General features: G+C 72.6%; 47 protein-coding genes and 6 pseudogenes (2 of these 53 running past the window's edge). 29 read left to right on the forward strand and 24 right to left on the reverse strand.

From position 1 onward, the window contains the following. Nucleotides 1–621, reverse strand: the 5' portion of a protein-coding gene (locus BJF79_RS31985; protein ID WP_262402855.1) for an ANL family adenylate-forming protein. 138 nt of this gene lie to the left of the window's left edge; 621 of the gene's 759 nt are visible here — the first part of the coding sequence; it begins with the start codon at nt 619–621; the stop codon falls past the left edge of the window. 147 nt (nt 622–768) lie between these two features. Next, nucleotides 769–1,962 carry a hypothetical protein gene (locus BJF79_RS31990; RefSeq protein ID WP_262402840.1) on the reverse strand — a complete coding sequence of 398 codons (1,194 nt, stop codon included), beginning with the start codon at nt 1,960–1,962 and terminating at the stop codon, nt 769–771. On the opposite strand from BJF79_RS31990, the gene BJF79_RS62535 reads away from it, so the two are divergent. Both BJF79_RS62535 and BJF79_RS31995 read left to right on the forward strand, forming a co-directional pair. Beyond that, a complete protein-coding gene (locus BJF79_RS62535; protein WP_262402841.1) occupies nt 1,961–2,104 on the forward strand; it encodes a hypothetical protein in 144 nt (47 codons plus the stop codon). The two genes, BJF79_RS31990 and BJF79_RS62535, sit on opposite strands and share 2 nt — an antisense overlap. Nucleotides 2,105–2,169: 65 nt before the next feature. Next, nucleotides 2,170–3,360, forward strand: coding sequence for a NucA/NucB deoxyribonuclease domain-containing protein (locus tag BJF79_RS31995; RefSeq protein WP_262402842.1), 1,191 nt, complete (start codon nt 2,170–2,172; stop codon nt 3,358–3,360). Nucleotides 3,361–4,071: 711 nt separating this feature from the next. Here the strand turns inward: BJF79_RS31995 and BJF79_RS32000 are convergent. Genes BJF79_RS32000 through BJF79_RS67520 form a run of 3 tightly spaced genes read right to left on the reverse strand, consistent with a single transcriptional unit; the run spans nt 4,072 to nt 8,062 of the window. Further along, nucleotides 4,072–5,370, reverse strand: a complete 1,299-nt coding sequence (locus BJF79_RS32000; protein ID WP_075903119.1) for an MFS transporter — start codon at nt 5,368–5,370, stop codon at nt 4,072–4,074. Nucleotides 5,371–5,417: 47 nt separating this feature from the next. Then, nucleotides 5,418–7,514: an FAD-binding and (Fe-S)-binding domain-containing protein gene (locus BJF79_RS32005; protein WP_410050167.1), complete on the reverse strand. Its 2,097-nt coding sequence runs from the start codon at nt 7,512–7,514 to the stop codon at nt 5,418–5,420. Continuing rightward, nucleotides 7,400–8,062, reverse strand: coding sequence for an FAD-dependent oxidoreductase (locus BJF79_RS67520; protein ID WP_083734343.1), 663 nt, complete (start codon nt 8,060–8,062; stop codon nt 7,400–7,402). Before BJF79_RS67520 ends, BJF79_RS32005 begins: the two co-directional genes overlap by 115 nt. A gap of 17 nt (nt 8,063–8,079) precedes the next feature. Between BJF79_RS67520 and BJF79_RS32015 the strand changes: the two genes are divergently transcribed. Next, nucleotides 8,080–9,114, forward strand: a complete 1,035-nt coding sequence (locus BJF79_RS32015) for a helix-turn-helix domain-containing protein (RefSeq protein ID WP_075903045.1) — start codon at nt 8,080–8,082, stop codon at nt 9,112–9,114. A 99-nt stretch (nt 9,115–9,213) separates the two neighbouring features. On the opposite strand, the gene BJF79_RS32020 is transcribed toward BJF79_RS32015, so the two are convergent. Together BJF79_RS32020 and BJF79_RS32025 are read right to left on the reverse strand one after the other, a co-directional pair. Continuing rightward, a complete protein-coding gene (locus BJF79_RS32020) occupies nt 9,214–10,104 on the reverse strand; it encodes a M56 family metallopeptidase (RefSeq protein WP_075903047.1) in 891 nt (296 codons plus the stop codon). Further along, nucleotides 10,101–10,475: a BlaI/MecI/CopY family transcriptional regulator gene (locus tag BJF79_RS32025; protein WP_075903121.1), complete on the reverse strand. Its 375-nt coding sequence runs from the start codon at nt 10,473–10,475 to the stop codon at nt 10,101–10,103. Before BJF79_RS32025 ends, BJF79_RS32020 begins: the two co-directional genes overlap by 4 nt. 193 nt (nt 10,476–10,668) lie before the next feature. Between BJF79_RS32025 and BJF79_RS32030 the strand changes: the two are divergent. Together BJF79_RS32030 and BJF79_RS62540 are read left to right on the forward strand one after the other, a co-directional pair. Further along, a pseudogene (locus tag BJF79_RS32030) lies at nt 10,669–11,627 on the forward strand (sporulation protein). 95 nt (nt 11,628–11,722) lie between these two features. After that, nucleotides 11,723–12,988, forward strand: a pseudogene (locus tag BJF79_RS62540) (hemolysin family protein); the annotation flags it as partial. A 1,120-nt stretch (nt 12,989–14,108) separates the two neighbouring features. Here the strand turns inward: BJF79_RS62540 and BJF79_RS32040 are convergent. Next, complete coding sequence (locus BJF79_RS32040) at nt 14,109–14,612, reverse strand: cupin domain-containing protein (protein WP_262402843.1); 504 nt, start codon at nt 14,610–14,612, stop codon at nt 14,109–14,111. A 117-nt stretch (nt 14,613–14,729) separates the two neighbouring features. Between BJF79_RS32040 and BJF79_RS67525 the strand changes: the two genes are divergently transcribed. Together BJF79_RS67525 and BJF79_RS32045 are read left to right on the forward strand one after the other, a co-directional pair. Beyond that, entirely contained in the window at nt 14,730–14,879 is a 150-nt protein-coding gene (locus BJF79_RS67525) for a hypothetical protein (RefSeq protein ID WP_410050168.1), read from the forward strand. Nucleotides 14,880–15,570: 691 nt separating this feature from the next. Continuing rightward, nucleotides 15,571–17,226 carry a DUF4132 domain-containing protein gene (locus BJF79_RS32045; protein ID WP_143220483.1) on the forward strand — a complete coding sequence of 552 codons (1,656 nt, stop codon included), beginning with the start codon at nt 15,571–15,573 and terminating at the stop codon, nt 17,224–17,226. 119 nt (nt 17,227–17,345) lie between these two features. Here the strand turns inward: BJF79_RS32045 and BJF79_RS32050 are convergent, their stop codons facing one another. The 5 genes from BJF79_RS32050 to BJF79_RS32070 form a co-directional block, all read right to left on the reverse strand. After that, entirely contained in the window at nt 17,346–18,602 is a 1,257-nt protein-coding gene (locus BJF79_RS32050; RefSeq protein WP_075903051.1) for an NAD(P)/FAD-dependent oxidoreductase, read from the reverse strand. Next, nucleotides 18,599–20,014: an NAD(P)/FAD-dependent oxidoreductase gene (locus tag BJF79_RS32055; protein WP_075903053.1), complete on the reverse strand. Its 1,416-nt coding sequence runs from the start codon at nt 20,012–20,014 to the stop codon at nt 18,599–18,601. The genes BJF79_RS32050 and BJF79_RS32055 overlap by 4 nt, the downstream gene beginning before the upstream one ends. Next, nucleotides 20,011–21,444, reverse strand: coding sequence for an FGGY family carbohydrate kinase (locus BJF79_RS32060; RefSeq protein ID WP_075903055.1), 1,434 nt, complete (start codon nt 21,442–21,444; stop codon nt 20,011–20,013). The genes BJF79_RS32055 and BJF79_RS32060 overlap by 4 nt, the downstream gene beginning before the upstream one ends. Then, entirely contained in the window at nt 21,441–23,003 is a 1,563-nt protein-coding gene (locus BJF79_RS32065) for an amino acid permease (RefSeq protein ID WP_075903057.1), read from the reverse strand. The genes BJF79_RS32060 and BJF79_RS32065 overlap by 4 nt, the downstream gene beginning before the upstream one ends. A 79-nt stretch (nt 23,004–23,082) precedes the next feature. After that, nucleotides 23,083–23,850 carry a DeoR/GlpR family DNA-binding transcription regulator gene (locus tag BJF79_RS32070; RefSeq protein WP_075903059.1) on the reverse strand — a complete coding sequence of 256 codons (768 nt, stop codon included), beginning with the start codon at nt 23,848–23,850 and terminating at the stop codon, nt 23,083–23,085. 428 nt (nt 23,851–24,278) lie between these two features. Between BJF79_RS32070 and BJF79_RS32075 the strand changes: the two genes are divergently transcribed. Then, nucleotides 24,279–24,797 carry a hypothetical protein gene (locus BJF79_RS32075; RefSeq protein WP_187357086.1) on the forward strand — a complete coding sequence of 173 codons (519 nt, stop codon included), beginning with the start codon at nt 24,279–24,281 and terminating at the stop codon, nt 24,795–24,797. A gap of 24 nt (nt 24,798–24,821) precedes the next feature. Here the strand turns inward: BJF79_RS32075 and BJF79_RS32080 are convergent, their stop codons facing one another. Together BJF79_RS32080 and BJF79_RS32085 are read right to left on the reverse strand one after the other, a co-directional pair. Beyond that, a complete protein-coding gene (locus tag BJF79_RS32080; RefSeq protein WP_075903063.1) occupies nt 24,822–26,282 on the reverse strand; it encodes a SulP family inorganic anion transporter in 1,461 nt (486 codons plus the stop codon). Nucleotides 26,283–26,736: 454 nt separating this feature from the next. Next, nucleotides 26,737–28,345: pseudogene (locus tag BJF79_RS32085) on the reverse strand (peptide chain release factor 3). A gap of 565 nt (nt 28,346–28,910) precedes the next feature. On the opposite strand from BJF79_RS32085, the gene BJF79_RS32090 reads away from it, so the two are divergent. Further along, on the forward strand, nt 28,911–29,657 hold the full coding sequence (locus BJF79_RS32090; protein WP_143220487.1) for a spermidine synthase: 747 nt from the start codon (nt 28,911–28,913) through the stop codon (nt 29,655–29,657). A gap of 130 nt (nt 29,658–29,787) precedes the next feature. Continuing rightward, complete coding sequence (locus BJF79_RS32095; protein ID WP_075903065.1) at nt 29,788–30,186, forward strand: MerR family transcriptional regulator; 399 nt, start codon at nt 29,788–29,790, stop codon at nt 30,184–30,186. A gap of 90 nt (nt 30,187–30,276) precedes the next feature. Here the strand turns inward: BJF79_RS32095 and BJF79_RS32100 are convergent, their stop codons facing one another. The 3 genes from BJF79_RS32100 to BJF79_RS32110 form a co-directional block, all read right to left on the reverse strand. Further along, on the reverse strand, nt 30,277–31,785 hold the full coding sequence (locus BJF79_RS32100) for an MFS transporter (protein ID WP_075903067.1): 1,509 nt from the start codon (nt 31,783–31,785) through the stop codon (nt 30,277–30,279). After that, nucleotides 31,782–32,354 carry a Rid family hydrolase gene (locus BJF79_RS51810; protein WP_158079359.1) on the reverse strand — a complete coding sequence of 191 codons (573 nt, stop codon included), beginning with the start codon at nt 32,352–32,354 and terminating at the stop codon, nt 31,782–31,784. Before BJF79_RS51810 ends, BJF79_RS32100 begins: the two co-directional genes overlap by 4 nt. A 68-nt stretch (nt 32,355–32,422) precedes the next feature. Then, nucleotides 32,423–33,667: an NAD(P)/FAD-dependent oxidoreductase gene (locus BJF79_RS32110; protein ID WP_075903125.1), complete on the reverse strand. Its 1,245-nt coding sequence runs from the start codon at nt 33,665–33,667 to the stop codon at nt 32,423–32,425. Between the two features lie 333 nt (nt 33,668–34,000). Here BJF79_RS32110 and BJF79_RS32115 point away from each other — a divergent pair, with 333 nt between their 5' ends. After that, entirely contained in the window at nt 34,001–34,633 is a 633-nt protein-coding gene (locus BJF79_RS32115; RefSeq protein ID WP_075903069.1) for a TetR-like C-terminal domain-containing protein, read from the forward strand. 83 nt (nt 34,634–34,716) lie between these two features. Here BJF79_RS32115 and BJF79_RS32120 read toward each other — a convergent pair whose 3' ends face one another. Beyond that, on the reverse strand, nt 34,717–36,441 hold the full coding sequence (locus BJF79_RS32120) for a S8 family serine peptidase (protein WP_083734325.1): 1,725 nt from the start codon (nt 36,439–36,441) through the stop codon (nt 34,717–34,719). Nucleotides 36,442–36,837: 396 nt separating this feature from the next. Between BJF79_RS32120 and BJF79_RS32125 the strand changes: the two genes are divergently transcribed. Next, nucleotides 36,838–38,298 (forward strand): MFS transporter, encoded by a 1,461-nt coding sequence (locus BJF79_RS32125; RefSeq protein WP_075903071.1) that lies wholly within the window; start codon nt 36,838–36,840, stop codon nt 38,296–38,298. On the opposite strand, the gene BJF79_RS62545 is transcribed toward BJF79_RS32125, so the two are convergent. From BJF79_RS62545 to BJF79_RS32135, 3 genes and pseudogenes are all read right to left on the reverse strand, one after another. Next, nucleotides 38,290–38,730, reverse strand: coding sequence for a hypothetical protein (locus BJF79_RS62545; RefSeq protein ID WP_410050169.1), 441 nt, complete (start codon nt 38,728–38,730; stop codon nt 38,290–38,292). The genes BJF79_RS32125 and BJF79_RS62545 overlap by 9 nt on opposite strands. A gap of 118 nt (nt 38,731–38,848) precedes the next feature. Then, nucleotides 38,849–39,643, reverse strand: a pseudogene (locus BJF79_RS67530) (TrpB-like pyridoxal phosphate-dependent enzyme); the annotation flags it as partial. A gap of 1 nt (nt 39,644) precedes the next feature. Then, nucleotides 39,645–39,929: an acyl carrier protein gene (locus BJF79_RS32135; RefSeq protein ID WP_075903073.1), complete on the reverse strand. Its 285-nt coding sequence runs from the start codon at nt 39,927–39,929 to the stop codon at nt 39,645–39,647. Between the two features lie 363 nt (nt 39,930–40,292). Here BJF79_RS32135 and BJF79_RS32140 point away from each other — a divergent pair, with 363 nt between their 5' ends. From BJF79_RS32140 to asnB, 5 genes are read left to right on the forward strand one after another with little or no spacing between them, the layout of a single operon-like run. Further along, complete coding sequence (locus tag BJF79_RS32140; protein ID WP_262402846.1) at nt 40,293–41,264, forward strand: acyl-CoA dehydrogenase family protein; 972 nt, start codon at nt 40,293–40,295, stop codon at nt 41,262–41,264. Then, nucleotides 41,261–41,470 (forward strand): acyl-CoA dehydrogenase family protein, encoded by a 210-nt coding sequence (locus BJF79_RS62555; RefSeq protein ID WP_262402847.1) that lies wholly within the window; start codon nt 41,261–41,263, stop codon nt 41,468–41,470. The genes BJF79_RS32140 and BJF79_RS62555 overlap by 4 nt, the downstream gene beginning before the upstream one ends. Next, entirely contained in the window at nt 41,467–43,110 is a 1,644-nt protein-coding gene (locus tag BJF79_RS32145) for an amino acid adenylation domain-containing protein (RefSeq protein ID WP_075903075.1), read from the forward strand. The genes BJF79_RS62555 and BJF79_RS32145 overlap by 4 nt, the downstream gene beginning before the upstream one ends. After that, complete coding sequence (locus BJF79_RS32150; RefSeq protein WP_075903077.1) at nt 43,107–43,904, forward strand: alpha/beta hydrolase; 798 nt, start codon at nt 43,107–43,109, stop codon at nt 43,902–43,904. The genes BJF79_RS32145 and BJF79_RS32150 overlap by 4 nt, the downstream gene beginning before the upstream one ends. A 39-nt stretch (nt 43,905–43,943) precedes the next feature. Next, nucleotides 43,944–45,797 carry an asparagine synthase (glutamine-hydrolyzing) gene (asnB, locus tag BJF79_RS32155; protein WP_075903079.1) on the forward strand — a complete coding sequence of 618 codons (1,854 nt, stop codon included), beginning with the start codon at nt 43,944–43,946 and terminating at the stop codon, nt 45,795–45,797. Between the two features lie 74 nt (nt 45,798–45,871). On the opposite strand, the gene BJF79_RS32160 is transcribed toward asnB, so the two are convergent. Continuing rightward, a complete protein-coding gene (locus BJF79_RS32160) occupies nt 45,872–47,509 on the reverse strand; it encodes an AMP-binding protein (RefSeq protein WP_075903129.1) in 1,638 nt (545 codons plus the stop codon). Nucleotides 47,510–48,162: 653 nt separating this feature from the next. Between BJF79_RS32160 and BJF79_RS32165 the strand changes: the two genes are divergently transcribed. From BJF79_RS32165 to BJF79_RS32210, 11 genes and pseudogenes are all read left to right on the forward strand, one after another. After that, nucleotides 48,163–48,873, forward strand: a complete 711-nt coding sequence (locus BJF79_RS32165) for a ketoacyl-ACP synthase III family protein (protein ID WP_083734332.1) — start codon at nt 48,163–48,165, stop codon at nt 48,871–48,873. Nucleotides 48,874–49,031: 158 nt separating this feature from the next. Further along, the gene (locus BJF79_RS32170; protein WP_262402856.1) at nt 49,032–49,928 is read left to right on the forward strand and encodes a sulfotransferase; all 897 of its coding nucleotides are present in this window, start codon (nt 49,032–49,034) and stop codon (nt 49,926–49,928) included. Continuing rightward, nucleotides 49,913–50,698, forward strand: a complete 786-nt coding sequence (locus BJF79_RS32175) for an SDR family NAD(P)-dependent oxidoreductase (protein ID WP_075903083.1) — start codon at nt 49,913–49,915, stop codon at nt 50,696–50,698. The genes BJF79_RS32170 and BJF79_RS32175 overlap by 16 nt, the downstream gene beginning before the upstream one ends. Before the next feature lie 3 nt (nt 50,699–50,701). Continuing rightward, entirely contained in the window at nt 50,702–51,541 is an 840-nt protein-coding gene (locus tag BJF79_RS32180) for a family 3 encapsulin nanocompartment shell protein (RefSeq protein ID WP_075903085.1), read from the forward strand. Nucleotides 51,542–51,645: 104 nt separating this feature from the next. Beyond that, nucleotides 51,646–52,272: pseudogene (locus BJF79_RS32185) on the forward strand (transketolase); the annotation flags it as partial. A 115-nt stretch (nt 52,273–52,387) separates the two neighbouring features. Beyond that, nucleotides 52,388–53,479, forward strand: coding sequence for a transketolase family protein (locus tag BJF79_RS32190; RefSeq protein ID WP_075903087.1), 1,092 nt, complete (start codon nt 52,388–52,390; stop codon nt 53,477–53,479). Then, nucleotides 53,454–53,621 carry a lysine biosynthesis protein LysW gene (lysW, locus tag BJF79_RS32195; protein ID WP_075903089.1) on the forward strand — a complete coding sequence of 56 codons (168 nt, stop codon included), beginning with the start codon at nt 53,454–53,456 and terminating at the stop codon, nt 53,619–53,621. Before BJF79_RS32190 ends, lysW begins: the two co-directional genes overlap by 26 nt. Next, nucleotides 53,618–54,403: a RimK family alpha-L-glutamate ligase gene (locus tag BJF79_RS32200; RefSeq protein ID WP_262402848.1), complete on the forward strand. Its 786-nt coding sequence runs from the start codon at nt 53,618–53,620 to the stop codon at nt 54,401–54,403. The genes lysW and BJF79_RS32200 overlap by 4 nt, the downstream gene beginning before the upstream one ends. Beyond that, entirely contained in the window at nt 54,400–54,573 is a 174-nt protein-coding gene (locus BJF79_RS62560; protein WP_262402849.1) for a hypothetical protein, read from the forward strand. Before BJF79_RS32200 ends, BJF79_RS62560 begins: the two co-directional genes overlap by 4 nt. After that, nucleotides 54,570–55,577, forward strand: a complete 1,008-nt coding sequence (gene argC / locus BJF79_RS32205) for an N-acetyl-gamma-glutamyl-phosphate reductase (protein WP_075903093.1) — start codon at nt 54,570–54,572, stop codon at nt 55,575–55,577. Before BJF79_RS62560 ends, argC begins: the two co-directional genes overlap by 4 nt. Beyond that, nucleotides 55,577–56,377 carry a [LysW]-aminoadipate kinase gene (locus BJF79_RS32210; protein ID WP_075903095.1) on the forward strand — a complete coding sequence of 267 codons (801 nt, stop codon included), beginning with the start codon at nt 55,577–55,579 and terminating at the stop codon, nt 56,375–56,377. Before argC ends, BJF79_RS32210 begins: the two co-directional genes overlap by 1 nt. Here the strand turns inward: BJF79_RS32210 and BJF79_RS62565 are convergent. Further along, entirely contained in the window at nt 56,370–56,573 is a 204-nt protein-coding gene (locus tag BJF79_RS62565) for a hypothetical protein (RefSeq protein ID WP_262402850.1), read from the reverse strand. The two genes, BJF79_RS32210 and BJF79_RS62565, sit on opposite strands and share 8 nt — an antisense overlap. Nucleotides 56,574–56,686: 113 nt before the next feature. On the opposite strand from BJF79_RS62565, the pseudogene BJF79_RS32215 reads away from it, so the two are divergent. Continuing rightward, nucleotides 56,687–57,044, forward strand: a pseudogene (locus BJF79_RS32215) (M20/M25/M40 family metallo-hydrolase); its annotated part runs 371 nt beyond the window's last position; the annotation flags it as partial.

Consider the following 57,044-nt stretch of genomic DNA (forward strand, 5'->3'; position numbering starts at 1 on the left):
CCTCGACCTCGCGCGGCGACACGTTCGCGCCCGCGGTTTGATCATCTCGCTGTGGCGGCCCTTGAAGTAATGGAAGCCGTCGTCGTCGACCGTGAACAGGTCGCCGCTGTGGTACCAGTCGTCGGCGTCGAAGGTGTCGCCGCGTTCGCGGCCGTAGTAGCCCTCCATCATGAAGGGGCCGCACAGCCACAGCTCGCCGGTCTCGCCGGGACCGCAGTCTGTGCCGGTGTCCGGGTCGACGATCCGGGTCTCGAAGCCCGGCGCAGGTCGTCCGAAGGAGCCGCGGCGGTGCTCCGGCTGGTCGGACTGGTCCTCGCTGAGCACGCAGACGCTGCCGGTTTCGGTGGTGCCGAGCATGTTGTGGCGCAGTTCGGGGTCGGCGGGCCGGATGTCGTCCGGCAGGTTCGGCCACAGGTTGCCGCGCCGGAGCGAGCGGAGGTCGCGGTCCGGGAACGACGGGTCCTTTGCCAGGTGCGCGACGGACGCCGCGAACCCGTTGGCCTGGGTCGGTCTCGTCCGTTCGAGCAGGTCGAGGACTTCGGCGGCGTCGGTGGAGTTGGAGCACACGTGCGGCGCGCCCGCCAGCATCGCGGCGAGCAGGCCGAAGGCGAACCCGCCGATCCAGAACGACCGTCCGGGAGCGGCATCGGCTCACGGGCCGACCAGTGGAGCAGCCGATGTCGGCTGCTCCACTGGTCCCCAGGACCGGGCTCGGCGGAACCGGGAGGTAGGGGTCATGGGCGGGGGCCGGTCACGGGGTGGGGGCGGTCAGACTCCGATCTGGGAGTACGTACCCGTACCGTCCTGCCTGCCGCTGGAGTACTGGCGGATGAACTCCCCGTCCGCGTACCGGTCGTGGCCCATCATGGAGCCGGTGTACTTGTTCTGGACGCCGATCTTGTCGGAGCCGGGTACGTCGCGGTAGATGTAGAACCGTTGGAGGTCGTCCTCCGTGCACGAGACCGTCATCAGGACCGCCCGTTCGGTGGCCGCGTTCTGCGCGGGGATGGTCGCGCACCCGCCGTTGCCCCAGTTCCACAGGGTCGCCTCGAGGACCCCGTTGTGCTCCGTCACGTTGCACAGCCGCCAGTTGTCCAGGTGGGCGCTGAAGATCGTCGAGGGCCGCAGGCGGACACCGTCGTTCGCCAGGAGCGGCGCGCCCCAGGACAGGGGCTTCCCGGGTACAGCGATCTTGTAGGCGGCGGAGCTGCAGTTGAGAGCGGCCCGCGCGCTTTGTCCGGTGGCCTTGGGCTGTTCGGTGGACGTGCCGGTGGGGCGCTGCGCGCGGCGGTCCTGGATCTGCTTCGCCGTCGGTGCCACCGCGCCCGCCGGGTGCTCGGCGTTCGCGGCGGGGGCGGCGCAGTCCAGCAGGGTCTGTGCCTCGGCCATGATGCTGTCGGCGGGCACCGTGTCCTCGCAGCGCACCGCCCCCTCTTCGAGGGTGGTGTAGGTGGTGTAGCTGCCGCTGTCGGGCCCCTCGATCCACTTCAGGGCATAGGTGCCGTCGTCCAGTTGGACACGGTTGCAGTTGAGGCTTCCGTAGGTGCCGGTGACTTTCTTCGTTCCCTTGTAGAGGCCGTAGTAGCCGGGCTCACGGAAGTTCCACGTGATCGATTGCGAAGTGTTGCTGGTGGAGGAGTAGTTCACCTGCACGTTCAGGCCCGCGCTCGCGCCGACCATGCCGAGGGCTTCGACGGCGAAACTGCCCTGGACGCTGCCGTTGAAGCCGACGGAGACCGAGATGGTCGTCTGGGTGCTGGTGGTGATGGTCTGGGTCCCGGTCGTGCCCTGGGTGACGTACCAGCCCTTGAAGTGGGTGATCGTCGGGGAGACTTCGACGCTCTTGATGATCGGGTGGCGCTTGCCGAGATCGGCCGAGGTACAGGCCTGGCCGGGTTCGGCCACCTGTTGGGCGGCGGGCTCGGCCGGTGCGGCGGCGGCCGGTGAGACCGCCGGTCCCATGGCGATGATCGCGCAGGTGGCCGAGGCGGCAACGGCGGTGAGTGTTCTGCCTGTGCGCCTGGTGGGTCTTGTGGAGCGCATCGTCGTCCTTCCCTCTTCTTACGGCTGGGCGGGCCCGGCCGGTGGTGGCAGCGGGGTCTGACAGACGATCATGTCTATATGACGCCGAAAAGAAAAGAGAGACCGCCCGTGAAACGCGTCAGACGCGTGCTGGCCGCGTTGGTTTCACTCGCCCTCGCCGGAGCCCTTCTCACCCTGGGCGCCTCGTCGGCCGCCGCCGCACCGGCCGAGAGCCGGGTGACTCCTCGCGGCCACGGCACATGCGCGGTCACCGCTCCCGGCTCCAGACTCCAGCGCCAGGGCGCGGCCTGGACCTGCCTCAAGGTGGCAGGACCCGACCCCGCCCCTGCCCGCGCCGCCGCCCCGGCGGACCTGTGCGCCGATCCCTCCGGTAACCGTGTCGTCTCCACGCGCCACGCGTACTGCACGCGGGAGAGCGTCAGGTACGCGCTCCTCGACGACAAGGGGCAGGAGATCGGCCACGCCCTGGTCGCTATCGTGGCCCCGGCCGACCTCAAAGCCGTCGCGGGTGCTCAGTGGCGCGAGGACATCAGCGTTTTCGTCGCCGATATGACGCCCAACATCCCCGGTGTGACGCTGGCCCTGAGTTCCACCTGCAGCGGTCAGTGCATCGCGGGAGCACCGGCGTGGGGCGGCGCACCCGTGGTGCTGCGCGCCAACGAGAAAAAGGAAGGCACCCTCACTTACAGCTCCACCGTCGCCAACGGAGCCATCTCGTTCATCCAGCCCACCTACCAGGTGCAGGGGGAAATCCTCGGCGCGACGCCCATACATGTCAGCGGAAGCTGGTACGGCCCCGAGGTGCGTTGTGATGCGGCGGTCGGCAACGGCCCCGGGTGCATCGTCATGGGCCATCTGGCCAACGTGACCTTGCGCAAATCCCTCTACGGCGCCGCCGCCGTCGCCTACGAGTGGGCACAGAAGAACCTCACGGCCAACAACTTCGGCACCGCCGACAAACCGCTCCTACGTGACGCCAACAAAACGAACGCGGAAAACAGGCGTAAGCAGTCCTGCACGATGGGCCCGCTGCCCTTCAGACCCGATCCCACGGTCATAAACGACTCTTGCGACGAGTTCCCCTTCGCCAGCTCCACGCAGGGCGGCACGAACGGTTCCCTGTGCGCGGAGATCATTCCCCGGCAGGTCAACGGCGTATGGAGCGTCAAACTCGTACGGGGCACCCTGGGTGCGCCCTGTATACGGGCCCACGTCCCCCTGAACGAGAACACGGGTGCGGGAGGCGAACTCGGCCGTGCAGTCGTGTCCGACCGCATCATCGACCACGAGTGGTACCAAGTGATCATCGTTCCGTAACCGCGACGAGCCGCGAGTCCTGGAGGAACGCGACGGACCTGACGCTGCATTGGGACGTGGCCGGTGTTCGCGGAACGATGGGTGCCGAGGCCGCGGGCTTCGTCGACCTGCCGCCGGTCCGTTCGTAGTGCGAGTGGTCACGCGATCGGGCCTTCCTGCCCGACCGCGTGACCACGGAGGTCGGCCGGTGGCGGCGGTGAGGGCGGGCAGGTAGCCACCGGCAGCCGGGCGCGGGTGAAACACCCGCCGCCCCGTTCACGCGGTTCGGGAGAGTCGGTGCGTTCGTGGAGGGCTCAACCCGCCCGGTACGCGCCGAACACGGACGGGACGAGAATGCCGGGATCGGCGGCGCACACTTCGCCGATGGCCCGGACGACCGGGCCGGCCACCGCGTACTGGATGGCCTTGGACTTCTCGGGCCGGCGACCGGGTCGAGGGCCTCCATGTTCAGCACCACCCGGGGAGCGCCCTCGATCTCGATCCGCCACCCGTCGTGGCCGCCGAACCCGGGCTGCTCGGGTCCGATTCGCCACAGGCACCGGACGGTGGCCAGCCGGGTGCCGTTCTCGTCGACCCCGCTCCACTGCCAGCGCACGGCGCACACGGTTCCCGCCGGGACGACCCCCGCGGGAACGGTGAGGTCGTCGGGCGTCGTGGCGACGGCGTGGTCGCTCACAACGGTCGCCACGGGCGGCCGGAGATCTTCCCTCGTCAGGCGGCCGGCCGGTGGGCGAGTCCGAGGTCGGCGCCTTTGGGTTCCTTGACCGCGCTGACGGCGGCCAGGGAGATCACGCAGAGCACCATGATGTACGCGCCGACGGAGTAGGCGCTTCCCGTGCTCTCCACCAGCGCCTTGGCGATGGTGGGGGCGAACGCCCCGCCGAGGATGGCGCCCAGGGCGTAGCCGATGGCGACGCCCGAGTAGCGCACCGAGGCGGGGAACATCTCGGCGTACATGGCCGACATGGGCCCGTACGACAGGCCGAGGCCGAAGGTCAGTACGACGATGGCGGTGGCGAAGAGCCAGATGTCGCGGGTCTCCATCAGCATGAAGAGGGGGATCATCCACACGAACACGGCGGCGTAGCCGATCTGGAAGGTGCGGACGCGGCCGATCCGGTCGGACAGCACCCCCGCGTACAGGGTGAAGGCCAGCCAGCCGAACGCGCCGGCGACGGTGCAGAGCAGGACCGACGGTCTGGAGTGGCCGAGCGACTCGGTGCCGTAGCCGATGAAGTAGGCGATGAGAAGGTAGCCCGCCGCGTTGTTGGCCACGAAGATCAGCGCGGTGAGCAGCACGTTCTTGCTGTCGCTGCGGACGAGGTCGCGCAGCGGCGCCGAGGACGTCCTGGTGCGCTCGCGCAGTTCGTGGAAGACGGGGCTCTCGTCCACGGCCCGCCGCACCAGGTACCCGATGATGATCAGGATCAGGGAGAGCAGGAACGGCACTCGCCATCCCCACGACTGGAACTGCTCCTTGGTGGTGAGCGTGCTCATGATCCACAGGACGCCGGTGGCGAGGATGAGGCCGATCGGCACGCCGATCTGCGGGAAAGAGCCGAACAGCCCGCGGCGGCCGCGCGGCGCGTGTTCCACCGACAGCAGGGCGGCGCCGCCCCATTCGCCGCCCGCGGAGAAGCCCTGCACGATGCGCAGGAGGACGAGGGCGACGGGCGCCGCGACGCCGATGCCGACGTAGGTCGGCAGCAGGCCGACGGCCGTGGTGGCCGTGCCCATGAGGAGCAGCGTCAGGACGAGCATGCGCTTGCGGCCCAGCCGGTCGCCGAACCGGCCGGCGATGATCGCGCCGAGCGGCCGGAAGAGGAAGCTGATGCCGATCGTGGACAGCGAGATGAGCGACGCCATGCCGGAGCCCTCTTCGTCCACCGGCGCGAAGAACAACGGCCCGAACACCAGGCTCGCGGCCTGGGCGTAGATGAAGAAGTCGTACCACTCGATGGTGGTGCCGGCGAGCGTGCCGGCGAGGACCTTGCGGTCATCACGCGTCATGGACCGGGCGTCGTGCGTCGCGGGTGGAGGTTGCGACAGTTCTTTCGTCACGGTGAACTCCGTTCCTTCTCCTCGGTTCTGGTGGCGCGTTCGAGCGCGACCAGAGCGGACTCGTAGGGGTGCCCGGTGGCGTGCTGGAGGCCGATCTCGCAGGGGCGGTTGCCGCTCAGGTAGGCGTCGGCCGTGAGCCGGGAGACCTCGGCGGCCTCCGCCCGGGTGGCGCTCTCGGTCAACTCGCGGTGCAGGAAGCCGCGGTCTCCGGCGAACCCGCAGCAGGTGGCGTTGATCGGCTCGACCGCCTCCGCCGCGAGCGCCGCCGCGACGGCGCGCAGGTCGCCGGTGTTGCCGAGGTGGTTCGTCGCGCAGGTCGGATGCAGGACGGCCCGTCCCAGACGGCGCGTGACGGTGAGCTTCGGCAGGAGGTCGGTGCGCGCCCAGGTGAGCGCGTCGACCACGGTCAGGGCCGCGTGCCGTGCACGGTTGCCGCCGGACAGCACGGCCGTCATCTCGCGAAGGACGCCCAGCGTGCAGGAACTGGAGTCCAGCACGACGGGCAGCCGCCCACCGTCGGTCCATCGCCACAGCCGTTCCACCAGGTCGTTGGCGGCGTAGGCGTGGGCGGCGCGGTGGCCCTTGCTGTTCCAGACGGTGCCGCAGCAGGTCCCGGCGACGCCGGGCGGCGTCCAGAGCACGACGCCCGCCCGTTCGGCGAGAGCGGGCAGCGCGGACGTCACGGTGGTGGCGTCCGCCGCGCCCGGTGGGGCGCCGAAGATCCGGTTGACGCAGGAGGGGACGTACACCGCCGCCGTTCCCGCCGGTCTCGGGCCGCGCCCGCGCCGCGCCGGCGCGGGGCCGGGCGTCGCGGCCAGCCATTCCGGGACCTGGGCCGTTCCCAGGACCCTGCGCGCCAGCAGGGTCGCCGCCCGGACGGACCGGTCGCCCGCGATGTCGGCCAGCGGCCGCGCCAGGCGCAGCAGGGTGCGCGTCAGCCGTTCCGCCGCGGACCAGTTCCGGGCGAGGGCCAGCGCGACCCGTTCGGCTCCGCCGCGGTGGCGCCGATGCCGCAGGTCCTTCATCGCCTGCCCGGTGTCGATGCCGACCGGGCACGCCGTGGCGCAGGACCCGTCGCCGGCGCAGGTCTCGACGGCCGCGTAGCCGTACTCCTTCTCCAGTTCGGCGTCCGAACCGCCCCGGCGGGCGATCTCCCGTTGCAGGACGATGCGCTGGCGCGGGGTAGTGGTCAGCTCCCGGCTCGGGCACACCGGCTCGCAGAAGCCGCATTCGATGCACGCGTCCAGCAGGGGGTCCACGGTCGGGAGGACCTTGAGGTCGCGCAGGTGGGAGCGGGGGTCGTCGGAGAACAGCACGCCGTCGCCGAGGATGCCGACGGGGTCGAAGGCGTGCTTGACCCGGCGCATCAGCGCGGTCAGCCGGGGGCCCCACTCGCGTTCGAGGAACGGGGCCATGTTGCGCCCCGTGCCGTGCTCGCCCTTGAGAGAGCCGTCGAACCGGTCCACCACGAGCGCGACGATCTCCTCCAGGCATCGGGCGTACCGGTCGACGTCGTCGGGCACGGCGGGGTCGAACACCATGGTGAAGTGCAGGTTTCCCGCCGAGGCGTGCCCGGCGACCGAGGCGTCGAACCGGTGGGCGGCGAGGATGCCGCGCAGCGCGACGGCCGCCTCGGCGATGCGCGGCGGCGGCACGCAGACGTCCTCGCCGAGCAGGATCGTGCCCGCCGGGCGGTTCGCGCCCAGTGCGGTGAGGAGACCTTTGCGCACGGCCCAGTAACCGTTGGCGACGCGGCGGTCCCGGGTGAACCCGCCGTGCAGGACGGCGCCGTCGACGATCTCGCGGGCCGCGTGCTCGAAGCGGTCGAGCGCGGCCTGGTCGGAGGTGCGGAACTCCACCAGCAGCCCGGCGTCGTCCTCGCCGATGTCGTGCATCCAGTCGGGGGCCCCGCCGATGGATCGGGTGGAACGCAGCGACAGGCCGTCCATCAGCTCCGCCGCTTTCGCGCCGAGGCCCATCAGCGCGGGCACGACCGCCGAAGCGGCGGCCAGGTCGGCGAAGTGGAGGAAGGCGGTCGTCTTCCAGCGCAGGTCGGGGACGGTACGGAAGCTGATCTCCTCCAGGAATCCCAGCGTCCCCTGGGAGCCGACGAGGAGCCCGCGGACGATCTGCGCCGGGGAGTCGCCGTCGAGGAAGGCGTCGAGCCGGTAGCCGTTGGTGTTCTTGATCGCGAACTTGCTCCGGATCCGCGCGGCGAGCTCCGGATCGGCGCGGATCTCGTCGCGGATCGCGCGGAGCCGGTCGACCAGCTCGGGTTCGTCCCGGGCGAGGCTCCGGTCGCGTCCGGCGCCGCGGTGTCGACCCGGGTGCCCGAGGGGAGCACGACCCGCAGGGACTCGACCGTCCGGTACGCGTTGGCGTGGACGCCGCTGGTCATGCCGCTGGAGTTGTTGGCCACCACTCCGCCCACGCACGCCGCCGCGCCGCTGGCCGGGTCGGGGCCGAGGACGCGCCCGTACCGGGCGAGCCGTGCGTTCGCGCGGCTCAGGACGACGCCGGGCGCGCTCCGCAGGATCCGGCCGTCCTCCTCCACCCGCGCGCGGTCGAAGTGCCGGCGTACGTCGAGCAGGATGTCGTCGCCCTGCGCCTGGCCGTTGAGGCTGGTCCCGGCGGCGCGCATGACCACGCTCGCGCCGGGTGCCCGACCACGCCATGCCCCACCACCTCACCGACGAGCTCTGGCGCGGCGACTCGGTGCGGCTCATCCGGCGCGACGGCTACCTGCCCCGGCTCGCCGTCGTGATCCGCGCCGGCGACACCGCCCTCGGGTCGCTGTGGGCGGTCTTCCCGGACGAGAAGTCGATCGGCGACTGCGAGGCCGTGCTCGCCACCGCGGCCAAGCTCGCCGCGCTGCACCTGCTCACGGTCCGCCGGCACATGGACGCCGAGCAGGACGGCCGCAACACCGCGCTCCAGACGGCCCTCCACCATCCCGGCCGCACCGACCACGCGCTGCCCCTGCCGGGGACGCTGCTCTGCCTGGCCGAGGCCGCGGACGCCGGCCACCGGCCCGACCACCGCGCGAGCCTGCTGCGCGCCCTCGGCCTGCTGGAGACCGACGCCCGGTCCCTCGGCCACGAGCCCACCGTCAGCATGCTCAACGAGCGGTTGTACGTGCTGCTCTCGGCGACGCCAACCGGCTCGGTGACCGTCTCCGCCCTGTCGACCCACTTCCACCGGCGGGCGACCCGCCTCCTGCACACGAACCTGCTGATCGTCCGCAGCGGGCCCGTCGACGACGCCGACGGGCTGCGCCGGGCACGCGACGACCTGGACCACGCCATCGGCCACCTGCGCGACGCGGGCGCCCGCCCGGGAAGCTACGCGGCGCGCGAGTTGCACGGCGAGATCGTCCGGCAGCGGCTGTTCCACGCCGTGCGTGCCGACCCGGGGCTGCGGACGGAGTTCGGTCGGGCCGTCGTCGCGCACGACCTCGCGAACGGCACCGCCTACCGGGCCACCCTGCTCTCCTACCTCAGGAATTTCGGAGACGTGCGAGCGGCGGGCGCAGAGCTGACGCTGCACGAGAACACCGTCCGCAAGCGGGTCGGGCGCGCGCAGAAACTGTTCGGCTTCTCCCTGCGGAACCCGACCCACCGCTTGCTGCTCGAACTGGAACTCGGAGCGGGGATTCCGAACACCGCACCCGGCGATCCGGAGGCGCCCGGCTGACCGCGGGCGACCCTCCGCACCGGCGGGAACGGAATCCTCATGGCTTCGGCGCCGCCGTGCGGCCTAGGGCGGGGCGAGGCGTCTACGGGAAGTGGCCGTTCACAAGATGGACAGGCCCAGAGCGTGGTCGAGTTGCCAGGCGGTCGAGACCAGGACCGCGGTGCACAGGCCGGCGCCGGTGAGGACGACGGGGCCGGTGACGGTGTTCTTGGCGGGCGCGCTGCCGAGGAGGGCCTGGACGCGCTGGACGACGCCGGAGTCGGTGAACGCGGGGAGGGACGGGGCGGACGGGCCGGACGGGTCGGCCGGCGAGCGGGCCAGGGCGACCTGCGCGATGGTGCGGGCGACGAGTCCGCGATCGCCGACGGCTTCGGCGGCGTCCTCGTCGGCCCAGCGTTCCAGGGCGAAGCGCAGGCGCGCGTTGAGGCGCCGCAGGAACGGGAGGGTGCCCGCGGCCAGCGCGCCGACGGCGAGGTAGTGGTGGTGGCGGTGGCGCAGGTGGGACGCCTCGTGGTGGAACACCGCCTGCAACTGGGTCCGGTCGAGGGTGTTCAGCAGGCCGCGGGAGACCAGGACACCGCCGCCGCGCCCGGGGACGGCCAGGGCCAGCGGGACGTCGGAGCCGACGATCGACTCCGGGGTGCGTTTGACGCGGCGGAGTTCGGCGGTCCAGCGGGACACGATGCGGACGGCGGCGGAGGCGCACAGGACGGTGAGGAGGAGGGCGGGAACGCCCAGTGCGGCGTGCACCGGACGGTCGTCGCCGAACAGCGCCCATTCGGGCAGCCGGTCGGCGGCCCGGGGGAACAGGGTCGCGGCGTAGTTGAGGCCGATGAACAGCAGGGTCCCGATGACGGTGGTCGCGGACATGACCGCGGCCGTGGCGAGCAGCCGTGCCGTCCAGGCCGGGTGGAGCGGCAGCGGGACGGCGTTCAGTGCGGCGCCGAGCGCGAGCGCCAGCGTGGCGGGCAGGCACGTCAGCCAGATCACGTGGGGTCTCCGGGAGGGCGGCGCGGTTCGGCGAGGACGTCGCGCAGCGCCCGTTCCTCGTCGGGAGTGAGGTCTTGCACGAACCGGCCGAGGACGCTGGACGGGTCGTTGGCGTGGCGCAGGTGGTCGCGCATCCGGTCGGCGACCAGCCTGGACTCGTCCACCGCCAGCCGGTAGCGGTAGTGCCGTCCGGCCCGCGCCCGCGTGACCATGTGTTTGGCGTGCAGCCGGAAAAGGATGGTGTTGACCGTGGTGTAGGCGGGGTCGCCGGGGATGCGGTCGCGTAGTTCGGCGGTGCTGACCGGGCCGTCCGCGGCGGCGAGCGCGGCCAGCACCTCGGCCTCCAGCCGTCCCAGCGGTCGTCGTGTCACCGGCCGCACCTCCCTCGTTGGCCGGGCGCCGTGCCCGTCCGGGAAGCCTATTCCCGCCCGGTCCCCGTGTGCGTCGTCGGCGCGCGCCCGCCACAGTCGCAACTACAAGTGTAATAGTATTGGGTGAGCGGAGAGCGCCGTCATCGATGTCGGCGTCGAGCGGACAAGGGAAGGCATCGTGGGGTTCAAGAAGATGATCGGGGCGTTCGGGGTGGGCGGCCCGAAGGTCGACACCGTGCTGACCGACCCTCGCCGCCGTCCCGGCGAAACGCTGGCGGGCGAGGTGCGCATCGCCGCGGCCGACTACGCCGTGGACGTCCAGAGGGTGACGCTGAGCCTGGTCGCCCGGGTCGAGATCGAGCACGGCGACGGCGAGGCGACCGGCGCGATGGAGTTCCACCGCGCGACGTGGCCGGCGCGTTCCGGCTCGAGGCCGAGGCCGACCGGACCGTCCCCTTCGAGCTGCCGGTGCCGTGGGAGGCCCCGATCACCGAGGTCTACGGGCGTCCGCTGCACGGCATGGCCGTGGGGGTGCGGACCGAGGTCGCCCTGGCGAAAGCCGTCGACAAGGGCGACCTCGACCCGATTGCGGTGCCGCCGCTGCCGTCGCAGGAGCGGGTCTTGGACGCCTTCGACCGGCTCGGCTTCGTCTTCAAGAGCGCCGACGTCGAGCACGGCCACATCCACGGCGTCGCCCAGCGATTGCCGTTCTACCAGGAGATCGAGTTCTTCGCGCCGCCTGCGTACGGTGGCCGGATCGGCGAGGTGGAACTGACCTTCGTCGCGGGCCCGGACGGTATGGCGGTGGTGCTGGAGGCCGACACGCGCACCGGCATGTTCGGCTCGTCGGACCAGGTCTTCCGCCTTCAGATCGGCCACCGGGAGGCGATGGCCCTCGACTGGACGACCGAACTCGGCCGCTGGCTGGACGACCTGGCCGGCGGAACGGCCGGACATCACTTCGGGCACGGGACGGGCTCGCACGAGTCCGGTCATGACGCGCACGGGCGTCACGGCGGTGGCGGCCCCGGGTGGGCGGGCGTCGCGGCCGGGGCGGCGGCGGGCGTCGCCGTCGGGGTGGCGGGCGGCATGATCGCCGACGAGGTCATCGAAGAGGTCTTCGAGGACGAGGACGAGGGCGACGAAGACTGACCGCCGGGCCGCTTCGCCCGCACGTCGTCCCGTCCAACTACACGTGTAATTTATCCGCCAGACGACACCGGCGAAGGTAGGTGGACAGGGGCGTCATGGGCGATTACTGGTTGAACATCGCGCTGGTCGTGGTGCTGGTGCTGCTGAACGCGGTGTTCGCCGGCAGCGAGATCGCGCTGATCTCCCTGCGCGAGGGGCAGATACGGCAGCTGGAGCGCCGCGGCGGAGCGACCGCACGAACGCTGGTGCGCCTGGCGCGCGACCCCAACCGCTTCCTCGCCACCATTCAGGTCGGGATCACCCTGGCGGGCTTTCTGGCGTCGGCGGCCGCGGCGGTGTCACTGGCCGAGCCGCTGGTGTCACCGCTGGGCTTCCTGGGCGGCGCCGCCGAACCGGTGGCGATCGCCCTGGTGACGGTGGTGCTGTCCTTCATCACCCTGGTCTTCGGGGAACTGGCGCCCAAGCGGCTGGCGATGCAGTTCGCCGAGCGTTGGGCGCTGCTGGTCGCGCGGCCGCTGGACGTGCTGTCGCTGGTGTCGCGCCCCGCGATCTGGGCGCTCGGCGCGTCCACCGACCTCGTGGTCCGGACGCTGGGCGGCGACCCCCGCGCCGACAAGGAACAGCTCAGCCCGGAGGAACTGCGGGACCTGGTGGCGGGCCACCGCGGGCTGACCGCCGAGCAGCGGCTGATCATCTCCGGTGCGCTGGAGATCCACGAACGGACGCTGCGGGAGGTGCTCCGCCCGCGCCGGGAGGTGTTCACTCTGCCGGACGACCGGCCGGCCGGGCAGGCGCGCACCGCACTGGCCGAATCGGGGCACTCCCGCGCCCCGGTCATCACGGCCGGCGAGCTGGACGATGTCGTCGGCATCGCGAACCTGCGCGACCTGACGACCGGCGACCCGACCGTCCCGGTCGCGGAACTGGCCCGCCCGGCCGTCGTCTTCCCCGACTCGGTCCGGGTGTCGGACGCCCTGCGCCGCTTCAAGGCGGAGCACCAGCAGCTCGCGCTGGTCGTGGACGAGCACGGCGGCGTCGAGGGCATCGTCACCCTGGAGGACCTGCTGGAGGAGATCGTCGGCGAGATCTACGACGAGACCGACCGCGACGTCATGGCCGTGCGGACGGAACCGGACGGGGCGCTGCTGGTCCCCGGAACCTTCCCTGTCCACGACCTCCCCGACCTCGGTGTGGACGTCGCCGAACCCCCGCCCGGCGACTACACCACCATCGCCGGTCTCGTCCTGGCGATGCTGCGGCGCGTCCCCGAACGACCCGGCGACCGCGTCGACGTCCCCGGCTGGAGCATCGAGGTCACCGAGATCGACCGGCACGCCATCACCGGCGTGCGGATGCGCCCGCCGCCGGGCGGCCCGGACCGGCGGCCGGCAAGGAGGGGACCGCTCGGGACGAGGGCCACCGAGACCGGTAGGACAAGCTCGACGACCGGTGCGCCGAGAACTGCACGGCGGTTGGAGCCACGTCCGGGAGAAGCGTGTACATATTCGGTCGGTGGCGACGGGACGACCGTGGGGTGGCCGGTACCGGCCCGGATCGGCATCGAAGCGATTTCGCGAGTTTCGTGTGTGATACTCCGGCAGATGAGTGATCGTTCCTATGCGGGAACGCAAACCGGAAGTCCGTTTCCCGGAACCGCCCCGAGCCCGCGCGGTCGCGTCCTCGAAAGCGTCCTGTTCCTGAGCGCTCTTTTCTTCGCCGCGCGGTCGGTCGTCGCGGCGGTGGGCGGCGATCCGCGCGCGGTCGTCGCGGCGGCGGGGCTGACCTTGTCGTTGCTGCTGACCGGACTGGCCGTGCGCGGTCGGCAGGCCGCCCTTCGCGATCGGGCGGCGTGGGTCTTTCCCGCGACGCTGCTGTTCTCCGGCGTCGCCATGATCGTGGACACCGGCCGTGCGGGCGCGGATTACGGAGGAGTGTACGCCGAGCTTCTCGGCCCCGCCCTGGTCGCCGCGGGCCTCGCCGGCGGCGTCCTCTACCGGTATACGCTCGCGCGCATGCACGCGCCGTCCGGCGGGTGGGTGCGGACGAACAGCGATTTCGCCGGGCCCGAACCGTGGATGCGCGCCCTTGGGACCGTGCTGCTGCTGGGCGCGTCCCACTTCGCCGTGCAGCTGGTCGGCGCGGTGCCGGACGGCGACTGGCGGCGGGTGCTGGCCGCCGTCGGCTACGGCACGGCGCTGCTGCTGGGCGGCCTCGGCCTGAACGGGCGGCAGGTCGGCCTGAGCATCCGGCTCGTCTGGCTGTTCCCCGCGACGATGTCGGTCCTGGGCCTGGCCATGATCATGAATCCGGACTACGGAGATCCCACCTGGAGCGGTGCCGCCGCGATCGGTACGGTCGTGGTGCAGTTCGGCTCCGGGATGGTGATCGCGGGCGTCGTCGGGTGCGTCCTGTACGTGTCCGCGGTGACCGGAAGGGCGCCCCGCCGCCACTGAGGAAACGGGGTCGCCTTCACGCACGCGATCACCGTCGATATCTCGCACCATGCCTTGCCGTTGGTCGCGCGGTGCAGTCGCCTTGGGCGACCCAATGCCTTCGAATGGAGTCAGCGTCGCCTTTGGTCGACGAAGATCTGCGGTACACCCGAGTGGATTTCGATCCATTCGGCGCCCTCGTCGCCGCGCGCCACGAGTAGAGCAGGTCGGGGGTGAAGAAGCCCATGTCCGGGCCGACGCGTCGCCTTCCGAAGACGAGTTCGCCGCGGAGGATGTAGTTCAGCTGGTAAGTGCCGTGGCGGTGGGGCTTGACGCGCTCGCCGGGCCGGGCCGTCTCGTGGAAGACGCAGAGCCGCGGAGAATGGACGAGCGTTCTGGTGACGAGATCCCGGCCGAGCAGGTCGAGGTAGCGTTCGGCGCCCGGGGCGTCCCCGAGCCGTTCGGCGTTGGTGTGTCCCGGTATTTCATTGACATCGAAGAAGAACTGTCGGGACGTATCGTGCTCGTTGCCGCCTGCGACGTCGTCGGTCACCTGTCCGCTTCCTTTCCTGCACGGCGTTTCGGTGCTTTGCCTTGCTGGTTTGCCGCCTGCGGTTCGACCATGGAACCGGAGGTCGCCTAGAGGGGCCGGGGCAGCACCGGCGCGGAACTGGTCGAACTCGACCACGAGCTCGGCCGCCTGCGAGAGGGATACCTCGCCGACGTCATCGCCGTTCCCGGAGACCCGACCCGAGACATCACCGTCGCTCAGGACGTGCGGTTCGTCATGAAGGAGGGACGCATCTACAAGGGCCCGTGAACGCAAGGCCGCGCCGACCCGAAGAACCGGGTACCGGAGCGGCCGGACGCGGCACCCGGCCCCGCGCCGTCGAACGGGCCGGCGTCGTCCGGCGGGGACGGTGTTCTGCGGGGAACCGGGGGAGGACGGGGGCCGTCTGTTCGATCATGAACATCCCGGACCTTCCCGAAGCCGCCGCCGATTCGCTGCCCCGCGTGCTCGTCGCGCCCGCCTGGACGCGCGCGTCCGAGAACTCCGGGCCCGTCATCGTGCCCGGCCTGACGGCCCCGCGCGAGGTCACGATCCACTGGACGGACGGCGCGCACGCCGCGTGGGCCGAAGCCGACATCAAGAAGTGGAGCGGCAGCTACGGTGTCCAGCCGGACTGGGACCGGATCTGGCGTCCCGGCGACTGGCGCGACAGCGGGGTCGTTCTCCCCCTGGTGTTCGCGCAGGCTCCCCTGGACGTGGCGGAACCGCTGCTCGCCGAGTGGGAGACCGGCGACACGCTCCGGGTCGGCAACGCGGTCAAGCGGACGGTGGTCCGGTTCGGGACGCGGGTGTACCCGCTGCTGCTGTCGGGCGCCGAGACCCACCCCCGCGCGTGGGGCGAGTTCCTCCTGCCGTTCCGCAGTCCCGAGGTCGCCGCGATGATGGCGGACTGGTTCGCCCGGACCAAGGCCATGCGCGGGGTCGGGGCCGCGTGGCTGGAATGGCACGGCACCGGCGCCGCCCGGCTGCTGGTGCCGCGCGCTCGGCGGGCCGGGCCCGGCCCGGCAGGCGGCCGAGGCCGCGCTGCGGCACATCGCCGCCGTCCGCGACGGCGAGACGGTGCTCGCGGCCGTCCGCGAGTACAGGCGACCGGGCCGCCGCGCTGGAGAAGTTCCTGGCCACCGACCCGCTCGACGTCGTCCCGCCGACCGTGCCCGCGACGCCCGGCTGGCTGGAGGCCGCCGCGCTCCCGCCCGTCGAACTGCGCGACCGGAGCGCCCGCCTGCCGGACGGCTCGGTCGCGCACGTGCTCACGATCCTGGCCCTGTCGCCGCCCGGCACCCCGCACGCGGGCCTGCGGGTCGTCCGCGAGACCTGCGATCCGGCGTCGCTGGCCGCGTTCTCCCGGGCGGTGTTCCGGGCGTGGCTGGCGAACGGGATGCCGGCACCGGCGAACTGGGCGTTCACCCAGCTCGGCCTGCTCGGCGACGACGAAGCCGCGCGCGAACTCACCCCCCTCCTGCGCAAGTGGCCGGGCGAGGGCGGGCACGCGCGCGCCGTCATCGGCCTGGACGTGCTCACCGCCATCGGTACCGACACCGCGCTGACCTGCCTCAACCAGATCGCGCAGCGGGTCCGGTACAAGGGGCTGAAGGCGCAGGCCCGGGAGCGGATCGACCGGATCGCCGAGCGGCGCGACCTCACCGCCGACCAGCTCGCCGACCGGCTCGTCCCCACGTTCGACCTGGACGGGGACGGCGCCCTCACCCTCGACTACGGGCCCCGGGCGTTCGCGGTCGTCTTCGACGAGACGCTCAGGCCGCAGGTCACCGACCAGGCGGGCAAGCTCCGCAAGGCGCTGCCCAAGCCCGGCGCGAAGGACGATCCCGAGCTGGCGCCCGCCGCGTACCAGCGGTTCTCGCGGCTGAAGAAGGACGTCCGCACCGTCGCGTCCGACCTGGTCCACCGGCTCGAACGCGCCATGGTCGACCGGCGCCGGTGGAGCGCGGAGGAGTTCGCCGACCAGTTCGCCGGCCATCCGCTGACGCGGCACCTCGCCCGCCGGCTCGTCTGGCTGGCCGGCACCGGCGGGGACGCGCGCACGTTCCGGCTCGCCGAGGACGGCACTCTCGCGGACGCCGCCGACGACGCGTTCGTCCTCCCCGGCGACGCCCGGATCGGCGTCGCGCACCCCATCGACCTGGGCGACGAGACCGCGGCGTGGGGGCAGGTCTTCGCCGATTACGAGATCCTGCAGCCGTTCCCGCAGCTCGGCCGGGAGGTCCACCGACTCACCGACGCGCAGGCGAAGGGCTTCCGGCTCGAACGGTTCGAGGGCCTGACCGTCCCGACCGGGGCGATCCTCGGCCTGACGAACCGGGGGTGGGAGCGCGGCGAGCCGCAGGAGGCGGGCATCGAGCACGCCTTCGTGCGTCCCTTGCCGGGGGACCGGTACGTGCTGCTCAACCTCGATCCCGGTTTCGTCGCGGCCGATTCGCACGCGTTCGACGAGCACACGATCGTGTACGCGTCCGTGTCGGGCGACCGGTACGGGCCGTGGTCCGGCGGCGAGGTCCGGTTCGGTGACCTCGACGAGGTCACGGCGTCCGAACTGCTCCGCGACCTGACCGTCCTGGAAGACGCCGCCAAGTCCTGAAACGGCGGTACGAAACGAACACGGCCGCCGGCACCCGCGCGTCCGCCGAAGCCGAACCGGCCTCCGGATCCCCGCCCGTTAATGATCTACATTGTAAAGGCCGCCGCCGCGGACGGACGTCAGCCGCGTAGCGAGACGTGCACGTCGCCGTCGCCCGGACGGACCGCGTCGAGCATCCCGCCCGGGATGCGGAACACCCGGCCGGGCGCCGCGGGCCAGGGCAGCCGCCGTTCGGCGAGGGTGCGGCCGTTCTGGGCGACCGTGACCCGGGGGAACGGCGCGTACTCGTCCGTCCAGGCCAGCAGGCGCCCGCGGGCCGGGCCGCGGTCGCCGGGACGGTACGCGGCGGGGGAGATCCAGCGCAGCGGTGCGGCGGCGACGATCCGTACTCCGTCGCCCGGGACGGTACGGCCCGCGAGGTGGTCGAGGACGGTGCGGGCCGCGTGGGCGCCGTCGAGGGCCGCGATGTCCGCGGTGTCCACGGGGTGCAGCATGTTGCCCGCCGCGAAGACCCCCGGACGGCTGGTGCGCAGCGCGCCGTCGACCGCGGGACCCAGGGTGCCGGGGGAGAGTTCGAGCCCGGCGGACCGGGCCAGTTCGTTGTCGGGGATCCAGTCCCCGGTGAACACGACCGTGTCGCAGGGAACGTTCCAGCGGCGGCCGCTGACGGCGTCCTCGATCTGCACGGCCTCGACGCGGCCCTTGCCGATGATCCGGGTGACGCGGGTGCGGGTGCGCAGCGGTACCCGCAGCCCGGCCCGGCCCGCGAGGGGGAGCAGCGCGTACGCCTCGCCGCGGGGCCGTTCCGTGGTCATCAGGACGGTCCGGCAGCCGGCCTCGCGCAGCGTCAGCACGGCCGACCAGCTGACCAGCTCGCTGCCGACGACGACGGCGCGGCGGCCCGGCCTGCGGTGGTGCAGGTGGACGAGGTTCTGCAGGTGGCCGGTGGTGTAGACGCCGTCCGGGCGGTCGCCGGGGACCAGCCGCGCGGTCCTCGGCCGTTCGCGGGCTCCGGTCGCCAGCACCACGGCGTCCGCGTGCACCTCGAACAGGCCGTCCGGTGCGGTGACCTCCAGGCCGCCGTCGGGGGACCAGCCGGTCACCATCGCGCCGGTGCGGATCTCGGCTCCGGCCCGTTCGGCTCCGCGCACCATGCGCCGCGCGTACGCGGGGCCGGTCAGGACCCGGTGCAGGTCGCGGAGGCCGAAGCCGGTGTGGCCGCAGTGCCGCGGGATGCCGCCGGCCTCCTGCTCGCGTTCGAGCACGAGGGTCGGGCCGGGGACGGACCGGGCGAGTTCCGCGGCCGTCCGCAGCCCGGCGGGTCCGCCGCCGACGATGGCCACCGCGGGCGTCAGCCGGGTGCGTGTCGTGCTCATCGCTTGCCTTCCTCGTCGGCGGCCCGCAGGGCCCGCTCCAGCATCCCGGTGACGTTCGCGCCGCAGTAGAAGCCCTGGCAGCGCCCGTTCATCGCGCGGGTACGGCGGCGCAGCCCGTCCATGTCGCGCGGCGGGATCGTGCTCGCGAGCGCGTCGCGGATCTCGCCGCGGGTGACCCGTTCGCAGAAGCACGCGATGCTGCCGTACTCGGGGTCGGCGGCGATGCGTCCGGCGTCGGTGTACGGGCGCGGGAACGCCTCGCCGATGTTGGGCATGCGCGGCGGGTCGGGGAGGTCGGTGCGTTCGCGCAGTTCCAGGCCCGCCTCGCCCAGCAGCCCCAGCAGGTGCGCGGCCACGGCCATGCCGGCCGTCAGGCCGGTGGACCGGATGCCGCCGGCGACCGCGTAGCGCTGCGCGGCGTCGACCTCGATCGTGTAGTCGGGGACGTCGGCGGCGGCGCGCAGTCCCGCGTACGTCGCGGTGACCTCCTCCCGGAGCAGGGACGGCATGATGCGCTCCCCGTGCCCGAGCAGGAACGCGTAGCCGTCCTCGGTGGTCGAGGTGTCGGTGCGGTCGGTCATGTCCTCGGCGGTGGGGCCGAGCATGACGTTGCCGTAGATGGTCGGGCTGATCAGGACGCCCTTGCCGAGCTTGGACGGCACGGGGAGCACGATCCGGTCCACGAGCGGGCGGGCCTGCTTGTCGTAGACGAGCAGTTCGCCGCGCCGTGGGTGCAGGTGGAACCGGTCGTATCCGAACATGGCGTCCAGTACGTCGCCGCCGAGCCCGGCCGCGTTCACCACCCAGCGTGCGCGCACGTCGCCGCGGTCGGTGTGCAGGACGGTCGCGTCCGGTCCGGGGGTGACGGACTCGACGCGGTGCGAGCGCAGCAGGCGGGTGCCGCGCCGGACCGCTTCGGTGGCCAGCGCGAGGGTGGTGGTCCAGGTGCAGATGATGGATTCGCCCGGGACCGTGAGGCCGCCGAGGGCGCCGGGGCCGAGCGTGGGCACCTGCCGGTACACCTCGTCCGGCCCGACGATCCCGGCGTCGGTGTATCCGTTCTTCTCGGCTTTCTCCTTCAGGCCGGGGAGCGCGGCGAGCTGCTCGTCGTCCCAGGCCACCAGGAGCGCGCCGGTCGGCTCGTAGGGGATGCCGGTGCGGTCGGCGTAGTCCTTGAGCAGGTGGTATCCCTCGGCGACGAGGCGTGCCTCCAGGGTGCCGGGGGTCGCGTCGAAGCCGGTGTGCAGGATCGCGGTGTTGGCTTTGCTGGTGCCGTCGCCGACGTCGGCGCGGGCGTCCAGCAGGACGACGTCGAGCCGGTGGGCCGAAAGGGCCCGCGCGATGGCCGAGCCCACGACCCCCGCGCCGATCACGGCGACGTCGGCGGCCGGTTCGGTTCGTGCTGTGGTCACTGTTTCTCCTTGCCGATCGCGGAGTTCTCGACGGCGGCGGTCCACCGCGCCCGGAACGCGGCGGCCTCGTCGGCGCCGATCCGCGGGGTGTAGCCGGTGGCGGGCGTCCAGTCGACGATCGCGTCGGCGGGCGGCAGCGCCGGGTCGACGGCGCTACGGGCGAACGCGACGGCTCCGAGCGCGGTCGCGTGTTCGGACGGGTACACCTCGACACGGGCCTGGAGCAGGTCGGCGACGGCCTGCATCAGGACCCGGCTGCGGGTGAGGCCGCCGTCGACGCGCAGCGTCGACAGTGCGATCCCCGTGTCGCGGGCCGTGCAGTCCGCCAGTTCGGCTACCTGGGCGGCGATGCCGTCCAGCACCGCCCTGACCAGGTGGCCGGAGGAGGTGGACAGCGTCATGCCGGTGAACGCGGCGGTGGCCTCCGGCGCCCACCACGGTGCCGACAGCCCGGCCAGCGCGGGTACGCACAGCACCCCGGCGGCGTCGGGCGCGGCGACCCGGTCGAGTTCCGGGGCGCCGTCCACCAGGCCGAGGTCCTGGATCCAGCGCACGGCCGACGCGGCGGTGGGGACCTGGCCGTCCAGGCAGTAGGACGTCTCGCCGCGCGCCCGCCAGGCCACCGAGGACGCCAGGCCCGTGCCGGACCGCACCGGCTCGGTGCCCATGTTGGCGAGCAGGAACGCGCCGGTGCCGAAGGTGCATTTGGCCGAGCCGGGGGTCAGGCAGCGCTGGGCGAGCAGCGCCGCCTGCTGGTCCACGACGAGGCCGCCGACCGGGGCGGGCGCACCGAACGCGGTGGTCTCGCCCACGATCTCGTCGCAGGCGGCGATCCGCGGGAGCGCCTCGTCGGTGAGGCCGAACACCGCCAGCAGGTCGGGGCTCCACGCGCCGGTGTCCAGGTCGGTGATCAGTGACCGGGACGCCGTCGCCGCGTCGGTGACGAACTCGCCGGTGAGCCGGTGCAGCAGCCAGCTGTCGGACGTGGTGACGACGCCGTCGCGGGTGAGCCGGTCCCGGATCCAGCGCATCTTCGGTGCGGAGAAGTACGGGTCCAGCACCAGGCCGGTGCGGTGGCGGACGGGTTCGGCCCATTCCGCGCGTTCGGCGCAGATCTGCGCGGATCTGCGGTCCTGCCACACGATCGCGGGGGTGAGCGGTTCGCCGGACGCGGGATCCCAGGCGAGGACGGTCTCGCCCTGGTTGGCGAGCGTCACGCAGTCGATCGGGGCGCCGGCCTCGCGGACCGCGCGCCGTCCGGACTCCAGGACCGAGTCGAGGAGTTCGCGGGGGTCCTGCTCGACGCCGCCGCCCGGCAGGTAGCGGGGCCGGACCGGCAGTTCCGCCACGCCGAGGACCCGGTCGGAGCCGTCCACCACCATCGCCTTGGTGCCGGACGTTCCCTGGTCGATGGCCAGTACGGTCGTCATGGCCGTTCCGCGGAGGTGTCGCCGGGACGCGCCGGCGCGTCGTCGTCCAGGACCTTGTCGATGTCGTGCAGGTCCGGCATGGTGAGCCCCTTGGTGCCGTGCCGAATCAGCAGGTACGCCAAGTAGACCGCACCGATCGCGGACATCACCGCGACGTACCGCCAAGGTTCGGCGAAGGACGCGTCACGGAAGATGAGCAGTTCGTAGACCAGCCAGATGACGGCCAGCACCAGTACCGGGACCTCCCAGCGGCCGAGCTGGAAGCCGCGGGAGGGCGGCAGGCTGCGGCGCTTGGCGATGTAGAGCGCGGTCGTCGCGGCGTAGATGATCGCCGGCAGCAGGGTCGCCGCCGAGAACAGCGAGAACAGCGCCTGGGTGGAGCGGGCGAACGTGGCGAGCAGGATCTGCGCGATCACGAACACCAGGACGGCGGCGTTCATCGGGGTACCGGTCGTGCCGTTGATCCGGCGCAGCAGTTGCCAGCCGGGGAAGCGCTTGTCCCGCGACATCGCCCAGACCAGCCGGGTGCCGCTGAGCAGGATCACCAGGCCGCACGAGAAGATCGAGACGACCACGAGGACCAGCAGGCCCTTGCCGACGTACGAGCCGAGCACCCGCGCGATCACGTCGGCGACCGGGGTGTCGGACCGCGCCAGCGCCGCGGGGTTCTCGGCGAGCGCGGTCACCGCGATCAGGAACAGCATGCCGAGGACGCCGAGGCCGACCACGGCCCGTGCCATCGCCCTGGGCACGACGCGCGCCGGGTCCTTGGTCTCCTCGGCCAGGTTCGCCGCGGACTCGAAACCGACGATGGTGAACGCGCCGAGCAGGAAGCCCATCGCCCACGGGCCCACCGAGGTCGCCCCGCCCAGGGAGAAGTAGCCTTCGGCCGGGACGTCGCCGCGGCTGAACAGCGTGCCGAAGTCCAGCTGGCCGGTGGCGGCGCCGACGGCGAACAGCAGCACGGTCAGCCCCACCATGCCGATCAGCTGGATGGTGACCGCGACGGTGTTGACCCGCTGCGTCGCCCGGGTCGAGATGGCGACCAGGATCGCCTGCAGGAGCACGACGACGCCGGTGATCACCCAGGCGTTCTGGTTGGTGCCCTCGTACTGGAACAGCACCGGCAGGATCGTCGCGGCGATCGTGTAGTCGACGGCGACGACCACCACCGCGAGGAACATGAAGGAGACCCAGCCCATGATCCAGCCCAGTACCGGGTTGGCCAGCCGCGACGTCCACTGGTAGGCGTAGCCGCTGACCGGGATGCGGGCGGCGAGCGAGCCGAAGATCAGCGCGACGCACAGCTGGCCGATCACCACCACCGGCCAGGTCCAGATGCCCATCGGTCCGGAGGACTGCAGCACCGAACCGTAGGCGGTGAAGATGCCGGTGGCGATCGACACGAATCCGAACGCCACCGCGAACGAGGCGTACCAGCCCAGCTCGCGCTTGACCTCCTGCTCGTACCCGAATTCTGAGAGGCCCTCGCCGGACGGTCTCCCGCCGTGGGCCGGTCCCGCCGCCGCGCCGTGCGGCGACGTGGAAGAATCGGACATCGGTCGTCTCCTTGCGTGTTCCATGAGGGTCGGCGATCAGGCCGGGTGACGTGGCAGCGTCGCCCGGCCGTCCTTGAGTTCAGTCGGTCACGGTGACGAGGGCGCCGGACCCCTCCAGCGCTTCGCGCAGTGCCGGGGACGGGGCCGTGTCGGTGATCAGCCCGTCGATCTCGTCCAGTCCGCAGACCCGGTGCGCCGCGACGCGGCCGAGCTTGCGGGAGTCGGCGAGGACGTACGAGCGCACCGTGTTCGCGATCATGATGCGGCGGCTCGCGACCTCGTCCAGGTGGTAGTCGGTCAGTCCCGCGGCCGGGTCCACCCCGCCGGAGCCGAGGAAGGCCACGTCCGCGTTCAGGTCGGCGAAGAACCGCGTGGCGGGCTCGCCCGCGCAGGCCAGGTCGCCCGCGCGCACTCGGCCCCCCGATACCAGCACCTCGACGCCGGGTCTTCCTGCCAGTTCCGCGGCGGCCAGCAGGGAGCAGGTCGCGACGATGCCGTGGTGGTCCTGGGGCAGCGCCCGTGCGACCTCCAGCGCGGTGGTCCCCACATCGATGATCAGGGTCTGCCCGGGCCGGACCAGCGCGGCGGCGGCGCGGCCGATGGCCGCCTTGGCCTCGTGGCCGGTGCCGGCCCGCTCGGCGAACGACGCTTCTTCGCCGGAGCCGCCGACGACGTCGGTCGCGCCGCCGTGCACCCGCACCAGCGAGCCGCGCCGTTCCAGCACGAGCAGGTCGCGGCGGACGGTCTCGGCAGAGACCCCGAGCAGCCCGGCGAGCTCCTCGGTCCTGACCACGGAGCGGTCGCGGAGCGCGTCGCAGATGCGGCGGTGCCGCTCAGCCGCGAGCACGACGACTGACCGTTTTTGTGGAAGATTGACCGAACATGTGGGAAAGTCTGGAGAAGGTTCGGGCTCAAGTCAAGAGGCGTGCAGGTCAAATGCCTAAAATCTTCGGCGCGGCAAGCCTCGGGCCGTCACGGAAGCGGGCAGGGGCGCGGGAAGCGGGGGAGGGGCCCGTCCCCGGCCGCGGCGGCCGCGCGGGCCGCGCGGCCGCCGCGAGTGTGGACGATCTCCGCGCGGCGGGCGCCCCGCCATGCTCAAATAGACGACTATGGCTGCTTCACTGCGACCCGACGAACCCGAACGGCCGGGACGGTACGGGCCGACGGGCCGTCCCGGGGAGGAGCCGGAGTTCGGCCCCTTGCCCCACGGCCGGATCCCCCCACGGCCCCGGCGGGTTCGCCCGGCACCCGTCAGGCCCGCCGCCGCACCCGTACATGCCGGCCCCCGGGCCGCGGGCGAACGCCGCGGCGGCGATGATCGCCGGCGTCCTGGCGCTGCTCACCGCCGGCATGCTCGCCTGTTACGCGCTCGTCAACCTCGGCTACGCCGTCGACGGGCCGGCCGGTCGCTGGACCGGCCTGCTCCTGCAGAACGTGCTCGGCGGCCTCATCGGCGCCGGGGCGCTGCTGGTCGCGGCGGGATTCACGTTCGCCCGCAGGATTCCCGGCGCGTGGACGCTGTGCGGGCTCTGCCTGCTCTACCTGGTGGCGACGCTCTTCGTGGCGCCGCTGCTGCGGGGCACGCCCCTCGGTGCTCAACTCCGATACGTCTTCGGCTTCGACGGGGGCGACGGCATCGCCATCGCCCTGGTGGTCGTCTTCGGGTTCCCGACGGCGATCGCGGCGGCGATCGCCGGAAGCGTGAAGTCGTACGGCCCCGGCAGGCGGTCGGCCTCGGCCCTTCCCGGCGTGCAAGGACCCGACCGGTACCTGCCCGGTCACCGTCCCCGGTGACCTGCCCGGGCACCGTTGAGACCGTCAGTGGCTTCCGGCGAGTTCGCCGGACAGGTCCCCGTGCATCTTGGCGCTCGGCTCGTTGAGGCCGATGATCTCGACGGTCTTGCCGCGCTGCTCGTACTTGGTGGTGACGGCGTCGAGGGCGGCGACGGTGGAGGCGTCCCAGATGTGGGCGTCGGTGAGGTCGACGGTGACGTGCTCGGGGTCGCCCGAATAGTCGAACCGGTGGACCAGGTCGTTGCTGGAGGCGAAGAACAGCTCGCCGGTGACCGCGTACACGACCCGTCCGCCGTCGGGGTCGGTGACGGACGAGACGTTGACCAGGTGCGCCACCCGCCGGGCGAAGATCACCATCGCGGTGATCGTGCCGACGACGACGCCGATGGCCAGGTTGTGGGTGGCCACGACGACCGCGACGGTGACGAGCATGACGAGGGTCTCGCCGATCGGCATGCGCTTGAGGGTGGCGGGCCGGATCGAGTGCCAGTCGAAGGTGCCGACCGACACCAGGATCATGACGGCGACGAGCGCGGCCATCGGGATGTCGGACACGACCGGGCCGAACACGATGCACAGCACCATCAGGAACGTTCCGGCCAGGAAGGTGGACAGCCGGGTGCGGGCGCCGTTCTTGACGTTGATCATCGTCTGGCCGATCATCGCGCAGCCGCCCATGCCGCCGAAGAATCCGGTGACGATGTTGGCGATGCCCTGGCCGATCGACTCGCGGGTCTTGTTGGAGCGGGTGTCGGTGATGTCGTCGACGAGCTTGGCGGTCATCAGCGACTCCATCAGCCCGACGAGCGCGAACGCCAGCGCGTAGGGGGCGATGAGCGTGAGGGTGTCGAGCGTGAACGGGACGTCCGGTAGGCCGAGGCCGGGCAGCGACGACGGCAGTTCGCCCTTGTCGCCGACGGTCGGGACCGCGATCCCGGCGGCGACCGTGATGACGGTCAGGGCGACGATCGACACCAGCGGCGCCGGGACGGCCTTGGTGATGCGGGGGAACAGCACCATCAGGGCGAGCCCCGCGGCGGCCAGCGGGTAGACCGGCCACGGCACGTCCCGCAGTTCGGGGACCTGCGCCATGAAGATCAGGATGGCGAGGGCGTTGACGAACCCGACCATCACCGAGCGCGGCACGAACCGCATCAGGCGGGCCACGCCCAGGCTCCCCAGGATGATCTGGAAGACCCCGCCCAGGATGACGGCGGCGATGAGATACCCGAGGCCGTGCTGGATCGACAGCGGCGCGACCACCAGGGCGATGGCGCCGGTCGCGGCGGAGATCATCGCGGGCCGCCCGCCGACGATCGCGATGGTGACGGCCATGGTGAACGAGGCGAACAACCCGATACTGGGATCGACCCCGGCGATGATCGAGAACGAGATCGCCTCGGGGATCAGCGCCAGCGCCACCACCAGGCCCGACAGCACCTCGACGCGGAGAAGTTTCGCGGTGATCGGACGGCTCGGTTTCATGCGGCTCGCCACGACGGCAGGCAGGGACAAAGCACTCCAGACACGATGTCGCGCGCACCGGTCACGGGTGCACGTCACAGTGAACGAAAGGCGGGCACGGACGGACCGGCCACGCCGCCGGGAAGAAGACGCGGGGGATCGGCCGCTCGACGCGTCGGTGCGTCAGGGGGAACGCGGGCGCGGACGTCGCATCAGGTCTGCGGCGTGCGCCGGCGCATGGCTCCCCCGAATCTCGGCCGATCGAAGGACTCGACGCCAGGAGGACGACGGCCCGGACGCGCGGAACTCTCCGCGCGCATCCCTACTCTAACGTCACAGAAGAGTCGTTGGTGCGGATCGAGACGGCGATCACAGTCGCGGCGGGCTCGTCTCAACGGGCGACGCCGGTCACGCCCGCGCCGGATCGGTGCGCGGCGGCCCCGATGCTTCGACGCCCCCGAGTACCCGTCCGGTGTCAGTCGGGGCCCCCGGCCGCGAGCATCGGCGTCACCGTGAGCCCGGGATGGTCGCGTTCGATGGCGCGGACGCGCCACTTGTCGGGGAACACCGCGACGAGCGCGCCGTCCAGGTCCCGGGTGAGCACCTCCACGCCGCGCTGGGCGGCCAGGACGGGCGCGGACTCCTTGTCGGTGAGCCGCGCGGTGGTGTAGTCGAGGCGCGTGAGGCCGACGGGCGCGCCGAACTCGTCGGCCATTCGGGCCGTGACGACCTCGAACTGCAGCGGCCCGACCGCGGCGAGCACCGGCGCGCCGTCCCCGCGCAGGTCGCTGCGCAGGACCTGCACCACGCCCTCGTTGTCGAGCTGGTCGATGCCGCGGCGGAACTGCTTGGCGCGGCCGTTGTCGTCGACGCGCGCGACCATGAAGTGCTCGGGAGCGAACGCGGGGATCGGCGGGAACACCACGGGGCGCGCGCTGTAGAGGGTGTCGCCGACCTTGACGCCGGCGGCGTTCGGCAGCCCGATCACGTCGCCGGGGTAGGCGGCGTCGATGGTGGAGCGGTCGCGGCCGAAGACCGTCTGCGCGTGCTTGGTGGTCAGCGGGCGTCCGGTGGCGGCGTGGGTGAGGGTCGTGCCGCGCTCGAACCGGCCCGAGCACACCCGGACGAACGCGAGCCGGTCGCGGTGCGCGCGGTCCATGCCCGCCTGCACCTTGAACACCTGCCCCGCGAACGGCGCCTCGACCGGACGGTCGGTGCCGTGTTCGTCCGCGCGGGGCGTGGGCGCCGGGGCGAGGCGGCGCACGGTCTCCAGCAGCGCCTCCACGCCGAAGTTGGGCAGCGCGGCGCCGAACAGCACGGGGGTGCAGGTCCCGGCGGCGAACGCGTCCATGTCGAGGGTCGCGCCGATCTCGTCGAGCAGCGCGAGCTCCTCGGTCGCGGTCGTCCAGGCGTCGCCTTCCTCGGCGGCGGCCCGTCCGGCGGGGACGCGTTCGGCCACGGCCCGCGTCGCGCCGCCGGGGGCGCGAAGGAACCGGGTGTAGGACCCGCCGTCCCGGTCGAGGAGCCCGCGGAAGTCGCCCGCGACTCCGACGGGCCAGTTCAGCGGCGCCGGTCGCAGGCCGATCCGCTGCTCGACCTCGTCCAGCAGTTCCAGGGGCTCGCGGCCCGGACGGTCCCACTTGTTCACGAACGTGATCACCGGGATCTTCCGGTGGCGGCAGACGTCGAACAGCTTCAGCGTCTGCGCCTCCAGGCCCTTGGCCGAGTCGAGCAGCATGATCGCGCCGTCGACGGCCGCCAGCACCCGGTAGGTGTCTTCGGAGAAGTCCGCGTGGCCCGGGGGTGTCGAGGAGGTTCAGCAGGGCTCCGCCGTACTCGAACCGCAGCACCGACGAGGTGATCGAGATGCCCCGCGAACGCTCCATGTCCATCCAGTCGGAGGTCACCCCGCGCCGTCCGGCCTTGCCGTGCACGGCCCCCGCCTGCCCGATCGCCGCCGCGTGCAGCGCGAGCGCCTCGGTGAGCGTCGACTTGCCCGCGTCCGGATGGCTGATCACCGCGAACGTCCGCCGCCGTGCCGCCTCCGCGATCACCTCGCCGCCTGAGCCCGTCCCCGTGCTCACCGCGGCGCCTTCCCGTGCGCCACCCGGCCCGCCCCCAGCCGGTGGCGTGCACCGCCGCCCGGCTCGTACGCGGCCCTGCGCGCCCCTGGGCGCGTCTCGTGCTGAAGCACCGCCGTCCCTCCGTTCCGTTTTCGCGGCCGGTACGCGATCGAGACCGGCCCTCCGGCGATCTGTGGCCGCTCGCACCCCGCCGCAAGCTCCTCGACCGGCGTCCTCGTCGGCTCGTCGGCCGTTCGGCGTCGGCCTCGGCGCAGGGGCGGAACGAGCCGGATGTTCGCGACGGCGCCCACCTCTAGTCTCACCCCACGTTAGAGTATCCTGGGCGTGGACCGGCCGGAGACACTTCGCCGATGACGGGCTGCGGCTCACCTCGGAGTCAATTCTGCCATTACGTTGGATCGGTGTTGTGCGGTGACCGCGCCTGCGGGCCCCGATACCCCGGACGACCCGCCGATCGACCGTAAGCGACCGCGGGGGGACACCGCGCCGACGTAATCTCCTTTAACGCGAGAGTACATTTCAGAGCCGGAGACGGCTTCTCCGACATCGCACGGGACGGATCGCAGTGGGCGCATTGTTCGAGGAACTCGACTGGCGGCCGACGCCCATGGGCGTCGTCAGCCTTCGGCGGCGGCGAGACCCCGCGCTGGGCGCGGAGGTCTACGAGATCAAGCTCGATGACGACTTCCTGATGTCGAGCCTGTGGACCGTCGGCGAGACCGAGCTCGCCCGTCTCGGCCTGGCGGCGTCTCCCGAGGCGGAGGACGGCGGCGGCCTCGACGTCCTCGTCGGGGGGCTGGGGCTCGGGCACACCGCCCTCGCCGCCCTCGACGACGCCCGGGTGCGCTCGCTCGTGGTGGTGGAGGCGCTCGGCGAGGTGATCGAGTGGCACCGCGCCGGGCTGGTCCCGCTGGGGGAGCGGCTCGCCTCCGACGCCCGCTGCCGGCTGGTGCAGGGCGATTTCTTCGCCCTCGCCGAGGCCGGGCTGGATCCGCAGACGCCCGGAGCCCGCTTCCACGCCGTCCTGCTCGACATCGACCATTCGCCGAGCCACGTCCTCGCTCCCGCCAACGCGGCGTTCTACCGGCCGGGACCGCTGCGGCGCCTGGCCGGGCAGCTTCGTCCCGGCGGCGTCTTCGCCCTCTGGTCGAACGACCCGCCGGACGACGCGTTCACCGCCCTGCTCGGTGAGGTGTTCGCCGAGGTGACCCCGCACGTCGTCGAGTTCCCCAACCCCGTCCAGGGCGGCACCTCGGCCAACACCGTCTACGTCGCGCGCACACCCGCCGGAAGCCGAGCCCCCGGGGCGTGAAGGTCCGCTCCCGCCCCGCCCACCTGTCCGAGGTGCCGACGGCACCATGCGCCGGGAGATGGGAAGCTTGACCCACGGTATGGATCACCCGTCCCCGGCCTGACGGGCCGGTGACGCGAGGAGGAACCCGATGGACGGCAGGCACATGCAGATCGGCGAGGTCGCCGACCGGACCGGTTTGAGCCTGCGCACCATCCGCCACTACGAGGACGTCGGCCTCGCGCTCCCCACCGCGCGCTCGCAGGGCGGCTTCCGCCTCTACACCGACGACGACGTCGCCCGCCTCCTGGTCATCAAGCGGATGAAGCCCCTCGACTTCACCCTCGAAGAGATGCGCGACCTCCTCGAGATCATCGACGAACTCCAGTCGCCCGGCACCGACGAGGACACCAGAGCCGACCTCGCCAAGCGCCTCGGCGTCTACCGCACGCTTGTCGAAGAACGCTGCGCGAAGATCCGTGCGCGCCTGTCCGACGCCGAACAGTTCTCCGCCGAACTCTCGGCGGAGCTCCGCAAGCACCGGGCCTGACCCCGCGCCGAACTCCTCGCCGAACTCCGCGCCGAACCCCTCGCCCCCGAGCGGACGGCGGCGCCGGAGGCATCGGGCTCCCGCCCGGTTTCACGGGGTGACGGGGGTGATGCCCTGGGGGGACGCGGGGTCTTCGGTCTTTTCGGTCGTGCGGCGGGGGAGGGCCAGGGCGAGAAGGACGCCGGCGAGTCCGACGGCTCCGCAGATGACGAAGGCCGTGGTGATTCCCGTGTCGCTGTAATAGGTCGTGCCGTCCACGACCTTGGCGATGTGCGAATCGTTCAGGACGGCGAAGACCAGCACGGGCAGGATCGCGGGGAAGATGTTGCCGGAGGTGGAGGCGATTCCTCCGGCCGTCGCCTGGAGCCGGGCGGGGACCGACTCGATCAGCAGGTTGGGGGTCGCGGCGTAGCCGATGCCGCAGCCGAAGCTGATCAGCGTGGCGAAGAGGGCGACCGGCGCCAGCCCGGTGTGGAGGACGCCCATCAGCAGGCAGCCCGCGGACGCCAGCAGCATGCCGGTGACCATCATCGTCCTGGAGGTCGTCCGCCGCCGGACGAGCGAGCCGACGGCGTAGCCGCCGAGCAGCATCGACAGGCCCACCGGCACCTGGACGACGGCGTAGCCGACGGAACCGGCGCCGAGGCCGTACTCGAGGCCGAGGTCGTCGGGCGTCATGACCATCATCGGGGTCAGCACGCTGAACGTCGCGACCAGTGCCCAGCAGAGGCCGGAGCTCAGGGTGGTGAAGGCCACGGTGCGTTCCGCGAGGACGCGCAGGTCGATGATCGGGTCCCGCACCAGCCGCGCGGAGACCAGCCACGCGACCGTCAGGCCCGCTCCGAGGATCGCGCAGCCGATCGTGCTGGCGGAGGACCAGCCCCATTCGGGGCCCAGGCTGACCGCGATGAGGATTCCGGCGAGGCCCGAGCCGAGGAGGACGGCGCCGAGAAGGTCGATCCGCGAAGTCAGCCGGACCGGCGACTCGTCGGTGGTGACGCGGATGAGTGCGGCCAGGACGACGAGGACGACCGCGCAGAACCAGAAGATGCCGCGGAAACCGAAGGCTTCGATGAGCATCCCGCCGAGAACGGGGGCAGGGATGGTGACCAGTCCCATGCCGGTCGTCGAGATGCTCACGGCCATCGCGACGCTCCGCTCGGGGTAGACGTCCCGGATGAGCGAGTAGACCAGGAACAGGCAGGGGCTGAGCAGGCCCGCCAGCGCCCAGCCGAAGACGAGGACTCCGAATGCCGGTGCCAGGGCGGCGACCAGGGAGCCGACCGCGGAGAGCGCCACGGACAGGACGAGGATCCGCCTTTTTCCGTGGGTATCGGCGAGCTTGCCCAGCAGCGGCGAGGCGACGGTCCCGATGAGAAGGAAGGACGTCAGCACCCACACGCCCTGGTTGGTCGAAAAGTGCGATGAGATGTCCGGAAGGGCGATCGAAATCATGACGTAACTGCAGCTCAGCAGCTCCAGTGCCGCGACCATCGACAGGAACGAGCACCACAGCCGTGGCGTCCACTTCTCGCCCCGGTCGGTAACATGCTGTTCGGCGGATTCGTCGTCCGCGTTGCGGGCTGGGTGAAATTTCATGGCACAGGGCCTTTCGCGAGGGCTTGCCGAACGAATCGATCTCGCCGCGCCGGACGCCGCCGTGCACCGGGGTGCGGCCGGCCGGCCATGTCCGGACGGCGCGGAGCGCCTGCCGCGCTCCGCACGGAGGTGGAACCTGTTGGCGCAGGTTCCACCCCCGGTGTCCATCTAGGCGCCCAGGTACGCGGTCGCCTTGAGTTCGATGCGGGCTCCCGGCACGCGCCCGCGCCCAGCCGGGCGGCGCCGACGGCGGTCCAGGCCGGGTAGGGCGCGACGACGTGCCGCTCCTTGACCGCGGTGAAGGCGGCGATGTCCGCGTCGAGGTCACGGTGGAAGGTGACCATGTCGACCACGTGCGGCATGTCGGCGCCGGCCGCGGCGAGCACCCGGCGCAGGTTCCGGAAGACCGCCTCGAACTGCTCGGCGGGGTCCGCCGGGATCGCGCCGTGCGCGTCGACGCCCAGCACCCCCGAGCAGAGGACGAAGTCCCCGGCCCGGACGGCGGGCGCGATGTGCCAGCCGTCGTACATCTCCCGCATCCCGTCCGGGACGATGGGCGTGTGGCTCATCCGCTGCCTCTCCGTCGTGTCTCTCGGTCGTGTCTCGGTCGTGTCTCTCGGTCGTGCGCCGGAGCCGGTCATCGCCGGGAGGCGAGCCATCCGGCGGTGTTCCAGCCCGGTTCGCCCCATTGGGCGCGGAACACCTCGTGGGGGATGCTGTCCTTCCACCGTCCGTGGACGGCGAGTTCGGCGGTCAGCCGCCCGATCTCGTCGGCGGCCATGGCTCCGCGCTCGCCCTCGACGGCGATGACGGTGCGTTCGTCCACGAGGTCGATGTAGGGGCGTTCGGTCGGGGTGGCCGAGACGAGGCAGGGCCGCGTCCGCGCGGGACCGAACTCCCGGCCGGGCATCAGGTCGCGCAGGACTGCGAGGGCCTCGCCGATGTCCTCTTGGCGGCCGCCGGTGCGGACCCAGGCGCCGATCTCCTCGGCGGTGTCCAGCGGGGTGTCCAGCAGGCTGCGGCCCGACACCTTCACGTACCACTCGCCGTCGGGATAGCGCAGCGGCGACATGACGATGCCGCCGAAGACCGTGCGCGCGTCGCGCTGCTTGAGGTACATCATGGCGGGCATGTCGAGCGCGTCCGGCCCGTCCACCGCGACGAGGACGACGGTCGCCCCGAAGGTCGGCATCAGCAGCGGGCGGGGCAGCAGGCCGGTGGCGTTGCTCGCGGCGCCGGTGGCCAGCACGACCCGCCCGGCCGTCCAGGACGCCCCCGAACGGGCGGTGACCCGGACCCCGTCGTGCGCCCGCTCCGTGCGCACGACCTCGTCGCGCACCAGGTCCGCGCCCGCCGCCGAGGTCGCCGCGGCGAGTTCGGCCCGCACCAGGCGGCGGGGGTTGAGGATGGCGGCGTCGCGCTGCACCACGGCGACGTGCCCCGGCTCGAACGTCACGGACGGGTACGCCTCGCGCAGCTCCGCCGCGTCCAGTTCGGACACCTCGACGCCGAGGTCGCGGGCGTTGGCGACCAGGATCCCCCGGTCGAACCAGTCCGCGGACGAGCCGCCGGCCGGCGCCTCGGGCATGACCGACACCGAGTGGGTCGGGACGGTGAACGTGACGCCGGTGCGCTCGCGCAACTCCGCGAACCGGCGGATCGAGCGCATCGCGAGCAGGGACGTCACGAGCGGAACCTCCAGGACGTGCGCGAGCCGCCCCTCGTCGTAATAGCCCGCCCACACGCCCCGATGGTCCTCGAAACCGGACGGTTCGTCCGGGCCCACCACCAGGACCGAGCGCCCGCGATCGGCGAGGTGCCGAGCCGTGGCGGACCCGATCGGCCCGGCCCCCACCACGATGACGTCGTACTGGCCCTGCATGCTGTTCTCCTCTTTCGTGTCGGAGCGCCCGCCGCCCGTCCGGCGTCCGCGTCCGACCGCCGCGGGAGCGCCGGCCCTGGCGTTCGAAGCGGGCACCATGTGGCGTCGACGGACTTGGGGCGGTGCGCTCGGGAAGGCCGCGGCGGGTACCGCGCCCGGGGGCGGAGAGCGAGACGGAAACGCGCGCCGGTGTGCGGACGGCATCGGCCGCACCGGAACGGCCGTGGAACGCGCCGGGGTCCGGGGCCCTGCGGCTCGACCACCGCCGGGCGTAGATCATGATGGGACCACGGCACCGCTAAAGTCAACAGCTAGACCCTTTTAGGGGAAGAGATGAGCGACGGCACCACCCGGCCCGCCGACCAGGAGCGCGCGACGCCGGTCGACGCCGCCGAGCCGCAACGCGAACGCGTCCGCACCGGCGGCCGCAGCGAACGGGTCCGGCACGCCGTCGCGCGGGCCGTCCTGGACCTGCTCGCCGAGCGCGTCGTCGACTTCGGCCCCAGCGAGGTCGCCGCCCGGGCGGACCTCAACCGCAAGACGATCTATCGCTGGTGGCCCACGTTCGCCGACCTGATCCGCGAGGGCCTCAACGCGCATTCGAGCGGCATCGAAGTCCCCGACACCGGCTCATGGGAGCGGGACCTCCACGAACTGGCGCACCGCCTCGCGCAGTTCTTCGCGAGCCCCGTCGAGGTCAGCACCAACGCGATCATCGCCTCGCGCCGCACACCCGAGCTGAGCACGCTCATCTTCGAGCACTTCGAACCGGTCCAGGAAGCCTGGCGCGCCGTCGTCGCCCGCGGCATCGCCCGCGGCGAGGTCCACCCGGACTGCACGCCGGAGGCGGTGATCAACATACTGGCGAGCCCGCTCATCCTCACCCCCCTCACGCTCCACCGGGCCGCGACGCGCCGCGAGGTCGACGCCCTCGTGGACCTGGTCCTGCGCGCGACCCGTCCCTGAGCCGCCGGGCCGGTCCCCGGACGCGACGCGGCCCCCGACCTCGCGAGGTCGGGGGCCGCGTGCGCGAGAACGAACGGAGGCGATTAGCGCCTGACGGCGGCGAACGCGTCGACGATGCCGCTGCCGTAGAACCCGTTGTCGCGCTTGGAGCCCTCGCAGGAGTGGGTGGCCACGACCTTCTCGAACGACCCGTCGGCCTGCTCGACGTACCGGGTGTAGGTGTAGGAGCCGCCGCGCGGGCACTTGGTCGCGTCCGCGGTGCCGGTCAGGATCGACCGGACGGCCGACGGGGCCATGGTGAGCCCCCCGTTCGCCCGGTCGCGCTCGCCGTACCGGCTGACGATCAGTGCCGCGACGCCCGCCGCGTGCGGCGAGGCCATCGAGGTGCCCTGGATCGACTGGTAGTACGCGCAGGTGCCGTCCTTGCAGCTGCGCACCACCCGCGGGGTGTTGGGCGTGCCGTCGGCGTTCAGCTCGCCCCGCTCGCGGGCGATCGACTCGGGGTAGGCGGCCCAGATGCCGGCCTTGTCGTCGAGCTTCCCGTCGGCGGTGTCGTACTTGTCGCCACCGGGCGCCGCGACCGCGGTGTAGCCCTTTCCGAAGCTGGAGTAGTACGCCTTGCGCTCGCTGATCCCGGTCGAGGAGACCGGGATGACGTGGTCGCCTTCCCCGGGGAGGGAGAGGCAGCTCGCCGGGATCGTGCGCTCGTAGGGCTGCTCGCCGGGCTCCGAGGCGAAGTCCGGGCTGGTCGCGTCGGTGTTGGTCTCGGTGTAGTCGATCGCCTCGTTGCCCGCGGCGGCGACGAGGGTGACGCCGTGCCGGTGCGCGAAGTTCAGCGCCCGGTTCGCCGCCTTGATGATCGTCTGCTGCTCGGCCTGGTCGGCCGGGGAGTCCGCGGGGTTGTTCGCGCAGTTGAACAGCCACGGGTCGATGTAGTAGCTCATGTTGACCACGTCGATGCCGTGCTTGCCCGCGTAGGTGAGCGCGTCCACCGTGGGCTGCAGGAAGAAGTAGCCGGAGTCCTGGCCCGCGCGCAGGTTGACGAGCGACACGTCGGGCGCGACGCCGGCCATGCCGAGACCGTTGCGGGGCGAGGCGATCGTCGACGCGACGTGGGTGCCGTGCTCGTTCTCGTCCACGTCCGCCGGGTCGTTGCAGGACTTGTCCGGCTCCTCGGCGCAGGGGCCGTCGACCTCGGCGCCGTTGGCGTCGACCGGGACATCGGTGGTGAAGTTGCGGCTCAGCGCCCGGTTGAAGTTGGGCGCGATGTCCGGGTGGGAGCCGTCGATGCCGGTGTCGATGACGCCGACCGTGACCCGTCGGTCACCGGGTTCGACCCGGTACGAGCCCTTGGCCGTGGCGCGGATCTGCTTCATGTCCCACTGCAGGTCCGCGAGGGGCTCCTCGCCCTTCTTCGCGCCCTTGACGGTGGTGGTGCCGGTGGTCTGGCCCCGGCCCTCCTTCTCGACGGCGAACTGCTCGGTGGCCTTCCCGGTCTTGGGGGCCCGGCCGATCACCCGGTTGGCGGCCGCGCCGTCCAGGGCGCTCTGCCGCCGGACCCGCGCCGCGAATCCGGTGTCGGCGGACCGGACGGTCGCCACGCCGACGTCGGTGTTCTCGCGGACGATCGTGCCTCCGGCCGCCTCGACGGCGGCGCGGGCATCGGGGAGCGAGACGCCGTCCTTGTAGAGGACCACGTACTCGGAGGCTTGGCCGGGAGCCCGGTCGGGCACGGCCGAAGCTGGGACCGCCAGCGCGGTCGTCATGGTGACGACGGCGCAGGCGGCGGTGAACAAGGTACGCCGCAACGCACAACCTCCTGGCAAAAGATGGCGATTCGCCCGAAATGCGAGCGAGCCAGGAGACGTTACGGCGGTGACTGTTGAGGCTTGCGTACGACTTTGTAACAAAACGGGGCAATTTCGGTTCGGGAGGTGGGGGCCGCGATTTTTCGCCCGTGCGGGCCGCAGGGCCCTTAACGGACTTTTCGCAGTTGAGAGCACAAAACCGGGAATGCGGAGCCGCCGGACGGCCGGACGCGAACCGTCGGAAGGCGCGGGCGTCGTGGGCCTGGCGGCATTGCCGGTGACTCCCGAGTCGGTTAGCTTCCGCCTAGAACCGCCCGTGGCGGCCCCGCCAGCATCGCCGTGAGGACCCATGACTCCCGACAGTCCCGTCCCGCCCCGCACCGGCGGGCGCCCGCGATGACGCGCATCCCCCATCGGGCCCGCGCCCGCAAGCGCGCCGCGCCCGCCTCGGAAGGCGGTACGGGGGGACGGGACGGCGGCGCGCCGGGCGGGCGCCTCGCGCTCGCGCTCCTCGCCACCTGCCAGCTCACGCTCGTGGTGGACGCCTCGATCGTGAACGTCGCGCTGCCGAGCATCCGGAGCGGCCTGGGATTCGGCGACGCGGGGCTGTCCTGGGTGGTCAACGCCTACACCCTCGCGTTCGGCGGGCTGCTCCTGCTCGGCGGACGCGCGGGGGACCTGCTCGGGCACCGGCGGGTGTTCATGGCGGGCGTCGGCCTGTTCACCGTCGCGTCCCTGGCCGGCGGGCTCGCCGCCACGCCGGGGCAGCTGCTGGCGGCGCGGGCGGCGCAGGGCGCCGGAGCCGCCCTCGCCGGGCCCGGAGCGCTCGCGCTCATCGCCACGACGTTCGAGGACGGGCCGCGCCGGAGCCGGGCGCTGGCCGTGTCCGCGATCGTCGGGAGCGCGGGCATGGTGGTCGGGCTCGTCCTCGGCGGGGTGCTGACGGCCTGGGCGTCCTGGCGCGCCGTCCTGTTCGTCAACGTTCCGGTCGGGGCCGCGATCGTCCTGCTCGCACCGCGCGCCGTCCGCGAGTCCCCGCGCCGGGAGGGCCGCTTCGATCTGGCCGGCGCGTTCGCCTGCACCGCCGGTTCGGCGCTCCTGGTGTACGGCTTCATCCGCGCCGCCGAGGGCGGCTGGTCCGCGGGCTGGACGCCGGGCGCCTTCGGCGTCGCCGTGCTGCTGCTCGCGCTGTTCCCGGTGATCGAGGCGCGGGCCCGGCAGCCCATCATGCCGCTGCGGCTGCTGCGCGACCGGGACCGGGTGGGCGCGCTCCTCATGCGGCTGCTGCTCACAGCGGCCATGGGCGGCATGCTGTTCTTCCTCACCCTCTACGTCCAGGGGGTGCTCGGGTACGGGCCGCTGGCGACCGGGTTCGGCTTCCTGCCGACGACGATCGCGCTCATCGCCGCCAGCCGGGCGGTGCCCCCGCTGCTGCCCCGGTACGGCCCGCGGCCGATCATGACGGCGGGCGCGGTGCTGTGCCTGGCGGGGATGGTGTGGCTGACGCAGGCCGCGCAGGGCAGCTCCTACGTCACGATGATCCTCGGCCCGGTGCTGCTGTTCGGCGCCGGCACCGGGCTGGTGTCGGTGGCGGCGACGTTCGTGGCGCTGGCGTCGGTGCCGCCGGGCGAGACCGGCGCCACGTCGGCGCTGCTGCAGAGCATGCAGCAGATCGGCGGCTCGCTCGGGCTCGCTGTCCTGGTCAGCGTGCACGACGCCGCCGCGGGCGGGGCCACCGGGCTGGACGGCATGCGCGGCGCGTTCACCGCGGGGGCGGTGTTCACCGCCGGGATGCTCCTGACGGCGCTGCTCGCCTTCCGCCGCCGCCCCGCGGGCCCCGCGCCCGGCTCACAGTGACTCGATGAGGCGCAGGGACGCCTTGATCTCCTCGTCGGTGGGGGCGATGTCGACGGTCTCCCCGGCGAGGTGGCTCTCGTAGGCGCCGAGGTCCAGCAGTCCGTGGCCGCTCAGCCCGGCCAGGACGACCCGTTCCGTCCGCTCCTCGCGGGCGCGGACCGCCTCGTCGATCGCGGCGGCCACGGCGTGGGCGGATTCGGGCGCGGGAACGATCCCCTCGGCCTTGGCGAACGCGGCGCCGCTCTCGAAGACGCGGGTCTGCGGGTACGAGGTCGCCTCCACCATGCCTTCGTGGTACATCGCGCTGACGATCGGGGCGGCGCCGTGGTACCGCAGTCCTCCGGCGTGGATGTGGTAGGCCGTGAACGTGTGCCCCAGGGTGTACATCTTCACGGCGGGGGTGACGCCGGAGTAGTCGGTGTAATCCATCATGTAGCCGCCCCGGGTCATCTTGGGGCAGGCGTCGGGCTCGACGGCCAGGAAGCGCGTGCCGGTCTTCTCCGTCAGCGACGCCCGGTAGAAGGGGGAAGGTCAGCCCGGCGAAGTTGCTGCCCGCCCCCATCGCCCCGATGACGACGTCGGGGAACTCGCCGGCCATCCCCATCTGGAGCAGCGCCTCCTCACCGATGACCGTCTGGTGCATGAGGACGTGGTTCTCCCCGCTGCCGATCGAGAACCGCGCTTCGGCCCGCGCGTTGGCGTACTCGATCGCCTCGGCGTTCGCGATCCCCAGGGTGCCGGGCGAGTCCGGCGCGGCGCGCAGCGCGGCCCTGCCGACCTCCGTCCTCGTGCTGGGACTCGGGACGACCTCGGCGCCGTTCAACCGCATCAGCGTGCCCCGGTAGGGCTTCTGCTCGTAGCTGGACCGCACCATGAAGACGGTGCAATCCATGCCGTACGGGTGGCAGGCCATCGCGAGCGCGGTTCCCCACTGGCCGGCGCCCGTCCCCGTCACCATCTCCCGGACGCCCGACCTGCCGTAGTAATACGCCTGCGCCAGCGCGGTGTTTATCTTGTGGCTCCCGGAAGGGCTGGTGCCTTCGTACTTGAAATAGATGTGCGCGGGGGTGTCGAGCGCCTTTTCCAGCCTGCACGCGCGGAAGAGCGGGGTCGGACGCCAGCGCCGGTATTCCTCCCGGACGGGCGCCGGAATCTCGATGAAGCGCTCGCGGCTGGTGCTCTGCCGGTACATCGAGAGGGGAAGCTGCGGGCGCAGCGGTGCTTCATCATGGCCGTTTCGCGATGGCTTCGGCCGCGCCGCGGGAACGTCGATCGGCAGATCCGCGAGGATGTTGTACCAATGCGTGGGCACCCGGTCCCGGTCGAGTTCGAAATTGTCGGGCATGTTACGCTCCGCCGCCCTCCGCGTCGACGATCCCGCTGATCATGTCCACGAGGCTGCCCACGTTGCGCAGTTCCGCGAGCATGACGTCCTCGTCGTCGATCTCGATGTCGAATTCTTTCTCGATCTCCACGAGGGTGTGCAGCAGGCTGAGCGAGTCCATGCCCACGGTCGGCGAGTAGAGCGAGACCTTATCGTCGAGTCGTTCGGGCGCGATTTTCAGATCGAGAACGCGGATCATAATGCTTTTGATCTGCGCCGCCAGGTCGATTTCGTTGGCACGATCCATGGCATGCACCTCGTTCACGGCGTCGGCCGGAGAGAAAAGTCGGCGGGAGTCGGCTCGGCAGTAATCGGCACCTGCGGAGATTTGGAGATCCGGCGGAGGCCCATGACCGGGGCGTTTACCGCGTCGATTGGTTGACGGTCCGTACCGTACGACAGGCGCCCGATGGGCGCAAGAGGACGTACGGAGTCGCGCACCGATCCCATTTGGCAAAAGTTGTCCTTCTCAAGATCGCCGCACGCGTGCACAATGGGCAACGTTCGGTGCGGCGCGGCGGGTTTGCCGTGGTCGGGCCATGTGGACCGGAGGTGACCGGCCGGCGATTCGGTATGTGGCGTGACATCCCGCTTGGGGGATTGGAGAGCCATGCGCTTCGAATGGGACGATGGCCAGGAGGAGTTGTACCGCGATTTCCGCAGGTTCGGTGAAGAAGCGCTGAGCAGGGATGTGGCCGAACGCGACGCGGCCGGAAAGTTCGGTCACGACGATTGGGCGCGGTGCGCCGAACGCGGCGTGCTCGGCCTGGTCCTGCCCCCCGAATACGGGGGAGCCGGGCACGATCTCGGCGGCTATGCGAGCGCGATGGAGGGACTCGGCCACGGCTGCCTCGACAACGGGCTCCTGATGGCGATGGGCGCTCACGTCCTGGCCGTCGAGCTGCCGGTCTGGAAGTTCGGCGACGAAGGCCAGCGCCGCAGGTACCTGCCCGGCCTCGCCGCCGGTCGGCTCATCGGCGCCAACGCGATGACCGAGCCGGCGAGCGGATCGGACGCGCTGTCGCTCGCGACCACCGCGGAGCGCGACGGCGGCTCCTACGTGCTGACCGGGCGCAAGCGCTACGTCACGAACGCCCCCCTCGCCGACGTGTTCGTCGTGTACGCGACCGTCGATCCGGAACTCGGATTCACCGGGGTGACCGCCTTCCTGGTGGAGCGGGGCGACGACGGCGTGTCGGTGAAGGAACAAGCGGAGAAGATGGGGCTGCGCACCGCCCGCTGGGGGGAGGTCGAACTGGACGCCTGCCGGATTCCCGCCTCGCGGAGACTCGGCGCCGAGCGGCAGGGGGCCGCGATATTCGCGCGGTCGATGGCCTGGGAACGGGCCCTTCTCCTGGCGCCGTGGCTCGGCGTGATGCGGCGCGAGATCGACGAATGCACGCGGTTCTCCCGGCGGCGCCGCCAGTTCGGCAAGCACATCGGGCATTTCCAGTCGATCTCCAACCGGATCGTCGACATGCGGATTCGCTGGGAGGTCTCCCGCATGCTCCTCCACCGCGCGCGGCCGAACTCGACGGCCCGGAAGCGACCATCTTTCCCGAGGTCGGCAAGCTGTACGTGAGCGAAGCCGCGGCGGAGATCTTCACCAGCGCGATGCAGGTGTACGGGGCCCTCGGCTACACCACCGGCGGACGCACCGAACGGAATCTCCGGGACGCCCTGGGCATGACGATCTCCTCGGGCACGTCCGACATGCAGCGCGTCATCATTTCCGGAAAGCTCGGCCTCGCCTGGCCGGACACCGAGGCGATCGGGGAGACGAGGTGAACGTACTCGGTGACCGGCTGAGCCGGTGGGCCGAAGAACGGCCGGACGCGTCCGCGGTGGAGTTCGGGAACGAGACGCTGACCTACGGTGAACTGGACCGGCACAGTTCGGCCCTGGCCCGCACACTGCGCGACAACGGAGTCGTCGCCGGTGACAGGGTCGGCCTCTGGCTCCACAAGTCGATCGAGTCGGTCATCGCCGTGCACGGCGTGCTGAAAACCGGCGCGGCGTACGTTCCCATCGACCCGAGCGCCCCCTTCAAAAGGGCGGCCCATATCCTCGCCCATTGCGAAGTCGCGTGCGTGATCGCCCAGGACGACCGGGTCGAATGGTTGCGGAGCAATTCGTCGTGCCCGATCGTCCGCGTGGGTCCGGCGTCGTCCGGAGGTCCCCCGGCGGACGCGTCCGTCATCGGCTGGGAGCGGGCGCTCGCCGCCGTTCCGCTGGAGGGCGCGCGCGGACCGGCCGCCGACCCCGACGGCCCGGCCTTCATCCTGCACACTTCGGGATCGAAGGGAGTCCCCAAAGGGGTCGTGCTGTCCCATGGCAACGCCGGGGCGTTCGTGGAATGGGCGGTCGGCGAATTCGGCCTGGGACCGGCCGACCGGGTCGCGAGCCATGCGCCCTTTCATTTCGACCTGTCCGTCCTGGACCTGTTCGCGACCTGCGCGGCGGGCGGCTGCGTGGTCCTGGTGCCGGAGAGCCACGTCGGGCTCGGCGGCGCCCTCAACAAGTTCGTCGCCGAGCGGCGCATCACCGTGTGGTACTCCGTCCCGGGCGCGCTGACCCGGATGCTCGCCGCGAAGAACAGCGGGCTGCCGGCCGGATCGTCGCTGCGGGCCGTCCTGTTCGCGGGCGAGCCGTTCCCGATCGCGCGGCTCCGGGAGCTGCACGCGCTCCTTCCGGGCGTGGAGCTCTACAACCTCTACGGCCCGACCGAGACGAACGTCTGCGTCTACCACCGCGTCCGGGAACCGGACGTCGCGGAGGGGCGTCGGGCGCCCGTCCCGATCGGGCGGGCCTGCCCGTACGCGACGACGTTCGTGGTCGACGGGGACGGGCGCCCGCTGCGGCACGCGCCGGGAGCGTACGGCGAGCTGTGCGTCGCCGGAGATTCGGTGATGCTCGGCTACTGGCGGGACGACGGGCTCACGGCGGCGAAGACGGCGCGGATCCCCCGGGACGGTGCCGAGCCGCTGGACGCGTACCGGACCGGTGACCTGGTGCGGGTCGACGACGACCTGAACTACGTGTTCTGCGGACGCGCGGACGACATGGTGAAGATCCGCGGGCACCGTGTCGAGATCGGCGAGATCGAGGCGGTCCTGGCGGCCGCGGACGGTGTCCGGGAGGCCGCCTGCGTCGCGGTCGACGACGGTTCCGGGGAGCGGATCCTCGAAGCGTACGTGGTGCCGGACGAGCGGCCGCTCGACGTCCCCGGGATACGCAGGCACTGCCTGAGCGAGGTCCCGCGCTACATGGTCCCGGCGCGGTTCCATGTCAGGACGGCGCTCCCGGTCACCGGCACCGGGAAGATCGACCGGAAGCGGCTGGGCGCGTCGCGCGCGGACGCGCGGGCGGATCCGCGCGAGGACGTGCGCGAGGACGTGCGCGAGGACGTGCGGGCGGATCCGCGATGAAAGTCCTGACGGAAACCTGGTGGAGCGCGTCGATCGGCCGGGAGAAGTCGGTGAACGTCGTCCTGCCGTCCAGGTATTCGGCGGTCGGCCGCGCGTTCCCGGTGCTGTACCTGCTGCACGGATTCGGCGGCAACCGGAACACCTGGCTGCGGTGCGAGGACCTCGCGACGGTCGTGGAATCGGCCGGGCTGATCGTGGTCCTTCCCGAGTCCGGGCGGTCGTGGTTCATCAACGACGCGCGGGGCAGGCGCTACGAGGAGTACCTCGTGCGCGAGGTCGTCGGCCGTGTCGACGGCGCGTACAACACCGCGGCGGGCCGGGACGGGCGGGGCATCGGCGGGTTCTCCATGGGCGGGGCCGCGGCCCTCTACCAGGCGTTGCGGCACGGTGAACTGTTCTCGGTCGTGTGCAGCAACGCCGGCGCCTTCGAGGCCCCCCTGCGGGACGGCGACCCGTACCGCCGGCTGCGGGAGGACCGGCGGCTGGCGATCCCCACCACCAGGGACCACGAGCGCGTGTGGGGCCCGCCCGGCAGCGGCACCCGGCACGAGTACGACCCGTACCGCGCGATCCGCGACCGGAACGAGAAGTACCCGATCGAGGTGCATTTCGATGTCGGCCTGGACGACTACCCCCGGATGATCGGCATGAACCGGAGAATGCGGGACGCGCTTTCGGCGCGTTCCGTCCCCCATCGGTACCGGGAGCGGCCCGGCGGCCACGACTGGGCGTTCGTGAACGCGGGTCTCCCCGAGCTCTTCGCGTTCGCGCGGAGCCGCCTCCTCTCCGCCTGACCCAGGCGCACCACGAAGAAGACAACGGAAGGAGCGCCCGTGTGCGGCATCACCGGATGGGTCGACTGGACGCTGGATCTGCGGGGGCAGGGCCCCGTCATCACGGGCATGACGCGGACGCAGGCGCCGCGGGGGCCCGACGACGAGGGAACGTGGCTGTCGCGGCACGCCGCGTTCGGGCACCGGCGGCTCGCCGTGATCGACGTCGAGGGAGGGCGGCAGCCGATGACCCGGAACGGGCCCGGCGGCCGTCCGGTCGTCATCACGTTCAGCGGCGAGATCTACAACTTCCGGGAGCTGCGCGCGGAGCTGCGCTCGGCGGGCTGGTCGTTCGGCACCCGCTCGGACACTGAGGTGCTGCTGACGGCCTACCTGCAGTGGGGCCCGGACCTCGTCACACGGCTCAACGGGATGTACGCGTTCGCCGTGTGGGACGAGCAGGCCCGGCGACTGCTGCTGGTGCGGGACCGGCTCGGCATCAAGCCGCTCTACTACGCGCGGGTCGGCGACGGGATCGTCTTCGGCTCGGAGCCCAAGGCGCTGCTCGCCCATCCGCGGCTGAAGGCCGAGGTGGACCTCGAAGGGCTCGCCGAGCTGCTCGCCGTTCCGCGCGCGAGGACGCCCGGCCACGCCGTCTACCGGGGAATGCGGGAGCTGAAGCCGGGCTGCCTCCTCGTCGCCGACGCCTCCGGATGCCGCGAGAGCCGGTACTGGCAGGTGGAGGCGCGCCCCCACACCAAGGACTTCCGCACGACGACGGCGGAGATCCGCTCCCTGCTCACCGACATCGTCGACCGCCAGATCGTCGCCGACGTGCCGGTCGGCACGCTGCTGTCCGGAGGGATCGACTCCAGCGCCATCACGGCCATGGCCGCCGGGAAGTTCACGGGGAAGCTGGCGAGCTACTCGGTGAGCGTCCCCGCGCCCGCCCGGCCGGGAAGCGACCTGTGGCGGCCGAGCCCGGACGAGCCGTACGCGCGGCTGGTCGCCGAACGGCTCGGCATCGAGCACTCGGTGGTCGAGGTCGGCACCGACGGGCTCGTCGAGGACATCGACCGCGGACTGCGCGCGCGCGACCTGCCCGGCTGGGGCGACCTCGACGTCTCGATGTACCACCTGTTCCGGGGCGTCCGCGCGAACTGCACGGTGGCGCTGTCGGGGGAGTCCGCCGACGAGATGTTCGGGGGCTACACCTGGCAGACGGACGAGCGGTACGTGCGGCACACGTCGTTCCCGTGGATGTACGGGCGCCGTCAGCCGGAGGTCCTCCTCCGCGAGGAGGTGCGGCGCGCGATCCGCCCGGAGGTCTACGAGGCCGACCGCTACCGGGAGGCGCTGGCGGAGGTGCCGCGCCTCGAAGGCGAGGACCGCGCCGGACGCAGGCAGCGGGAGGTGTTCCATCTCGGCCTCACCCGGTGGCTGGGCGCGCTGCTGGACCGCAAGGACCGGATGAGCATGGCCGTCGGCCTCGAAGTGCGGGTGCCCTTCGCCGACCACCGGCTCGCCGAGTACCTGTTCAACGTCCCCGCGGACCTGAAAACCGGCGCCGGGACGGGGAGCGGGGGGACCGGAGGCGGCGGGATGGAGAAGGCGCTGCTGCGCCGGGCGTGCGGGGACCTCCTGCCGGACGAGATCGTCAACAGGCCCAAGAGCGCCTATCCGGCGAGTCGGGACCCTGGATACGTCGAGACGTTGAAGGAACTCGTCATCGAGACGATCGACGACCCGAACGCGCCCCTGTTCGACCTCATGGACCGCGACAGGGTCCGCGAGGCGGTCACGTCCGGGCTGGACGCGCTGCCCGGCCCGATCACCGCCCGGACGTCCGCCATCGGGCTGTCCTACCTGCTCGAACTGGACCGGTGGCTTTCCCGGGTCCGGGTCGTGGCGTGACGCCCCCGGCCACGCTCCCGTCCCCGGCCGCGCTCGCGCCCACGGCCGCGCTCCCGCCCACGCCGCCGCCTCCGTCACTCCCGGGGGCGCCGCGCCGCTCGCGCGTAGCGCAGGCGCAGTTCCTCCTTGCGGGTCTTGCCCGTCGCGGTCGTCGGCAGGCCGTCGAGGAGTTCGAGGCGGCGAGGCCAGTACGCCTTGGTCATCCCGGCCTCGTCCAGCGCGCGCTGCAGTTCTTCGAGCGTGACGGGCGAGGCCCCGGCGACCGGCGTCACCACCGCGCAGATCGTCTCGTCCTCGTGCTCGTCCGGGAGCCCGATGACCGCGACGTCGCGCACCCCGGGATGCCGGCCGATGATCGACTCCAGGTCGGTGACCGGCGCGATGTTCGCGTTGCGCAGGATCATGTCCTTGGCCCGGCCGGTGATCCGGATGCCGCCGCGGCCGTCGGGCCGGGCCAGGTCGCCGGTGTCGAACCATCCGTCCTCGTCGAGGTCGGCGGCGTACAGCTCGTCGCGCCGGTAGTAGCCGAGGCACTGCGTCGGCCCCTTCACCCACAGCACGCCCTCGTCCCCGGTCTCCTCCGACACGGGGTCGATGCGCAGCCGCATGTCGGAGATGGGGCTCCCGTCGCTGTGCGCGGCCCAGTCCGCCGGGTCGTCCGGACGGGTGATCGTCACGGGCCCGTTCTCCGTCATCCCCCACAGCGAGTACAGCCGGAGACCGAAGACGTCTGCGGTCTCGTCGATGAAGTACGGCGGGATCGGCGCCGACCCGCTGACCAGCCAGGACAGGGCGGGCAGCGCGCGCGGCGCGGACCGCTGCTCGCGGATCAGGCTCAGCAGGTAGAAGGGCGCGCAGTAGAAGAACGTGACCCCGTGGGCGGCCATGAAGTCCAGGGCGTCGGCGGGTTCCTTGGCGTCCTGGAACGCCATGGTGGCGCCCAGTGCCAGCGGCATCAGCATTCCCTGCACGACGCCGGTGTAGTGCGTGTACAGCGCGGTGGTGTACATGACGAGCGTCTCGTCGAGTCCGAACGTCCCGGCCTCGCCCCGAACGGCGGCGTACAGGGTGTTCTGGCTGTGCAGGACGCCCTTGGGGTCGCTGGTCGTGCCCGAGGTGAACAGCACGAGGTACGGGTCGTCGGGGCCGAGCTCCCGCGCGTCGAGCAGGTGTCCGTGCCGCTCCTCCCAGGCCGTCCCGAAGAAGAACGACTCGAACTCGCCGGTGCCCTCCGGGCCCGGGCCGTCGGCGACGAACACGCGCTCCAGGGACGGCAGCTCCGCGGCGAACTCGGCGCCGAGCTCGCCCAGCCGGTCGCCGTTGTCCTCGGCCATGGTGACGAGGACGCGCGCCTCGGTGACGCGCAGCATGACGTCGAGCTCGCGGCGCCGGTAGGTCTTCATGAGCGGGCAGTACACGACCCCGGCCCGGATGCAGCCGAGGGTGAGCGCGGCGAGCTCCCACCTGTCGGTGAGCTGGGCCGCGAACACGTCCCCGGGGCGCAGCCCGAGTTCGACCAGCGCGCCCGCGCACCGGTCGGCCGCCGCGGCGAGCCGCTCGTAGTCGAGCCTGTGCTCCCGTCCGTCCGCCCGCCGCCGGGTGATCACCGCCGTTTTCCGCGGGGTGTCGCGCACATGCCGCCGGAGATCGTCGAGGAACGTCTCGTCCCGCCACCAGCCGCGCTCGCGGTGGCTCGCAGAGGTCGTGGTCATGGCTGCACTCCAGTTCTGCTCCGGCGGCGGGACGCGGTCGGCGGCGGAATCGGCGCGTGCCCGCCCGTCCTTCCGGAAACGTGTCGCGATCAGTTTCGTGCGCTTCGATAACTGCGGGCCGGACCGCACGGAATTCGCTCGACAGGAGGGGCGCGTCTCCTGGAGCGGCCGTTGTGGACCGGGTAACGATAACTCAGAAGTGTCCGGTCGCCCACCGCGGCCTCCTGCCGATGCGGGAAACGATTCTGACTGCGACGGAGATCAACATAACGTGTAACTCTTGGAACGTCACCACCTTCGGAGGTTCGAATGCGTTGCGGTGATCTATTTCTTTCCGGCCTCGCGTACCGGCTGCCGCCCGCCGTGGACGTGGACGCCGCGGTCGCGGCCGGCCGGTACGACCCGGACGACCGGCGGGCGGACGCGTACGCCTCCGTCACCGTCGCCGCGGCGGACGAGGCCCCGCCGGAGATGGCCGCCGCCGCGGGCCGCCTGGCGCTCCGCCGGTCCGGGACGCCGCCGTCCGGCGTGGCCCTCCTCCTGCACGCTTCGGCGTGGTTCCAGGGCATCGACTACTGGCCGGCCGCCGCGTACGTCCACCGCGAGGTCCTGGGCGACGAGGGCCGCCGCGCGCCGCGCTGGACGTCCGGCAGATGTGCGCGGGCGCGCTGGGGGCGATGGAACTGGCCGCCTCCTACCTCGCCGCCGACGCCTCCCGCGGCTCCGCCCTGGTCACGACCGCCGACCGCTACGCCGACCCCGGGTTCGACCGGTGGCGCGGCGACGTGCGCGGCATCGTGTACGGCGACGGAGGGGCCGCCGCGGTGCTCGGCCGGACGGGGTTCGCGCGGCTGCTGGCCGTCTCGACGGTCGTGGACACCGGGCTCGAAGGCATGTACCGCGGCGGGGAGGAGTTCGCCGCGGCGCCCGGCCGTCCGGTGGACGTGCGCGCCCGCCGCGCGGCGTTCGCCGCGGGCCGGGCGGACCGGCCGGCGGGCTCGGGCGGCCGGTCCGTGGGAGAGCGGACGGCCGCCGGTCTCGCCGACGCCGTCGGCGGGACGCTGGAGGAGGCGGGCCTCAAGCTCGACGACATCGACAGGTTCGTCTTCCCCAACGTCGGCCTGCACGTGCTGCGGACGCGGTACGCCGAGCCGCTCGGACTGGACGTCGAGCGCACCGCCTGGGACTGGGGCCGCCGCACCGGGCACGTCGGGGCGGCCGACCAGCTCACCGGACTGACGCACCTGGTGGAGACCGGACGCGCGGCGCCGGGGGACCGCGTCCTGCTCGCCGGGATCGGCGCGGGATTCGCCTGGTCGTGCGCCGTGGTCGAGATCATCGGCCGCCCCTCCTGGACCGCCTGACACCGCGACCGGCCGACCGGGCGTTTATGGCACAACGTCACAACAAGTGGAACCAATCATGTTCTTAACTTGATGATTCCACTCCGCGCAAGATCATGTTTCCATGTTCGAGATCGATGCGCACCCGTCCCCTCGGAGGGTTGTGATCGCCAGTGAAAGTGCTTTACATCACCGGTTGGTGCCGTAGTGGCAGCACGATGCTGGGCAATGTCCTGGCAGAGGTTCCAGGCATCGTTCATGTGGGCGAGTTACGATTCCTCTGGCGCAATGGAGTGCTCGGCACGGGAAGCAACCGGCAGTGCGGCTGCGGCGCCGATCACCGCGACTGCCCCTTCTGGTCCGAAGTGCTGGAAGAGGTCCGGCCGGCCGGACGGTCCCTCGAACGGCACGCGGCCGACGTGGTGGCCTGGCAGGACGAGTGCCGCACCCGGCACACCTGGCGGGTGCTGCGCGCCGCGCCGCGCAACGGGTGGCCGGGGACGCTCGCCGCGACGTACCGCGCCATCGCCCGCGTCTCCGGCGCGGAAGTCATCGTCGACAGTTCCAAGTTCGCCTCCGACGCCGCGCTGCTGTCCAGGCTGCCGGGCGTCGAGGGACGTTACGTCCACCTCATCCGCGATCCGCGCGCGGTCGCCTGGTCGTGGGCACGGCCCAAGGCGTACACCGGGCACCGCTCCCCGCTGAACAGCACGCTGCACTGGACCGGGTTCAACCTGGCCGCCGAGGCCGTCGGGCGGGCGCACCGGGAGGACTCGCTGCACATGCCGTACGAGGCCATGGCCGCCGGCCCGCGCGCCGCCGTGGACGCCGTTCTGGCGCTGCTCGGGCACGCCGGGCCCAACCCCGTCGGCGCGGACAAGACGGTCGAACTCGGCGGCAACCACACGGTCACCGGGAACCCGAACCGGTTCGCCCGCGGCCGGACCGTCATCGAGGAGGACCGCCGGTGGCGGGCCGGGCCGCCCGGCCCGCGGCACGCCGCGGCCACGCTCCTCTCGCTTCCGCTGCTCCACCGCTACGGCTACCCGAAGGAAACGACTTGGACCTGGGACTGAACGGAAAGGTGGCCCTGGTCGCGGGAGGCTCCGCGGGCATCGGTCTCGCGATCGCCCGTGACCTGGTCCGCGAGGGCGCCACGGTGTCGATCGCGGGCCGCGACCCCGGCCGCCTGGCCAAGGCCCGTGACGAACTCCTCGCCGAGCCGGACGCCGGTCCGGGGGCCGGGGTCGGCACCCGCGTACTGGACGTGCGCGACACCGCGGCGACGCGCGCCTGGGTCGACGACGTCGCCGCCGAGCACGGCGCGGTGCACATCGTGGTCGCCAACGCGGGCGGGCCGCCCGCCGGGCCCACCGGCGCGTTCGGCCCGGACGAGTACCGCGCCGCGGTCGAACTGGGCATGATCGCCCACATCGCGTTCGTCCAGGCCGCGCTGCCGCACCTGCGCCGGGCCGGCTGGGGACGGATCCTCCTGGTCACCAGCGAGACGATCCGCGAGATCATCCCGAAGTTCGCGCTGTCGGGCATCGTCCGGCCGGGACTGATCGGCTACGCCAAGACGCTCGTGCACGAGCTGGGCCCCGGGGACGTCACCGTGAACGTGCTCGCCCCCGGGTACACCGCGACGGACGCCCTGCTCGCCGACCTGACCGGCGACCCCGAGGCGGAGACCGCCCGGGTCGCCGCCGAGGCCGGCATCCCGCTCGGCCGGGTGGCCCGCCCCGAGGAGGTCGCCGCCGCGGGAACGTTCCTGCTGAGCGCCCGCGCGAGCTTCGTCACCGGAACCGTCCAGGTCGTCGACGGCGGCCGCTCCCTGGGGATGTGATCCATGTCGGACGTGCACATGCTGCTGGACGACCCCGAACTGACGCGGCGCAGCCCGGGGGAGGAGTTCGCCCTCGCCCACGCCCGGCACGGACCGGACGCGCGGGTCGAGCTGCGCGCGTCCATCAGCGACCTGTTCCCGCCCGCGAAGCGCCGCCCCCGCCTCACCGTCCGGCACCTGCTCCGCAAGGCCGTGGTGGACGCCGACGAGGTCGTCGTCTTCACCGAGCGGGCCGAGAACACCAAGCCGGACGACGCCGCCCCCGAGTGGGAGTTCGAGGTGGGCGCCGCGACGGTGCGGACGCAGCGGATCAGCGCGTCCGTCCCGGTGCCGGAGGAGATCCTCGCCGACCCGGCGGCGCTGGCCGCGTTCGTCGACTACCGCCTGCTCGTCCGGCTCGGCACGGCGGAGAACGACGTGCTGCTCAACGGGACCGGCCCGATCCGCGGCCTGCTCCGGAACCCGGGGCTGCGGCACCGCCCGTCCGAGCCGGGGGACGGCGGGTCGCCCGCCCGCGCGCTGCTGGCGACGGCGGCGCTGTGCGAGTGGTACGGCGGGTCGGCCGACGGGATCGTCGTGCACCCGGACGACTGGTGGCCGCTGATCGAGGACGGCGCGTTCCTCGAACGGCTCGCCGTCCAGGGCGTCAAGGTGAGCCGCACCCGCATGGTGCCGCCGGGCACGGCGCTCGTCGGCGACTTCACCGCCGCCGCGACGCTGCTGGACCGCCGCTCGTCGGTGCTCCGGCTGGACGGCGGCGCGCTGGTCGCCGAGATCCACGAGGGACTCGCCGTCCACCTGCCGGGGCACTTCGTGCTCGCCGCGCTGCCGGGCGGAGCCTGATGGGGGCGCCCGCGCCGGTGGACCTGGCGGCGACGGCCCACCGGGTCCGCGAGCACATCGTCGGGATGTGCGGCGGGCCGGAGGGCGGCCATCTCGGCGGGTCGATGTCGCTGGTGGAGATCCTCACCGTCCTCTACTTCGAGGTCATGCGGATCGACCCGCGCCGTCCCGCCGCGGCGGACCGGGACGTCCTCGTCCTCGGCAAGGGGCACGGCGCCATGTGCCTGTACGGGGTGCTGGCCGAGCGCGGCTTCTTCCCCGTCGCGGAGCTGGCCGAGTACGCCCGGCCGGGCAGCAGGCTGATGGGCCATCCGGTCCGCGCCGTCCCGGGGGTGGAGATGCCCACCGGGTCGCTTGGGCACGGGCTCGCGCTCGCCAACGGGTTCGCGCTCGCCGACCGGGGCCGCCGCTGCTTCGCCGTCCTCGGCGACGGCGAGCTGCAGGAGGGCTCGGTGTGGGAGGCGGCCATGGCCTCCGCCGCGCTCGGGCTCGGCAACCTGACGGCCGTCATCGACCGGAACCGCCTGCAGATCACCGGCCCCACCGAGGACGCGATCGGCCTGGAGCCGCTCGCGGACCGTTGGCGGAGTTTCGGCTGGACGGTGCGGGAGGCGGACGGCCACGACTTCGCCGCCCTGCGCGAGGCGCTCGCCCGCGACGCGTCCGGGACGAACGGGAGCGCCGCGCGCCGCGGCGGGGCCCCGGTGGCCGTCATCGCCCACACGGTGAAGGGGCGCGGGCTCCCGTCGGTCGAGGCGAAGACCCGCAGTCACTACGCGAAGCTGAGCGGCCGCCAGGCCGACCGGTCCCTGGCCGTGCTGCGCACCGGCGCCGGAGGGAGGCCCCGTGACCGCCGACGCGACGGGACGTGCGGACCGCGCGAACGGTGCACGCGGCGCCCGTCCGGACGAGCGCCCGGGCGAGGGCCGGGCACCGGCCGTCCGGCCGCGGTCGGCGCGGGAGGCGTACCGCGACCTGCTGCCCGGGCTGATGCTCGCCGACGAGCGGCTCTACTGCCTCGACAGCGACACCGGGCTGTTCGACCGGGACGCCTTCGCCGCCGTGTCCGGCCGGTACCTCAACCTCGGCATCGCCGAGCACAACCTGATGGGGACGGCCGCGGGGCTCGCCGCGAGCGGCCGGATGCCGTTCGTCACCACGATGGCCACCTTCGCGGCCACCCGCGCGCTCGAATTCATCAAGATCGACATCGCGTACAACGCGCTGCCCGTCCGCATCGTGGCCACCCACGGCGGGCTGGCCGCCGGGCACCTGGGACCGACCCACCACGCGCTGGAGGACCTCGGCATCATGCGGATGCTGCCGGGCTTCACCGTGGTCGTCCCGGCCGACGCGCGGCAGGCGGAGGAGGCGGTCCGGCAGAGCCTGGCGCTGCCCGGGCCCGTCTACATCCGGCTCGGCCGCGGCGCCACCCCGGACCTGGACGGCGGACGGCCCGCGGCCGCCCCGTTCGAGATCGCCCCGTTCGAGATCGGCCGGGCCCAGTGGCTGCGGCCGCCCGGCGACGTGGCGATCATCGCGTGCGGGCCGCATCCGGTGCTGGCCGCGCTGCGCGCCGCGGACCTGCTGGACGCGCGCGGCGTGCGGGCGGCCGTGCTCAACGTGCACACGCCGCACCCGCTCGACGCGGACGCGGTCCTGGCGGCGGCCGCGGGCACCCGGGGCGTCGTCACCGTCGAGGAGCACTGGCGCACGGGCGGGCTCGGCGGCGCCGTCGCCGAGACGCTGGCCGAGCGCGCGCCCGTCCGGGTGGCGCGTATCGGCATGCCCGCCACGTTCGCCGAGCGGGCGGGCGACCAGGAGCACCTGCTCGACCGGTACGGCATCACGGCCGACGCGGCCGTCGCCGCGGCACTGAAGCTGTTCGGCGGAACCCATGGAGGTGGTACGGATGACCCTTGCCTGTCCCGAGTGTGAGGGCCCGGTGCGGCTCGCCGAGCCGGTCCGGATGAGCGAGATCGCCCAGTGCGCGGACTGCTCCAGCGAACTAGAGGTGATCGGCCTGGATCCGGTGACGCTCGAACTCGCCCCCGAGATCGAGGAGGACTGGGGAGAGTGAGGCCGGTGGCCGTGCTCGCCTCCCGCGTCCGGTACGAGGAGAAACGCATCTTCGCCGCCCTGGAGCGCCGCGGGGTCGCCTACGCGCACGTCGACACCCGCCGGTTCTGCGACGAACTCGGCGCCGAACCGGGCGGCGAACCGGGCGCCGGGCCGGCCGTGGGCGGCGGTTCCGGGTACGCGGCGGCGCTGAACCGGGAGATCTCCCACAGCCGCGCCCTGTACGCGTCGCTGCTGCTTGAGGCCCGCGGCGTCCCGACCGTCAACACCTCCGAGACCATCACCGTTTGCGGCGACAAGCTGCGGACCTCGCTGCTGCTGCGGCGCGCCGGGGTGCCCGTCCCGCGCACCGCGGTCGCGCTCGCCCCGGAGGCGGGCGCCGACGCCGCCGAACGGCTGGGCTTCCCGGTCGTGGTCAAGCCGCTGGCGGGTTCCTGGGGACGGCTGGTCGCGGCCGTCCACGACCGGGACCAGGCGGAGACCGTCCTGGAGCATCGGGCCGCCCTGCCGACGCCGCAGCAGCACATCGTCTACCTGCAGGAACTCGTCGACAAGCCGGGCCGTGACGTCCGGGTGATCGTGGCCGGGGACGAGGCGGTCGGCGCGACCTACCGCTACTCGGACGGCTGGCGGACCAACGCCGCCCGGGGCGCGCGGTCGGTGCCGTGCCCGCTCACCCCGGACCTGGCCGGGCCGGCGCGCGCGGCCGCCCGCGCCGTGGGCGGCGGCGTGCTGGGCGCGACCTGGTCGAAAGCCCCGGCGGGCCGCTCGTCCTGGAGGTGAACCACGCCGTCGAGTTCCGGGGGTTCCAGGACGCGCACGGCGACGCCGTCGACGTGGCCGACGCGATCGTCGCGCACCTACTGGACGCGGCGTCCCGCGACGGCGCGGGCCCCGAGCCGCCGACCGCGGCCGGGGCGACGGCGGGCGCGCGGCGCGGGGAGGCGACGTGATCCGCGTCGGCGTCATGGGCGCCGCCGGATACCTGGGCGGCGAACTGCTGCGGCTGCTGCTGGGGCACCCCGGGGCGACGGTCGCGCAGGCCGTCTCCACCCGCTTCCCGGGCCGCCGCGCCGACTCCGTCCACCCCAACCTGCGCGGCCAGACCGACCTGGTGTTCACGGCGCCGGACGAGCTGGACACCTGCGACGTGCTGCTGACCGCCACGCCGCACCGGGCCGCCATGACGCTGCTGCCCGAGGTGCGGGGACGGGCGGGCACGGTCATCGACCTCTCCGGGGACTTCCGGAACCCCGACCCCGCGGTGTACGAGCGGTACTACGGCGTCCCGCACGCCGCTCCCGAACTGCTCGGCGCGTTCGTCCCCGGCATCCCCGAGCTGTACCGCGCCGAGCTGGCCGGGGCCGACCTCATCAGCGTGCCGGGGTGCGCGGCCACCGCCGCGACCCTCGCCCTGCTCCCGCTGGCCGGGCTGGTCCGGCCGGACGTGCAGATCGACGCGCGCACGGGATCGAGCGGCTCCGGGGCGCGCGCCGGAGCCGCCAACCTGCACGCCGAGCGCAGCGGGGCGATGCGGGTGTTCGCCCCGGTGCGGCACCGGCACGAGGCGGAGGTGTCCCGGCTGACCGGACTGGACGCCCGGATGACAGCCACCGGGATCGAGGCCGTGCGCGGGGTGCAGGTCGTGTGCCACGCCACGGGGACGTCCGACGAGAAGACGCTCCGCCGCGCCTACCGCGAACGCTACGCGGACGAGCCGTTCGTCCGGGTCGTCGCCCACCGGACGGGCGCGCACCGGCTGCCCGATCCGAAGCTGCTGTCCGGGTCGAACTTCTGCGACGTCGGCTTCGCGGTGGACGGCGACCGGATCACCGCGATCGCGGCCCTGGACAACCTCGTGAAGGGTGGTGCGGGCGCCGCCGTGCAGTGCCTCAACATCCGCGCGGGCGAGCCCGAGACCCTGGGCCTGGGGTTCCCCGGCCTGCATCCCGTCTGATGGGCGTCACGGTGGTGAAGTGCGGCGGCGCGGTGCCGCCCGGGCCGGTGTGCGCGGACCTCGCCGGTCTCGCGGGCCGGGTCGTCCTCGTCCACGGCGGCGGCCCGGAGGTCGACGCGCTGGCGGGGGAGCTGGGCGTGCCCGCCCGCACCCTCGTGTCGCCGAGCGGCGTGACCAGCCGCCACACCGACCCCGCCATGCTGGAGGTGGTCACCCTCGCCCTCGCGGGACGGGTCAAGCCGCGGCTGCTGCGCGCCCTCGCGGCGTCCGGCGTCCCGGCGGCCGGGCTGACCGGCCTCGACGGCGGGCTGCTGCGGGCGCGGCGCAAACCCGCGCAGCGCACCGTCCGGGACGGCCGCACCGTGCTCGTCCGGGACGACCACAGCGGGCGCCTCACCGGCGTGCGGCCCCGGGTGCTGCGGGTGCTGCTCGACGCCGGGTTCGTCCCGGTGGTGTCGCCGCCCGCCCTGGGCGAGGACGGCTTGCCGGTGAACGTGGACGCCGACCGGGTCGCGGCGGCGGTGGCGGGCGCGCTCGGCGCCGAGCGGCTGGTCCTGCTGACCTGCGCCCCCGGCCTGCTGCGCGACGCGGCCGACGAGGCCACCGTGCTGGACCGCTGCGCGCTGGCCCCGGACGGTCCGGTGCCGTACGCGGCGAGCGGCGGAATGCACCGCAAGCTCATCGCCTCCCGCGAGGCCCTGCTCGCCGGCGTCCCCCGGGTCTCGGTCTGCGACGGGCGCGCGCCCCGTCCGGTCACCGCGGCCCTGGACGGCGCCGGCACGACCCTGGAGATCACATGATCACGCCCGTCGATCTGCTGCACGCCATGCTGGACATCCCGTCGCCGTCCGGCCGCGAGGACGAGCTGGCGCGCTTCCTCGAGAAGACGATGAACGACCTCGGCATGGCCGCGTACCGCGACGAGGCCGGCAACGTGATCGGCGACATCGGCACCGGGAGGGGGCCGGTGGTGATGCTGCTGAGCCACCTCGACACCGTCGACCGGCCGCTCCCGGCGCGCCGCGACGGCGACCGGCTGGTGGGCCGGGGCGCCGCGGACGCCAAGGGCCCGCTCGCGGCGATGATCAGCGCGGCGGCGGCGAGGCCGCGCCCCCGGCACGATCCGGGTCGCCGGGGCGGTCGAGGAGGAGCGGCTCTCGCGGGGCGGCGAGCACCTGGCGCGCACCGTCGCGCCGCCCGACGCGCTGCTGGTGGGGGAGCCGAGCGGCTGGTCGCGGGTCGTGCTGGGCTACAAGGGCAAGATCGACATCGGGTACCGGGTGACGCGCCCCGCGACGCACTCCACCAATCCCGTGCCGAAGGCCACCGAGGTCGCGGCGGGATTCTGGCGCGACCTGCTGGACGAGCTCGGCCCCGAAGCGGGCCACGGCGCGGGCCACGGCGCGTTCGGGACGCCCGCGGCGACCCTGCGCGGCGTCCGCGGCGACCTCACCGAGGCCGTGCTCG

It is taken from the genome of Actinomadura sp. CNU-125 (genome assembly GCF_001942465.1).
Classification (GTDB): Bacteria; Actinomycetota; Actinomycetes; order Streptosporangiales; family Streptosporangiaceae; genus Spirillospora.

What these genes read in the sequence shown, in the direction of transcription:
- BJF79_RS62535 (WP_262402841.1), top strand. Translation starts at nt 1,961, where the DNA reads ATGGCGATGATCGCGCAGGTGGCCGAGGCGGCAACGGCGGTGAGTGTT.
- BJF79_RS31990 (WP_262402840.1), bottom strand. Translation starts at nt 1,962, where the DNA reads ATGGGACCGGCGGTCTCACCGGCCGCCGCCGCACCGGCCGAGCCCGCC.
- BJF79_RS32000 (WP_075903119.1), bottom strand. Translation starts at nt 5,370, where the DNA reads ATGACGCGTGATGACCGCAAGGTCCTCGCCGGCACGCTCGCCGGCACC.
- BJF79_RS67520 (WP_083734343.1), bottom strand. Translation starts at nt 8,062, where the DNA reads ATGCGCGCCGCCGGGACCAGCCTCAACGGCCAGGCGCAGGGCGACGAC.
- BJF79_RS32045 (WP_143220483.1), top strand. Translation starts at nt 15,571, where the DNA reads ATGGCACGGCACCGGCGCCGCCCGGCTGCTGGTGCCGCGCGCTCGGCG.
- BJF79_RS32050 (WP_075903051.1), bottom strand. Translation starts at nt 18,602, where the DNA reads ATGAGCACGACACGCACCCGGCTGACGCCCGCGGTGGCCATCGTCGGC.
- BJF79_RS32060 (WP_075903055.1), bottom strand. Translation starts at nt 21,444, where the DNA reads ATGACGACCGTACTGGCCATCGACCAGGGAACGTCCGGCACCAAGGCG.
- BJF79_RS32065 (WP_075903057.1), bottom strand. Translation starts at nt 23,003, where the DNA reads ATGTCCGATTCTTCCACGTCGCCGCACGGCGCGGCGGCGGGACCGGCC.
- BJF79_RS32075 (WP_187357086.1), top strand. Translation starts at nt 24,279, where the DNA reads ATGCCGGCCCCCGGGCCGCGGGCGAACGCCGCGGCGGCGATGATCGCC.
- BJF79_RS32080 (WP_075903063.1), bottom strand. Translation starts at nt 26,282, where the DNA reads ATGAAACCGAGCCGTCCGATCACCGCGAAACTTCTCCGCGTCGAGGTG.
- BJF79_RS32095 (WP_075903065.1), top strand. Translation starts at nt 29,788, where the DNA reads ATGGACGGCAGGCACATGCAGATCGGCGAGGTCGCCGACCGGACCGGT.
- BJF79_RS32100 (WP_075903067.1), bottom strand. Translation starts at nt 31,785, where the DNA reads ATGAAATTTCACCCAGCCCGCAACGCGGACGACGAATCCGCCGAACAG.
- BJF79_RS51810 (WP_158079359.1), bottom strand. Translation starts at nt 32,354, where the DNA reads ATGAGCCACACGCCCATCGTCCCGGACGGGATGCGGGAGATGTACGAC.
- BJF79_RS32110 (WP_075903125.1), bottom strand. Translation starts at nt 33,667, where the DNA reads ATGCAGGGCCAGTACGACGTCATCGTGGTGGGGGCCGGGCCGATCGGG.
- BJF79_RS32115 (WP_075903069.1), top strand. Translation starts at nt 34,001, where the DNA reads ATGAGCGACGGCACCACCCGGCCCGCCGACCAGGAGCGCGCGACGCCG.
- BJF79_RS32125 (WP_075903071.1), top strand. Translation starts at nt 36,838, where the DNA reads ATGACGCGCATCCCCCATCGGGCCCGCGCCCGCAAGCGCGCCGCGCCC.
- BJF79_RS62545 (WP_410050169.1), bottom strand. Translation starts at nt 38,730, where the DNA reads ATGATGGATTACACCGACTACTCCGGCGTCACCCCCGCCGTGAAGATG.
- BJF79_RS32135 (WP_075903073.1), bottom strand. Translation starts at nt 39,929, where the DNA reads ATGGATCGTGCCAACGAAATCGACCTGGCGGCGCAGATCAAAAGCATT.
- BJF79_RS32140 (WP_262402846.1), top strand. Translation starts at nt 40,293, where the DNA reads ATGCGCTTCGAATGGGACGATGGCCAGGAGGAGTTGTACCGCGATTTC.
- BJF79_RS32150 (WP_075903077.1), top strand. Translation starts at nt 43,107, where the DNA reads ATGAAAGTCCTGACGGAAACCTGGTGGAGCGCGTCGATCGGCCGGGAG.
- BJF79_RS32160 (WP_075903129.1), bottom strand. Translation starts at nt 47,509, where the DNA reads ATGACCACGACCTCTGCGAGCCACCGCGAGCGCGGCTGGTGGCGGGAC.
- BJF79_RS32165 (WP_083734332.1), top strand. Translation starts at nt 48,163, where the DNA reads ATGTGCGCGGGCGCGCTGGGGGCGATGGAACTGGCCGCCTCCTACCTC.
- BJF79_RS32180 (WP_075903085.1), top strand. Translation starts at nt 50,702, where the DNA reads ATGTCGGACGTGCACATGCTGCTGGACGACCCCGAACTGACGCGGCGC.
- lysW (WP_075903089.1), top strand. Translation starts at nt 53,454, where the DNA reads ATGACCCTTGCCTGTCCCGAGTGTGAGGGCCCGGTGCGGCTCGCCGAG.
- BJF79_RS32210 (WP_075903095.1), top strand. Translation starts at nt 55,577, where the DNA reads ATGGGCGTCACGGTGGTGAAGTGCGGCGGCGCGGTGCCGCCCGGGCCG.